At 64.3% G+C, this 57,671-nt stretch carries 52 protein-coding genes, 1 tRNA gene and 2 pseudogenes (2 of these 55 cut by a window edge); 24 read left to right on the top strand and 31 right to left on the bottom strand.

The window, feature by feature from the left end:
* Window positions 1-163, bottom strand: the beginning of a protein-coding gene (locus tag CXY70_RS14070; protein ID WP_104192972.1) for a magnesium transporter MgtE N-terminal domain-containing protein. Its footprint begins 1,169 nt before the window's first position; only the first 163 of its 1,332 coding nucleotides appear in the window; the start codon lies at window positions 161-163; the stop codon falls past the left edge of the window.
* Window positions 164-314: 151 nt separating this feature from the next.
* Between CXY70_RS14070 and CXY70_RS14065 the strand changes: the two genes are divergently transcribed.
* The gene (locus tag CXY70_RS14065; protein ID WP_104192971.1) at window positions 315-854 is read left to right on the top strand and encodes a general stress protein; all 540 of its coding nucleotides are present in this window, start codon (window positions 315-317) and stop codon (window positions 852-854) included.
* Between the two features lie 71 nt (window positions 855-925).
* Here CXY70_RS14065 and CXY70_RS14060 read toward each other — a convergent pair whose 3' ends face one another.
* Together CXY70_RS14060 and CXY70_RS14055 are read right to left on the bottom strand one after the other, a co-directional pair.
* Window positions 926-2,470 (bottom strand): aminopeptidase P family protein, encoded by a 1,545-nt coding sequence (locus CXY70_RS14060; protein ID WP_104192970.1) that lies wholly within the window; start codon window positions 2,468-2,470, stop codon window positions 926-928.
* 64 nt (window positions 2,471-2,534) lie between these two features.
* Entirely contained in the window at window positions 2,535-3,587 is a 1,053-nt protein-coding gene (locus CXY70_RS14055) for an endonuclease/exonuclease/phosphatase family protein (protein ID WP_104192969.1), read from the bottom strand.
* An 85-nt stretch (window positions 3,588-3,672) separates the two neighbouring features.
* Between CXY70_RS14055 and CXY70_RS14050 the strand changes: the two genes are divergently transcribed.
* On the top strand, window positions 3,673-4,542 hold the full coding sequence (locus CXY70_RS14050; RefSeq protein ID WP_104192968.1) for a PHP domain-containing protein: 870 nt from the start codon (window positions 3,673-3,675) through the stop codon (window positions 4,540-4,542).
* A gap of 109 nt (window positions 4,543-4,651) precedes the next feature.
* Here CXY70_RS14050 and CXY70_RS14045 read toward each other — a convergent pair whose 3' ends face one another.
* Window positions 4,652-6,250, bottom strand: a complete 1,599-nt coding sequence (locus CXY70_RS14045) for a DEAD/DEAH box helicase (protein WP_104192967.1) — start codon at window positions 6,248-6,250, stop codon at window positions 4,652-4,654.
* Window positions 6,251-6,395: 145 nt separating this feature from the next.
* On the opposite strand from CXY70_RS14045, the gene CXY70_RS14040 reads away from it, so the two are divergent.
* Entirely contained in the window at window positions 6,396-7,136 is a 741-nt protein-coding gene (locus tag CXY70_RS14040) for a ferritin-like fold-containing protein (RefSeq protein WP_104192966.1), read from the top strand.
* Between the two features lie 151 nt (window positions 7,137-7,287).
* Here CXY70_RS14040 and CXY70_RS14035 read toward each other — a convergent pair whose 3' ends face one another.
* Together CXY70_RS14035 and CXY70_RS14030 are read right to left on the bottom strand one after the other, a co-directional pair.
* The gene (locus CXY70_RS14035) at window positions 7,288-7,596 is read right to left on the bottom strand and encodes a hypothetical protein (protein ID WP_104192965.1); all 309 of its coding nucleotides are present in this window, start codon (window positions 7,594-7,596) and stop codon (window positions 7,288-7,290) included.
* 6 nt (window positions 7,597-7,602) lie between these two features.
* Complete coding sequence (locus tag CXY70_RS14030) at window positions 7,603-7,827, bottom strand: DUF3107 domain-containing protein (protein WP_104192964.1); 225 nt, start codon at window positions 7,825-7,827, stop codon at window positions 7,603-7,605.
* 95 nt (window positions 7,828-7,922) lie between these two features.
* On the opposite strand from CXY70_RS14030, the gene CXY70_RS14025 reads away from it, so the two are divergent.
* Window positions 7,923-11,099, top strand: a complete 3,177-nt coding sequence (locus CXY70_RS14025; protein WP_104192963.1) for an ATP-dependent DNA helicase — start codon at window positions 7,923-7,925, stop codon at window positions 11,097-11,099.
* Window positions 11,096-14,338, top strand: a pseudogene (locus CXY70_RS14020) (UvrD-helicase domain-containing protein); the annotation flags it as partial. The gene CXY70_RS14025 and the pseudogene CXY70_RS14020, both read left to right, overlap by 4 nt.
* Window positions 14,339-14,349: 11 nt before the next feature.
* Here the strand turns inward: CXY70_RS14020 and CXY70_RS18700 are convergent.
* Window positions 14,350-15,522 (bottom strand): phosphotransferase, encoded by a 1,173-nt coding sequence (locus CXY70_RS18700; RefSeq protein ID WP_104192961.1) that lies wholly within the window; start codon window positions 15,520-15,522, stop codon window positions 14,350-14,352.
* A gap of 84 nt (window positions 15,523-15,606) precedes the next feature.
* Here CXY70_RS18700 and nudC point away from each other — a divergent pair, with 84 nt between their 5' ends.
* Window positions 15,607-16,590: an NAD(+) diphosphatase gene (gene nudC, locus CXY70_RS14010; protein WP_104192960.1), complete on the top strand. Its 984-nt coding sequence runs from the start codon at window positions 15,607-15,609 to the stop codon at window positions 16,588-16,590.
* Window positions 16,587-18,302 carry an ATP-dependent helicase gene (locus CXY70_RS14005; protein ID WP_369852646.1) on the top strand — a complete coding sequence of 572 codons (1,716 nt, stop codon included), beginning with the start codon at window positions 16,587-16,589 and terminating at the stop codon, window positions 18,300-18,302. Before nudC ends, CXY70_RS14005 begins: the two co-directional genes overlap by 4 nt.
* Here the strand turns inward: CXY70_RS14005 and CXY70_RS14000 are convergent.
* From CXY70_RS14000 to CXY70_RS13990, 3 genes and pseudogenes are all read right to left on the bottom strand, one after another.
* Entirely contained in the window at window positions 18,193-19,038 is an 846-nt protein-coding gene (locus CXY70_RS14000; protein ID WP_146066141.1) for a hypothetical protein, read from the bottom strand. The two genes, CXY70_RS14005 and CXY70_RS14000, sit on opposite strands and share 110 nt — an antisense overlap.
* 125 nt (window positions 19,039-19,163) lie before the next feature.
* A pseudogene (locus CXY70_RS13995) lies at window positions 19,164-19,398 on the bottom strand (zinc-dependent alcohol dehydrogenase); the annotation flags it as partial.
* Window positions 19,399-19,463: 65 nt separating this feature from the next.
* Complete coding sequence (locus CXY70_RS13990; protein ID WP_104192958.1) at window positions 19,464-20,765, bottom strand: zinc-dependent metalloprotease; 1,302 nt, start codon at window positions 20,763-20,765, stop codon at window positions 19,464-19,466.
* 210 nt (window positions 20,766-20,975) lie between these two features.
* Here CXY70_RS13990 and CXY70_RS13985 point away from each other — a divergent pair, with 210 nt between their 5' ends.
* The 3 genes from CXY70_RS13985 (at window position 20,976) to CXY70_RS13975 (ending at window position 25,427) form a co-directional block, all read left to right on the top strand.
* Window positions 20,976-22,079: a PDZ domain-containing protein gene (locus CXY70_RS13985; protein WP_104192957.1), complete on the top strand. Its 1,104-nt coding sequence runs from the start codon at window positions 20,976-20,978 to the stop codon at window positions 22,077-22,079.
* A 133-nt stretch (window positions 22,080-22,212) separates the two neighbouring features.
* Window positions 22,213-25,146 (top strand): UPF0182 family protein, encoded by a 2,934-nt coding sequence (locus CXY70_RS13980; protein WP_199183447.1) that lies wholly within the window; start codon window positions 22,213-22,215, stop codon window positions 25,144-25,146.
* 207 nt (window positions 25,147-25,353) lie between these two features.
* Window positions 25,354-25,427 (top strand) — tRNA-Met (locus CXY70_RS13975).
* Between the two features lie 104 nt (window positions 25,428-25,531).
* On the opposite strand, the gene CXY70_RS18385 is transcribed toward CXY70_RS13975, so the two are convergent.
* The 12 genes from CXY70_RS18385 to CXY70_RS13920 form a co-directional block, all read right to left on the bottom strand.
* Complete coding sequence (locus CXY70_RS18385) at window positions 25,532-26,023, bottom strand: TIGR00366 family protein (protein WP_233205944.1); 492 nt, start codon at window positions 26,021-26,023, stop codon at window positions 25,532-25,534.
* Entirely contained in the window at window positions 25,948-26,250 is a 303-nt protein-coding gene (locus tag CXY70_RS18380) for a TIGR00366 family protein (protein WP_233205943.1), read from the bottom strand. Before CXY70_RS18380 ends, CXY70_RS18385 begins: the two co-directional genes overlap by 76 nt.
* A 512-nt stretch (window positions 26,251-26,762) precedes the next feature.
* A complete protein-coding gene (locus tag CXY70_RS13965) occupies window positions 26,763-27,041 on the bottom strand; it encodes a hypothetical protein (RefSeq protein ID WP_104192956.1) in 279 nt (92 codons plus the stop codon).
* Window positions 27,042-27,479 carry a right-handed parallel beta-helix repeat-containing protein gene (locus tag CXY70_RS13960; RefSeq protein ID WP_104192955.1) on the bottom strand — a complete coding sequence of 146 codons (438 nt, stop codon included), beginning with the start codon at window positions 27,477-27,479 and terminating at the stop codon, window positions 27,042-27,044.
* A gap of 36 nt (window positions 27,480-27,515) precedes the next feature.
* Window positions 27,516-27,800: a hypothetical protein gene (locus tag CXY70_RS17605; protein WP_146066140.1), complete on the bottom strand. Its 285-nt coding sequence runs from the start codon at window positions 27,798-27,800 to the stop codon at window positions 27,516-27,518.
* A 964-nt stretch (window positions 27,801-28,764) separates the two neighbouring features.
* Window positions 28,765-29,904: a cysteine desulfurase family protein gene (locus CXY70_RS13950; RefSeq protein WP_104192953.1), complete on the bottom strand. Its 1,140-nt coding sequence runs from the start codon at window positions 29,902-29,904 to the stop codon at window positions 28,765-28,767.
* Window positions 29,901-30,788 (bottom strand): carboxylating nicotinate-nucleotide diphosphorylase, encoded by an 888-nt coding sequence (gene nadC, locus CXY70_RS13945; protein WP_104192952.1) that lies wholly within the window; start codon window positions 30,786-30,788, stop codon window positions 29,901-29,903. The genes CXY70_RS13950 and nadC overlap by 4 nt, the downstream gene beginning before the upstream one ends.
* Window positions 30,782-32,374 (bottom strand): L-aspartate oxidase, encoded by a 1,593-nt coding sequence (gene nadB, locus CXY70_RS13940; RefSeq protein ID WP_104192951.1) that lies wholly within the window; start codon window positions 32,372-32,374, stop codon window positions 30,782-30,784. The genes nadC and nadB overlap by 7 nt, the downstream gene beginning before the upstream one ends.
* Before the next feature lies 1 nt (window position 32,375).
* On the bottom strand, window positions 32,376-33,707 hold the full coding sequence (nadA, locus tag CXY70_RS13935) for a quinolinate synthase NadA (RefSeq protein WP_104192950.1): 1,332 nt from the start codon (window positions 33,705-33,707) through the stop codon (window positions 32,376-32,378).
* 47 nt (window positions 33,708-33,754) lie between these two features.
* Entirely contained in the window at window positions 33,755-34,474 is a 720-nt protein-coding gene (locus tag CXY70_RS13930; protein ID WP_233205942.1) for an NUDIX domain-containing protein, read from the bottom strand.
* Between the two features lie 87 nt (window positions 34,475-34,561).
* Window positions 34,562-35,329 (bottom strand): polyprenol monophosphomannose synthase, encoded by a 768-nt coding sequence (locus CXY70_RS13925; RefSeq protein ID WP_104192949.1) that lies wholly within the window; start codon window positions 35,327-35,329, stop codon window positions 34,562-34,564.
* A gap of 4 nt (window positions 35,330-35,333) precedes the next feature.
* Window positions 35,334-36,878: a glycosyltransferase family 39 protein gene (locus CXY70_RS13920; RefSeq protein WP_146066139.1), complete on the bottom strand. Its 1,545-nt coding sequence runs from the start codon at window positions 36,876-36,878 to the stop codon at window positions 35,334-35,336.
* Between the two features lie 263 nt (window positions 36,879-37,141).
* Between CXY70_RS13920 and CXY70_RS13915 the strand changes: the two genes are divergently transcribed.
* Entirely contained in the window at window positions 37,142-37,990 is an 849-nt protein-coding gene (locus tag CXY70_RS13915) for a phosphatidylinositol-specific phospholipase C/glycerophosphodiester phosphodiesterase family protein (protein WP_104192947.1), read from the top strand.
* On the opposite strand, the gene CXY70_RS17860 is transcribed toward CXY70_RS13915, so the two are convergent.
* Window positions 37,953-38,204 carry a hypothetical protein gene (locus CXY70_RS17860; protein WP_158250987.1) on the bottom strand — a complete coding sequence of 84 codons (252 nt, stop codon included), beginning with the start codon at window positions 38,202-38,204 and terminating at the stop codon, window positions 37,953-37,955. The two genes, CXY70_RS13915 and CXY70_RS17860, sit on opposite strands and share 38 nt — an antisense overlap.
* A gap of 25 nt (window positions 38,205-38,229) precedes the next feature.
* On the opposite strand from CXY70_RS17860, the gene CXY70_RS13905 reads away from it, so the two are divergent.
* The 3 genes from CXY70_RS13905 (at window position 38,230) to CXY70_RS13900 (ending at window position 39,728) form a co-directional block, all read left to right on the top strand.
* The gene (locus CXY70_RS13905; RefSeq protein ID WP_104192945.1) at window positions 38,230-38,478 is read left to right on the top strand and encodes a hypothetical protein; all 249 of its coding nucleotides are present in this window, start codon (window positions 38,230-38,232) and stop codon (window positions 38,476-38,478) included.
* A 186-nt stretch (window positions 38,479-38,664) separates the two neighbouring features.
* Complete coding sequence (locus CXY70_RS18515) at window positions 38,665-38,790, top strand: hypothetical protein (protein ID WP_255412044.1); 126 nt, start codon at window positions 38,665-38,667, stop codon at window positions 38,788-38,790.
* Between the two features lie 107 nt (window positions 38,791-38,897).
* Window positions 38,898-39,728: a carbon-nitrogen hydrolase family protein gene (locus CXY70_RS13900; protein WP_104192944.1), complete on the top strand. Its 831-nt coding sequence runs from the start codon at window positions 38,898-38,900 to the stop codon at window positions 39,726-39,728.
* Between the two features lie 4 nt (window positions 39,729-39,732).
* Here the strand turns inward: CXY70_RS13900 and CXY70_RS13895 are convergent, their stop codons facing one another.
* A complete protein-coding gene (locus CXY70_RS13895) occupies window positions 39,733-40,182 on the bottom strand; it encodes an ATP-dependent DNA ligase (protein ID WP_369852637.1) in 450 nt (149 codons plus the stop codon).
* Between the two features lie 146 nt (window positions 40,183-40,328).
* Entirely contained in the window at window positions 40,329-41,411 is a 1,083-nt protein-coding gene (locus tag CXY70_RS13890) for an alpha/beta fold hydrolase (RefSeq protein WP_158250986.1), read from the bottom strand.
* Between the two features lie 206 nt (window positions 41,412-41,617).
* On the opposite strand from CXY70_RS13890, the gene CXY70_RS13885 reads away from it, so the two are divergent.
* The gene (locus tag CXY70_RS13885; protein WP_104192942.1) at window positions 41,618-42,691 is read left to right on the top strand and encodes an alkene reductase; all 1,074 of its coding nucleotides are present in this window, start codon (window positions 41,618-41,620) and stop codon (window positions 42,689-42,691) included.
* Between the two features lie 141 nt (window positions 42,692-42,832).
* Here the strand turns inward: CXY70_RS13885 and CXY70_RS13880 are convergent, their stop codons facing one another.
* The gene (locus CXY70_RS13880) at window positions 42,833-44,032 is read right to left on the bottom strand and encodes an aminotransferase class I/II-fold pyridoxal phosphate-dependent enzyme (RefSeq protein ID WP_104192941.1); all 1,200 of its coding nucleotides are present in this window, start codon (window positions 44,030-44,032) and stop codon (window positions 42,833-42,835) included.
* Window positions 44,033-44,178: 146 nt separating this feature from the next.
* Between CXY70_RS13880 and CXY70_RS13875 the strand changes: the two genes are divergently transcribed.
* The 5 genes from CXY70_RS13875 to CXY70_RS13855 all read left to right on the top strand — a co-directional run bounded on the left by CXY70_RS13875 (window position 44,179) and on the right by CXY70_RS13855 (window position 50,011).
* A complete protein-coding gene (locus CXY70_RS13875) occupies window positions 44,179-45,798 on the top strand; it encodes a trypsin-like peptidase domain-containing protein (RefSeq protein ID WP_104192940.1) in 1,620 nt (539 codons plus the stop codon).
* 151 nt (window positions 45,799-45,949) lie between these two features.
* A complete protein-coding gene (locus CXY70_RS13870; RefSeq protein ID WP_104192939.1) occupies window positions 45,950-46,978 on the top strand; it encodes a glycosyltransferase family 2 protein in 1,029 nt (342 codons plus the stop codon).
* Between the two features lie 4 nt (window positions 46,979-46,982).
* On the top strand, window positions 46,983-47,807 hold the full coding sequence (locus tag CXY70_RS13865; protein ID WP_104192938.1) for a CDP-alcohol phosphatidyltransferase family protein: 825 nt from the start codon (window positions 46,983-46,985) through the stop codon (window positions 47,805-47,807).
* A 34-nt stretch (window positions 47,808-47,841) separates the two neighbouring features.
* Window positions 47,842-48,717 (top strand): glycosyltransferase family 2 protein, encoded by an 876-nt coding sequence (locus tag CXY70_RS13860; RefSeq protein WP_104192937.1) that lies wholly within the window; start codon window positions 47,842-47,844, stop codon window positions 48,715-48,717.
* A gap of 19 nt (window positions 48,718-48,736) precedes the next feature.
* The gene (locus CXY70_RS13855; RefSeq protein WP_104192936.1) at window positions 48,737-50,011 is read left to right on the top strand and encodes a CDP-glycerol glycerophosphotransferase family protein; all 1,275 of its coding nucleotides are present in this window, start codon (window positions 48,737-48,739) and stop codon (window positions 50,009-50,011) included.
* A gap of 11 nt (window positions 50,012-50,022) precedes the next feature.
* Here CXY70_RS13855 and CXY70_RS13850 read toward each other — a convergent pair whose 3' ends face one another.
* On the bottom strand, window positions 50,023-50,868 hold the full coding sequence (locus tag CXY70_RS13850) for a hypothetical protein (RefSeq protein WP_369852633.1): 846 nt from the start codon (window positions 50,866-50,868) through the stop codon (window positions 50,023-50,025).
* A 148-nt stretch (window positions 50,869-51,016) separates the two neighbouring features.
* On the opposite strand from CXY70_RS13850, the gene CXY70_RS13845 reads away from it, so the two are divergent.
* Entirely contained in the window at window positions 51,017-51,358 is a 342-nt protein-coding gene (locus CXY70_RS13845) for a helix-turn-helix domain-containing protein (protein WP_104192935.1), read from the top strand.
* Here CXY70_RS13845 and CXY70_RS13840 read toward each other — a convergent pair.
* The 3 genes from CXY70_RS13840 to CXY70_RS13830 form a co-directional block, all read right to left on the bottom strand.
* Complete coding sequence (locus CXY70_RS13840) at window positions 51,334-52,107, bottom strand: ABC transporter ATP-binding protein (RefSeq protein WP_104192934.1); 774 nt, start codon at window positions 52,105-52,107, stop codon at window positions 51,334-51,336. The genes CXY70_RS13845 and CXY70_RS13840 overlap by 25 nt on opposite strands.
* Window positions 52,107-52,907 carry an ABC transporter permease gene (locus tag CXY70_RS13835; RefSeq protein WP_233205941.1) on the bottom strand — a complete coding sequence of 267 codons (801 nt, stop codon included), beginning with the start codon at window positions 52,905-52,907 and terminating at the stop codon, window positions 52,107-52,109. Before CXY70_RS13835 ends, CXY70_RS13840 begins: the two co-directional genes overlap by 1 nt.
* Window positions 52,908-53,027: 120 nt before the next feature.
* Window positions 53,028-53,750, bottom strand: a complete 723-nt coding sequence (locus CXY70_RS13830; RefSeq protein ID WP_255412043.1) for an NTP transferase domain-containing protein — start codon at window positions 53,748-53,750, stop codon at window positions 53,028-53,030.
* A 1,009-nt stretch (window positions 53,751-54,759) separates the two neighbouring features.
* On the opposite strand from CXY70_RS13830, the gene CXY70_RS13825 reads away from it, so the two are divergent.
* From CXY70_RS13825 to CXY70_RS13815, 3 genes are read left to right on the top strand one after another with little or no spacing between them, the layout of a single operon-like run.
* The gene (locus tag CXY70_RS13825; protein WP_369852721.1) at window positions 54,760-55,602 is read left to right on the top strand and encodes an ABC transporter ATP-binding protein; all 843 of its coding nucleotides are present in this window, start codon (window positions 54,760-54,762) and stop codon (window positions 55,600-55,602) included.
* Window positions 55,578-57,152, top strand: a complete 1,575-nt coding sequence (locus tag CXY70_RS13820) for a hypothetical protein (protein ID WP_104192932.1) — start codon at window positions 55,578-55,580, stop codon at window positions 57,150-57,152. Before CXY70_RS13825 ends, CXY70_RS13820 begins: the two co-directional genes overlap by 25 nt.
* Before the next feature lie 32 nt (window positions 57,153-57,184).
* Entirely contained in the window at window positions 57,185-57,469 is a 285-nt protein-coding gene (locus CXY70_RS13815) for a DUF3039 domain-containing protein (RefSeq protein WP_104192931.1), read from the top strand.
* A gap of 18 nt (window positions 57,470-57,487) precedes the next feature.
* Here CXY70_RS13815 and CXY70_RS13810 read toward each other — a convergent pair whose 3' ends face one another.
* Window positions 57,488-57,671, bottom strand: partial view of a nicotinate phosphoribosyltransferase gene (locus CXY70_RS13810; protein WP_255412042.1) — the end only. The gene runs 1,178 nt beyond the window's last position; the window shows 184 of its 1,362 coding nt (coding positions 1,179-1,362); the start codon falls outside the window, past its right edge — the gene reads right to left on this strand; it ends in the stop codon at window positions 57,488-57,490.

Below are 57,671 nucleotides of genomic sequence, written 5' to 3'. Positions count from 1 at the left end.
CGCGCCGTTTGCCTGGAATCTCCACGATCAGGCCGACGACACTGGGCGGGTCGTTTTTTCGATACACCACAAGAACATCGCGCACCTTGCCGACGCGGTCGCCCGCAGGGTCGAAAACAATGCACCCGGCCAGTCGGGCAACAAAAACTCTGGTGGCACTCACATAACAAATCTAGGCCACCGGCGCGATAATACGGCCACCGCGCGGTGCCCCGGTGCGAATGTCACAGCTTGAATGTCACCGTGCGATCCCACACCCGAACATCGCTGATTCGGCACATTTCATAATCAGCACGGCATGGAAGAATGGCGCAATGAGCAATCAGAGCCTTTTTTCCCGACGCCGCCCGGTGCTTCCTCCTGTGTTGCCGCGCGGGGAGGTGCTCGCCACCTATGGCACCTATGCCGACGCGCAAGCCGCCGTCGATACGCTCGCCAAGGCCGATTTCCCAGTGAAACAGCTCTCGATCGTGGGCAACGACCTCAAGAGTGTCGAGCGCGTGACCGGCAAACTCACCTACGGCCGGGTCGCGCTCGCTGGAGCGGCATCCGGTGCCTGGCTCGGGATCTTCTTTGGCATTCTGTTCTTTCTGTTCTCGCCCACCGGGTCAAGCCTGCCGTTCGTTTTCGCAGCACTCATCATGGGTGCCGGATTCGGCATGCTGCTGGGTATCGTGAGCTATGCCATCAACCGGCGTCGGCGCGACTTCACCTCGACCATGCAGGTCATTGCGACCAGCTATCAGATCATCGTCGACGTCGAATTGGTCAACCGGGCGCGAAACGTGCTCGGTGGCGTTTCGAACGAACCGGCAGCTCCGTCGCACCCCGAAGCCCCGGCAAACCCGGAGTAAATCGGGCGGCAGCGCAAAAGAGCACCAGAACAGCGGCGCTGAATGGTGATCTTTGCGCTCCCTCGGTCAAGTTAGCGCTGGGCTGCGGCGATCCAGGCCTCGACCTCTGTGGCGGTGCGGGGGATGGCTGCTGAGAGGTTCTCGCCACCGGCCTCGGTCACCAGGATGTCATCCTCGATTCGCACGCCGATGCCGCGGAACTCCGCCGGAACGGTGAGGTCGTCTGGCTGAAAGTACAGTCCGGGTTCGATGGTGAAGACCATGCCCGGTTCGAGCACTGCGTCTAAGTACATATCGCGGCGCGCCTGCGCGCAGTCGTGCACGTCGATGCCGAGGTGGTGGCTGGTGCCGTGCACCATGTAACGACGGTGCTGACCGTTCTCCGGCTGCAGGGCCTCTTCGGCGGTGACCGGGAGCATGCCCCACTCGGCGGTGCGCCGGGCGATCACGGCCATTGCCGCGGCGTGCACCTCACGAAACACAGCGCCGGGGCGAACGACGGCGAAGGCGGCATCCGCTGCCTCTCGCACTGTCTCGTAAACCAGACGCTGCACTTCGGTGTAGACACCATTATTCGGCAAGGTGCGGGTGATGTCGGCGGTGTAATAGCTGTCGAGTTCCACTCCGGCATCAATGAGCATAAGGTCGCCGGGAGCGACGGCGCCGTCATTGCGGGTCCAATGCAGGATGCACGCGTGCGGTCCGGAGGCTGCGATGGTGTCATAGCCGACAGTGTTGCCGTCGGTGCGGGCCCGGGTGTTGAAGACGCCCTCCACCAGCCGCTCGCCGCGGGCGTGCTGGCGCGACCGGGGCAGATCGGCGATGACATCGTCGAAGCCGCGGGCTGTTGCTGCGATGGCGAGGCGCATCTGCGCGATTTCAAAGGCGTCTTTCACGAGGCGCAGCTCGGAGAGATCGCGGGCCAAACCGGCGTCGGGCTCGTGCTCGGCGTTGATCTCGATGCTGAACGGTGAGTCCGTGGCGTTGCTTCCGAGCACCCGCTCGGCGGCGAAACGCAGGCGGGCCTCGTCGACCTGGTCGGTGAAGGTCGGGTCGGCTTCACGTAGTACGAGCGTTTCGCTGTCCACTGTGCTCAGCACGCCAGCGAGTTCGGCGATACCTCGCACATGGAGAGCAAGGTCGCTCGCTACCTGGGCGACCGAGGGGCGCGGACCGATCCAAAATTCGCCGATGTCAGGATTGGCGTAGAACTCGTCGGAGTCGCGGCCGGCTCGTTCCCGAAAGTACAGGGTCGCGTCGTGGCCGCCGGCCGCTGCCGGTTCGAGCACGAGTACGGCGCCGGGTTCGCTGTCACTGCCCCAACCGGTGAGATGGGCGAAGGCGGAATGCGCACGGAACGCGTAATCGGTGTCGTTGGAGCGCTGCTTCAAGCGGCCAGCCGGAATGATCAGGCGCTGTCCCGGGTACGCAGCCGAGAGTCGTTCGCGGCGCGCGGCGGCAAAGGGCGCCTGCTCGCGGGCGTCAGTAAGCACATCCGTACGATCGGCCCAGCCGCTCGCGATGAACGATTTAAAGCCGGTAGACCCGGGAGTCGTCGATCGGTTCTCGTTCGAACGCGCAGCGGGGATAAGAGTGGGAGCAGTGATATCAGCCATCTCACTATTCTCGCACCGCACTCTGGGCAGCGACCGATCACGCTGGTGCGGGACGCGGCAGAAACTATCTGGCCGGTGTGAGCGTGGCGACGATCGGGCGGTGGTCGCTGCCGGCACCGTCAAGCGACTCGATCACCTGCAGCGCACTCACCTGCCAGTTCCCAGTTGCCATCACGTGATCGATCGGGCTGCCGAGGAGCGCCGGAATACTTGTGGGCCAGGTGCCGACGGCTGCCGCACCGGCCGAGAGTGCAGCATCCGCGCAGTTGCCGAGAACAGAGTTCACACCATCGTTGGCCCGGCCGGCCATGTGGTCGAGCGTTGAGTTGAAATCCCCTGCAAGGATCACGTTGTCGCCCTGGCACTGGGTGGCAAGCCAGTCGAGGTCGCTGCGCCAATTCGACATCTCGTACTGAATCGGGGCGACGGCGTGCACGGCAACAATAGTCGGGCCGCTACCGTCGACCGGTTTGGCCACCACGGTCGGCAGTACGTTGGTGTTGTCTGGCGGGCTGGAACCCGCGGCGTTGGTCACGGCATAGTCACCAAGATCCGGGCTGATCAGCAGCGTCGTTGACCGAGCCTTGGAGATCAAATCGAACGCGAGCGTGTGCACCCACATAGGTTGGCCGGCCTCGCGCATCAGTTCGGCGATGTGAATGCCGGCAGTTTCCGTTGTCTCTGGCAGGGTCACGACGTCGGCGTTCTGGGCGACGGCTAGTTCGGCGATGGCCCGAGCGCCGGGGACATCGCCGAGCGTGTTCCAGCTGAGAACCGTGACGGTGTCGGCATCCGTTTCGGTGCCGGCTGGACCCGTGCTCACCTGGGCGGTGTTCGCGGTAAAACCGCGCGATGCGAGAATGCCCACATTGGCCACGGCGAACAAGGCCAGCAGCACCATGGCCATGCCGAGGATTCGGCGCAGTGGCCGCATGAATCGGAGCAATCCGAACAGAACGAGGCCAACGATCGCGCCGATGACAGCGATCGTACGAAACGAGACGAGATGTGCCACGACCCAGGTGGTGTGCAGGCCGAATGCCTGCGGCCAGGTCAGGACCAGCAGGAAAACGGCGGCAGCGAAGAGTGTCAGTGCCCGGAGGAGTCGCGTCAACATTGCTGTGAACACTAGATCAGAATTCTGGGGAATCCCCAGCGCTGCACCGCGGAGAGTGGGAGGGGCGTCCAACTAGCATGGGGTCATGGCAGTCGCGCGGCAATTCCAGGGTCCGATTGATCTGCACGCGCACTCGAGCGTGTCAGACGGTACGGAAACGCCCGCCGAGTTGGTTCGTGCGGCGACTCGTGCGGGGCTCGGGACGGTTGCCCTGACCGACCACGACTCCACGTCCGGCTGGGCCGAGGCATCCAGTGCGGCGCTTACCGCGCGGATCACACTTATTCCCGGGATGGAATTTAGTACCCGGGTGCAGTACGCCAGTGTGCATCTATTGGCATATCTTTTTGATCCGACCGACTCCGCGCTCTTGGCCGAAATGACGCGGGTGCGGGCCGCCCGGCTTAGCCGGGCTGAGCAGATGGTGGCCCGCATCGGTGTGGACTACGACCTGAACTGGGATGACGTGCTCGACCAGACCACTCCCGGTGCCACTGTCGGCCGGCCGCACATCGCCGACGCGCTCGTCGCGCGCGGTCACGCATTGAATCGCAGCGCCGCTTTCGCCGACATTCTGCATTGGAAAGCCGGTTACTTCCAGCCTCACTACGCGCCAGACCCGTTACGCGCGATCGAACTCGTGCGCTCCGCCGGGGGAGTGCCAATTATCGCCCACCCCGCTACGCGCGGCATCGGCGATGTCGTCGAGGAAAGTCGGCTAAAAACCATGGTCGAAGCAGGACTCTTCGGCCTCGAACTCGAGCATCGCGAAAACAAGCCGGAGCCCACAGCGCGCCTGTACGACCTCGCCGCAAGGTTCGGGTTGTCTGTCACCGGCTCAAGCGACTACCACGGCACCGGCAAACCCAATCGGCTCGGCGAGAATACGACCGCTCCCGAGGTGCTCGACCGCATTATCGCCGAGGGCCGCGGCTCCGCACCTGTCTACGGCTGATCGATTAAAGCGGATGCCGCGGCACCGCAACGAAAAAGCCCGACGCCCGGGCTGCCACGGCCGAGACGATGGCAGCCCGGGGGTCGGACGTTTTGGTGCTGATCAGGTGTTAGATAGCACTGCCGGTCTGCGGCGAGCGACGACGGGTGCGGCTGCGACGAAGCGGTGCGTTGTTGCCGTCGTGGTGCTCGGTTCCGCCGCCGTCATGTGTGCCGGCTGCCGGGGTTGCAGCGGGGGCGTCGGGGTTGGTACTGGAACCGACGCGGGTACGTGACCGCGTCGGGCGACCAGCATCATCCCCACCCTCACGTACCGAGCTCGTCGCCGGCCGGTCGGAGCCACGCGTTGAATCGCCACGGCGGTCGCTATGAGTGCCCTCGGAGCGACCGCCTTCAGAACGACCGCCGCGTGCCGCACCGGAACGACTTCCCGCGCCCGCCGAGCGTGCTCCGCCAGAACGACCGGCGCCGGCGGTGCGAGCATCGCCAGCGCGCCCTTCGTGGGCACTGACATCCTTCACCGGAGTCGCGCGCAGACGGCCCTTGGAACCGGCCGGAATGTTCAGATCGGTGTAGAGGTGCGGCGACGACGAATAGGTCTCCATCGGTTCCGGCTGGCCGAAGTCGAGGGCCTTATTGATGAGCGACCACTTGTGCAGGTCGTCCCAGTCGACAAAGGTGACGGCGATGCCGTTCTTGCCGGCGCGGCCGGTACGGCCGACGCGGTGCAGGTACGCCTTCTCGTCTTCGGGAATGGTGTGGTTGATCACATGGGTGACGTCTTCAACGTCAATGCCGCGAGCTGCGACATCCGTTGCGATCAGAATTTCTTTCTTGCCGCTTTTAAAACTCGCCATGGCGCGCTCGCGCTGTTCCTGGTTCAGGTCGCCGTGCACGGCCGTGGCATTGAAGCCGCGGTCGCCGAGTTCTTCGACAAGCTTCGCGGCGGCCCGCTTGGTGCGGGTGAAGATAATGGTCTTGCCTCGGCCCTCTGCCATGAGGATTCGGCCGATGACCTCGTCCTTGTCCATGTTGTGGGCACGGTAGACGAGGTGCTCGATGTTGGCCTGCATGAGGCCTTCGTCGGGGTCGGTGGCACGAATGTGAATCGGTCGGTTCATGAAGCGGCGGGCCAGGGCCACGATCGGCCCGGGCATCGTCGCCGAGAACAGCATGGTGTGGCGGGTCGCCGGGGTCTGCGCGAACAGCTTCTCGATGTCGGAGAGAAAGCCGAGGTCAAGCATCTTGTCGGCTTCATCCAGCACCATTTCGCGCACATTGGCGAGGGTGAGCAGGCGCTGGCTGACCAGGTCGAGCAGGCGGCCGGGGGTTCCGACCACGATCTGTGCGCCGGCCTTGAGCTGTTCGATCTGACCTTCATAGGCCTTGCCGCCGTAGATGGAGACGATCTTGGTATTACGGCCGGCTGCGGCGAGCTCGAGGTCTTCCGAGACCTGCACGCACAGTTCACGGGTCGGAACGACGATAAGCGCCTGCACGCCGGGTACGGGATCGAGGCCGAGGCGCTGAATGACCGGAAGGCCGAAGCCAAAGGTCTTGCCGGTGCCGGTCTTGGCCTGTCCGATGATGTCCTGGCCGGCAAGCGCCAGCGGAATGGTCTGGGTCTGAATGGGGAACGGTTCGAGGATGCCCTTGGCGGCAAGGGAGTCGACCATGTCCTGGTCAATATTAAGTTCGGAGAAAGTCACGAATGTATGCCTGTCATTAACTGGAAGCGAAGTGCGCCCGTTTTTGCGTCTCGGGCAGCGGTCGCCGATCCTTGCCGGCGACGTAATTCCACCTTACTGCCCAGTCTGTACCGCGACCACAGGCGCGCTGTCCTAAGCTGAGCCCGTGGTCACGTGGTTCGGTCGGCGCCCGCAGCGCAATGAAGCCCCGCGGCTTTCCTCCCGCGGGGCGCCCCAGCCAACCGAAAAAGTGGACATCAGTTCGCTGGCCCCCGACGTTCAGCATTTTCTCGGCCAAGCCGCCTACTGCGAGCTCGGCGAGTTCGAAAGTCTGGCCCGCGCCGTTGCCACCGCGCCGAACCTTGACGTAAAGGAAGGTCTCAGCGCCGCCGCCGGTCGAGCCTTGAGTAAACATCACGGCCTGGTCACCGAGATTCGACGCCGCGGGCACGAGCCAGCCACCGAGATGGCCCCGTTTGTCGTGAGTCTCGACGAGTTTCGCCGCAAGACCAGCGGCGCCGACTGGCATGAGCTGCTCCTGAGCTGCTATCTCGCTGGCGGCCTCCTCGAGGACTTTTTCATCCGGCTATCGGACGGCCTGCCGCGGGATATCGGACCGCGGGTAGCGCAGCTGCTCGGAGAAAATTCCGGCACCGACGTGCTCGTACACGAACTGCAAACCGCCATCGAAAACGACGTTGAGCTCGGCTCCCGGCTGGCGATGTGGGGCCGTCGGCTCGTCGGCGATACCCTGCTGGTGGCTCGCTCCGCGATGCCGGCCGCCGACCCAGGCACGGACTCGGGCACCGGCCCTGGCGCCGCGGCCGAGGCGCGCATCGAACCGGTCTTCACCGAACTCATTGCCGCGCACACCCGTCGCATGGACGGACTCGGCCTGACGGCCTGACGGCCTGACGGCCTGACGGCCTGACGGGGGGCAATCAGTCGATCGCTGCGGACTCAATGGTAAACAGTTCAGCTGGGGTAAATGCCGCCGCTGCTTGACCTCTACCCAAGCGACCGGCGCGCGGTCGCTTGGGCCAATCGGTTTTTTGAAGTTACGCGGTAGCGGGGGACCCGGTGTTGGCGAGGCGTTGCAGCATCCGATGGTCGGCATGAATGCGTCGCCGGCTGATCACCAGATTGAGTACGACGGATGACACGGCGGCGCCCCCGAGAGACACCCACCAAATCCATCCACCGGCCCAATTCCAGCCGAGCCAGGTCAGCGCGACCCAGATCACAGCTGCAGCAACCGTGCCGATCGCCGGAACCAGCACCGAGCCCTGGGTTGACCGCCCGGGCAGAAAATATCGCGCGCCGAGACCGATGAGAGCGCCGAAAAGTGCGACGAACAGGAGTTCCATGGCGCTTTAGGCGACGAAACCGACGCGACGTGATTCTTCGCTGCCGAGTTCGACGTAGGCCAGGCCGACAGTCGGAACGATATAGACGCGGCCCTTGCTGTCGCTGAGCTTCAGATAGCCGGTCGGATCAGAGAGAGCCGCCGCAACGGTCTGCTCAATCTCGGTTGCTGGCTGCGATGTCTCGAAACCGATCTCCCGGGGGGAGTTGAAAATACCAATGCGAATGTCCACAGAACTGCCTTTCGTAGCCTTGCGCCCAGAGTACGACAGAACGCGCCACCGCCCTGACAGAGTTCACTGTCGGCGCAACCCGTTACCGTTGAAATGTGACAAACCACACCCTTGATTCCGCCCAGGCCGCCGTTCTGAACCTCCCCGACGGGGTCAGTGCCGCGGTGATCGGCGCGCCCGGCTCGGGCAAGACGACCACGCTCGTCGAACTCGTTGCAGACAGGGTGCTCAACCGGGGGTATTCGCCGAGCGAGGTACTGGTATTGGTACCGACCCGTGCCGGTGCAACGGAGCTGCGCGACCGGCTTGCGCTGCGCCTTGGCGTGCCGACAAACGGCCCGCTGGCTCGCAGCGCCAACTCGGTGGCATTTCAGATTGTGCGCTCGGCGGTCGCGCAGGCCGGCGGTCCGACTCCCACGCTGCTCACCGGTGGGGAACAAGACCAGATCATTGCCGAGCTGTTGCAGGGCCACGTCGATGATGAGACCGGCCCGGCCTGGCCGGCGACCCTCGGTCCCGATGTACGCCGCCTGCGTGGCTTTCGCACCGAACTTCGCGATCTCATGATGCGCGCCGTCGAATACGGTGTGTCGCCGGGCCAGCTCGAGCGTTTCGCCCTCGGTCGTCCGCAGTGGGTTGCTGCGGCCGAGTTCATTCGCGGATACGAAGACGCCAAAGACCAGGCCCGCCCGGGCCAATTCGACTCGACCGAACTGGCTCGCTATGCTGCCGCTATCGTGGCGGGCGCCCAGGCCGGACCGGCCGGCGTTGCAACACTCGGCTCCCTCGCCGACCTGCGCCTGATTGTTCTCGACGATGCCCAGGAAGTCACACAGGCCACGATCACACTGCTGGCCCAGTTTCAGACGCGGGGGGTGGCGATCATCGCCGTCGGTGACCCGGACATCAGCACCGGTTCGTTTCACGGTGCGCATCCGGATGTCCTGGGTCGCCTTGGCTCCTATCTCAGCGACGGCCGGGCCGTACCCGACGGCCGGGTAGCCGCGCCGATTGTGCTGCAAACGGTGTATCGGCACGGCGTGGACATCCGTCGAGTCGTGGCGGAGATCACCGGCCGGATCGGTGCCGCCGCGGCTGGAACCCAGCGTGCGGCGGCCGGTCGCGATTCGGCAGAAGCGAGTGACCGTTCCGTGCAAACCGTGGTTGCGACCAGCCCGGCCGATCAGCTCGCAGTCATCGCTCGGCTGCTGCGCGAACGCCACGTAATTGCCGGGATCCCCTGGTCGCGCATGGCCGTGATCGTGCGCACCGGAGCGCTCGTGCCGTCGATTTCCAAGGGGCTCGCCGCACTCGAAGTGCCGACGCAGATCTCTACCGCGAGCACAGCCCTGCGTGACGAATACGCGGTGAGGGCCTTCATCTTGGCTCTTGAGGTGACTCTGGGTCGCAAACCGCTCGACCCCGAGGCGGCGATCCAGTTGCTGCGCGGCCCGCTCGGTGGGCTCGACCCGATCACCCTGCGCCGGCTACGTGCCGCGTTGCGCCAGCACGAGCTGGCCACTGACACCCCCGCACCGCAAAGCGCCGACGAGTTGCTCGTTGTCGCGCTGCAGAACCCCGACCTGCTCGCCACCATCGATAACCGCACCGCTCGCCGCGCGGCAGGCTGCGGAGCGAGTCTGCGCCAGGCGAAAATCGAATACGAAGCCGGTGCCACCATCGAGGAACTACTCTGGGGGCTCTGGCAGCGCAGCGGCCTCGATCGCGAGTGGAAAGAGCAGTCCACCGGAACTGGAATCGTCGCCGACGAAGCCAACCACAACCTTGACGCCGTCGTGGCCCTGTTCTCGGCGGCGCAGCGGTACGTCGAGCGCACCCCGTCGGCCCCGCCGGTGCTGTTCCTGGAACATCTCGTCGACACCGATGTGCCCGAAGATACCCTCGCGCCGCGTGCCCTGGGCGCGGCCGTCACCGTGTCGACCCCAAGCGGCACCATCGGGCGCGATTTCGACATTGTGGTGGTGGCCGGCGTGCAGGCCAATGTCTGGCCTGACCTGCGCATCCGTGGTTCCCTGCTCGGTGCTGGCGACCTTGCCTTGGTTGCCACGGGCCAGGATGGCACCGGGCATGACGCTACCGGCACCGACGCTCGCACCGCGGTACTCCACGACGAACTACGCATGTTCGCCCAGGCCGTCAGCCGTGCCACGACTGAACTGCTGGTCACCGCAGTGAGCAATGAAGAGAATGAGCCGTCTGTGTTCCTTCGTCTGCTGCCAGACCCCGAGCCGGAGCGCGGCGTTGACGATTTTGCCCGGTACCCTCTGTCGCTGCGCGGCCTGGCCGGGCGGATGCGCCGTGACCTGACCCGGGCCATCCGCTCACCGGCCCGCATCGATTCCGAGATGGCCGCCCGGGCAGCGGATGCCGCGGCCACCCTGGCCCGCCTGGCCAGCGAAAATGTGCCTGGCGCCGCACCGGATCAGTGGTATGGCCTGACCGAGCCGAGCACCGTGCGCCCGCTCAATGACTCGGCGGCCGGTGATGATCCGGTGCGTGTCTCGCCGTCGCGAATGGCCGCCTTTGAGACCTGTCCGCTGCACTGGCTGATCGGGCAGGTTGGCGGGGGCAGCTCGAATACCGCCGCCAACCTCGGCACGATCATTCACAAGGTCATGGAAGACTGCGTCGATCGTCGGCCAGAGGCGCTCTGGCAGGGCGTGGAGTCCCGTTGGAACGAACTCGACTTCGACGCCGATTGGCAGTCACGCGTGCAGAAGGTCGCCGCCAGAGCGCTCACCGACCGGCTCGCCTCGTACCTGCTCGATTTCGAGAACGGGGGTGGTGAGTTGCTGAGCGCCGAGGGAACCTTCCAACTTGAAGTGAGCGGTGCCGTGCTGTCGGGCACCATCGACCGAGTGGAACGCCAAGCCGACGGGCGGGCCGTGATCGTCGACCTGAAAACCGGCAAGGGCGACGCGACAAGCGATGTCGGCGTCGCGGAGCATCCACAACTTGGCGCCTACCAACTGGCGTTTCAGGAGGGCGTCATCGAGGGCGTGTCCGGTGACATGGCGCTGGCTGGTGCCCGCCTGGTCATCGTCTCCTCCGGCACGGTCAAGCAGAATTACCGTAATCCCACCCAGCCAGCGTTCACTCCGGAGCAGCTCGACGCTTTTCGCACCCGCGTACGCGACGACGCGGCAGGCATGGGCGGCAGCACCTTCCTCGCCGAAATCACCGAGCACTGCCTCGACCCGCGAAGCCACGGGTCCTGCCGCATCCACGTCATTAAGCAGGTCAGCTCATGAGTCTCACGACAACGGCCACCACGGTCTCCGCCCTCGACATTGCCGCAGAACTCAGGCTTCCTCCACCCACCGCTGAGCAGCAGGAGGTCATCGAGGCGCCGCTTACGCCGACCCTGGTGGTCGCCGGCGCCGGAAGCGGCAAGACCGAGACGATGGCCAACCGGGTGCTCTGGCTACTCGCCAACGGCCACGCCCGCCCCGATCAGATTCTTGGACTCACTTTCACCCGCAAGGCTGCCGGCGAGCTGAGCGATCGCATCAATAAGCGCATCACCGACCTCGATGCCGCTGGGCTGATGCCGATCATCGCAGGCCCGGACGACGGCCTGACGGCTGAGTCGTCCGACCTGTTCAACACGCCGAGCGTCTCCACTTACAACTCTTTTGCCAGCCGGCTCTTCACCGACAATGCCCTGTTGCTCGGCCGCGAGCCGGAATCTGTGCTACTCAGTGAAACGAGCGCCTGGCTGCTCGCTCGGCGCGTGGTCATCGAGCACGGCGACGGCCGCCTGGTGCCTTACGGAAAGAGCGTCGACCAGGTCACCGACGCCGTGTTGCAGCTCAGTCGTGCCGTCGCTGAGAATCCGCCGGCCTGGCACGACGGCGCACCGGGAACCCCGCACGATCTCGCCGGCCTGGCCGAAAGCTTCGCTTATCTGAGCGATTTGCCCTACGGCAACCCGCGCAAGAAAAAACCGTACGACTCGGTGGTAGACGCCCTGGCCGCAGTCGCGCCATTGCCCGTGCTCGCCGAACTCGCTGCGCAGTACAGCGGCGAGAAGCGCCGCCTCGGCCTCATCGAATTCTCCGACCAAGTGGCCCTCGCGCTTCAGGTCTGCCAGAAAGTTGATGCGGTCGTTGATCGTTATCGCGACCAGTACCGTGTCGTGCTGCTCGACGAATACCAGGACACCTCCGTGCTGCAGACCGAACTGTTGCACACGCTCTTTCAAAACCATCCGGTGATGGCCGTCGGTGACCCGCACCAGTCGATCTACGGATGGCGCGGGGCGAGCTCGGCGAATTTGCTCGGCTTCGGGCGAGACTTCAACACCAGCGACTCCAGTCGCAAGGCCGCAGCGCCGACCATGTCGCTGTCCTTCACGTGGCGGAACCCCGCCCTCGTGCTCGACGCCGCGAATGCCGTCGTCGATCCGCTGAGTCAGACACTGCGCGCCCAACCCGGCGGAATCCAGGTTGAAACACTCAAGGTGCCGGCCGGAACCAGGGCCGGCACCGTTGACGCGCTCATGGCTGAAACCATTGCCGCTGAGGCCGACGCGGTGGCCAACTGGTTCGCCGCCCGGCTCGTCGGTGATCACACCGGGGCCATGCTCTTTCGGGCCCGCCGAGAGATGGACTACTTCGCCGAGGTGCTGCGCGCCCATGGAGTGCGCGCCCACGTGCTCGGCCTCGGCGGATTGCTTTCCACACCGGAAGTCGCCGACGTCGTGAGCGTTCTGCGGGTGGTGCACGATCCCGCTGCCGGCAGCGAACTCGTGCGCCTCCTCAGCGGCGCTCGTTACCGTGTCGGTGCACGCGACCTGCAGGCACTCGCCAACGTGGCACGCTGGTTGGCCCGGCACGACTGGGCCCAGAAAGCCATTTCGGCCGACCTGCGGGGCAAGCTGCGGGCATCCGTCGCCGGTGATGAGGGCAGCTCTCTGGTTGACGCGCTGGACTTTCTGGGCACAGCGCCGGACTCTCATAGCCAATTCGCCGAGTTCAGCGAGCTGGGGCGCGCGCGTGTGCAGTCGGCTGGCCGGCAACTGGCGTGGTTACGTTCCCGCGCCGGCCTGCCGCTGCTGGACTACGTGCGGCTGATCGAACAGGAATTTCGACTCGACATCGAACTGACCGCGAACGAAGACAACGACCTCGGGCTCGCGAACCTATATTCCTTCCACGATACGGTGGCCGCATTCCTCGACAGCGACGAACAGGGCACCCTGGCCAGTTTTCTGCGCTGGCTGAAGCGGGCGGAGCTGCAAGACGACCTCGGCCCGCGCGCTGAAATGTCGGAACAGGGCACCGTGCAGTTGCTGACGATTCATGGCGCCAAGGGCCTCGAATGGGATTTTGTCGCCATTCCGAACCTCACGGAAAAAAGCCTGCCCGCCTTAGCTCACGATTCCAGCGGGTGGCTGCGCTTTGGCGAGCTGCCCTACGTTTTTCGGGGTGATCGCTCCGAGCTGCCCGAGCTCGAAGTCGCCGGCCACGACACCCAGCTCGATTATGATCTGGCCTTCCAGACCTACAAGGCTCAATTGGCGACGCGACACGACGACGAAGAACGCCGGCTCATCTACGTCGCCATCACCCGTGCCAGGCAAGAACTCTTGCTGACCGGCTCCTTTTGGGGGCCAGGACTGACGGTTCGAAAGCCCAGCCGCTACCTCGTGGAACTTGCCAAAGCGGGGCTCATCCCGGCTATCCCCGACACGAGTGCCGAGGCCGACAAACCTGCTTCCGCCTCCAGCGGCACGGAACTGTGGCCGTTTGACCCGCTTGGCTCCCGCCGCGCCCTCGTCGAAGCCGCCGCGACCCGCGTCTTGGGCAGCGAGGCGGATGCTCCCACCCGCTGGTCCCACGCGGTCACCCTGCTATTGGAAGAACGTGCCCTGCGGTTGGCCGGCGGCGCTGTTACCCCCGTTCCCACCCGCATCCCCGCATCCCGGTTCAAAGATTACGTCGACGACCCGGCCGCAGTCGCCGCCGAACTACGGCGCCCCATGCCGCAGCGCCCCTACCGGGCCACACGGCTCGGTACCCTATTTCACTCCTGGGTGGAGCGGCGGGCTGGCGGTGCGACCGGCACCGATCGCGTCGATGCCGCGCTGAACGAACTGGACTTCGGCGATGACGGTGCGGGCGATGACGGCGGTACCGGGGCGCTGAATGACCTCGCCGTGCCCGAGCAGGAACAGTTTGCGGTTTTGCAGGCCACTTTTGAACGGTCCGAGTGGGCCGATCGAGCGCCGGTCGACGTCGAGATCGAAATTCACCACGTGCTCGGCGGCCAGGTCTTCGTCTGCAAGCTCGACGCGGTCTATCGCACTGAAACGGGGTACCAGGTTGTCGACTGGAAAACCGGGCGGGCGCCCAAGAACGCCGCTGACCTCGAATTGAAGCAAACGCAACTCGCGCTCTACCGGTTGGCCTACGCCCGCTGGAAGAGAATCGATCCGAGCATTGTCGACGCCGTGTTTTATTTCGTCGCCGACGACACCGTCATCGCCCCCGAGCGTCTCTATTCGGAGGCAGACCTGCTTGCCGCCTGGTCGGGGGCGATAATCCCGGTGCGCGAGTCGTTGGGCTCGGAGCCGTCATCGGACTCGTCAAAGGAATCAGAGTTGGCGTCCGAGTCCATGCTGTGCCCCGAGAAGTTGTAGCTGTCGGTATGCATCGCCGCGTGCTGGTCGTAGTCGCGGGCGGCGCGCGGCATATGGTCGAGCATGTTCTCCACGTCACCGACGGTCATGATCGGGCCGGTTTCGGGGGAGAGCGGCTGTTGGGTGTGGCTGTGCACGGTGTCGACGAGGCCGTCGAGCATGGCGACGGCGTCATCGACGATGGACTGGTCATGACTGCTCACACCGTGCAGCAACCAGCGGGCCAGCTCGAGCTCGGCGTAGAGCATGGCACGCTGGGTGATGTGGGTGTCGCTGCCCTGACGAGCGGTCGAATACGCGGTGATGGCTAGTTCAGCGGCATCTCCGCGCGCGGCTAGCAACCAGTGGAGGTCGCGGGCGGGGTCGCCGACGGCCAGGCCGGACCAGCCGAGAATACCCGATACGGCGTCGTCGGTGATCAAAATAGAATCGGCCGACATCGATCCGTGTACCACCGCGGGCGCGAACTGCCAGAGGGCATCGTCGTCGGTGGCCTGTTCCCAGCGGCGCAGCAGTGCTGCGGGAAGGTATCCGGTGTTGGCGGCCCGGTCGATCAGGTCGATGGCGTCTTTGCGGCACTGTTCAGCGCTCTGCTGGGAAAGCCCGGCCGTGCCGATGAAAGCGCTCGGCAGTGAGTGGATCGCGGCGATGGCGCGGCCGATCGACCCCGAGACGCCCTCGTGTCCTGTGAGGGCATCCGCATCGAAACTGTCGCCGGCCAGCAGCTCATAGACCACAGCGCGGGTTCCCTGAATGGGCGTCTGGCCGACGTATTCGGGCACGTCGAACGGCAGTCGACTGCGATTGCCGGTGGTGAGCGCGCGCAGCGCCACGAGGTCGGCGGACTGTTCGGTTTCGGCCGACTGGCTGGTGGGAACGCGAATGATTAGCGCCCGCCCGTCTGTGTCAATGACGAGCGCCGAGTCGAACAGTCCGTGCGCGCCGGCACTGTGCTTGCGGGTGTAGGCCACGTCGAGCCCCGGAACTGCGGAGGTGGCTAACGCGGCTAGAGTGAGTTGAGTTCTGGCCATGCCTACTAGGTTAGATCGACTTCCGGTTGCGTGGTTGTTCGCCACGCCTCCACACCCACGTTCTCGCAGAGCTCGGAGATTACCATGTCGTTCACTTTCACGACGCGGTTACCGCTGTCTCGCCACGCGGTCGACCGAGACCACCTGAGCCGCAGCATTCCCGGGCTGTTCGATCAGCTCTGGGCGGATTCTGCGACTCGCGTTCTGCCGGTCTGGCACGGCAAGATACTGCTCGCGCCAAACGACTCGACCAGCGCCGTGCACCTGGCCCTGCTGCCTCCGGCGCGCGTGGCGATGAGTCGCCAGAACCCCGGCTTGCGCGTCTACCTCGGCCGGTCCCTGCCAACCGGCTTGCCCGAGCCGACCGGTACCCGCATTGTCGCTGCGCAGCTCGATGACGACGCTGCGGCCCGGCTGGAGCCCGACGAGAGCCGGTGGGTGAACCTTCGAACGGTCGCGACCGTGCTGGGTGACCGTGACGCCGGTTTGTTCACCGAGGCCCTCGGTGTGCTCAACTGGCACGCCTCGCACGCGCACTGCCCCCGCTGTGGCGCTGCAACCGTGGTCGAGGAGGGCGGTTGGGTGCGTCGCTGCCCGGTGGACAACAGCCAGGTCTTTCCTCGCACCGATCCCGCCGTCATCGTGCTCATTACCGATGCCGACGATCGCCTTCTGCTCGGCTCCAACGCAATGTGGGAGAACAACCGCTACTCGCTGCTCGCCGGATTCGTCGAACCCGGCGAAGCCCTGGAATCGGCCGTGATCCGCGAAATGTTCGAAGAATCCGGCCTGCGGGTCACCGATCCGGCCTACGTCGGCTCGCAGCCGTGGCCGTTCCCGGCCTCCATCATGTGCGGGTTCACCGCTCGACTCGCCGACGACCAGCAGGCAAGTGATCTGCAGCCCGACGGCGCCGAGATTTTGGCGCTGTGCTGGTTCAGCCGGCAAGAGCTGCTCGATGCGGGCGCGTGGATGCTGCTGCCCGGCCCGTCTTCAATCGCGCACGCCATGATCGAACGCTGGCTCGGAGCTGCGTTGCCGGCCGCGACGGAACTGATCCGCCCGTGACGGTGACCGCCCACTCGCTGCTGAACGGCCTCGATGAACAACAGCGCATTGCCGCCGAAGCGCTGATCGGCCCGGTCTGCATGCTCGCCGGCGCCGGAACCGGCAAAACCCGCGCCATCACGCACCGCATCGCCCTCGGCGTGCTTACCGGCGCCTATGCCCCGAACCGGGTCATGGCGCTCACCTTCACGAGCCGGTCGGCGGCCGAACTCCGTGGCCGCCTGCGGCAGCTCGGTGCCGGTGGGGTGGCCGCCCGCACCTTTCACGCCGCCGCGTTGTCTCAACTGAACTACTTCTGGCCGCACGTCGTCGGCGGGCAGGCACCGCGCATCCTCGACGGTAAGGGCCGCATTCTCGGGCACGCTGCCGAGGCCCTGCACCTTAAAATCGACACGGCCACCCTGCGAGACCTTGCGGCTGAGGTGGAGTGGCGCAAGACCAGCGGTCTGAGCATCGAGCAGTATGCGGCCGGCATCGCCCGCCGCAGCCTGCCCGGACGGCTCGACGTCGACCAGGTCGTCGCCCTGCAACAGACCTACGAGAAGCTCAAAGACGATCGGAAGCAGATCGACTTTGAAGACGTGCTGCTCGCCATGGCCGGCATGATCGAGGCCGAACCGTCCGTCGCCCTGCAGGTGCGTGAGCAGTACCGGTTCTTCGTCGTTGACGAATATCAGGACGTCTCCCCGCTGCAGCACGACCTGCTGGCGCTCTGGCTCGGCGACCGCCGCGATCTCTGCGTCGTCGGCGACGCCAGCCAGACCATTTACTCCTTCGCCGGTGCCCGCAGCGACTACCTGCTCGACTTTCCCAAACACTACGAGGATGCCACAGTGGTGCGGCTCGAGCAGAACTACCGGTCGACCGCGCCCATCGTTGCTACTGCGAACCAGCTCATGCGCGGCCGTTCCGGCGCGCTGACCCTGCACGCTGCACAATCCGACACCGGTCCTGATCCGTCGGTGCGCGGGTATGCCTCCGATATGGCCGAGGCGCGCGGTGTTGCGGAGCAGATTGTGCAGCTCATCGGCACCGGTACCAAGCCCGAAGACATCGCCGTACTGTTTCGGGTCAACGTGCAGGCGGCACTGCTGGAAACAGCGCTGACCGAGGTGGGAGTGAGCTACCAGATTCGCGGCGCCAAACGGTTCTTCGACCTGCCCGAGGTGAAGCAGGCGGTGATGAGCCTGCGCGCAGCATCCGTTTCCATCATCGGGGAACCGCTGTTCAAATCGGTCAGCGACGTGCTGCGGTCCCTCGGCTGGAGCCAGACCGCTCCCGAGACACGCGGCGCAGTTCAGGCTCGGTGGGAATCGCTCAATGCTCTGATGGGCCTGGTCGACCAGGCCGCCGCCGGAACGACCTTTCGTCAGTTTACCGACGAGCTGATGGAGCGTCAGGCCGGCCAGCATGAACCGACCGTCTCGGCGGTGACACTGGCCACCATGCACTCGGCTAAGGGCCTCGAGTGGGATGTCGTGTTCGTGGTCGGCCTGAGCGAAGGTCTGGTGCCGATCAGCTATGCGAGCACTTTCGACCAGATAGACGAGGAGCGCCGACTGCTCTACGTCGGTATCACGCGGGCCCGCAGGCGGCTAGCGCTCAGCTGGTCGTCCTCCGGAGTGCAGGCTCGTGCGCCTCGGGAACGGTCTCGATTTCTGCAAGAGCTTGGCAGCCGCACCGCTCGTGGAGCCGGTGCTCGCTCCGCGTAACCCTGCCGGAGACGGCGTCAATGCGCAAAGACCGGGCGAACACGGCTGACCGCCCCGTTTCCAGGCGATCCTGCACGAGCCCGGCTACCCGGGCGGCGACCTCAAAGCTCAACCGGGGTGTTTCGCTTGGAGCCTGCCGTTGAGCGAGCTGGCAGGCCATGGCCGGCCAGGCCGAATCGTCGTCAACGTGCGCGAGTTCGAGACAGGTCAGGCAGGGCCCGAGGCCCGGTTCGACCATGGGGCCCACCCGCGCGGAGCTGTCGCTGAACACCACCGGCAGGTGGGGAATGTCGCGGCGTAGCCAGCGCCCGTGGCGCTCCGGTGAGAAGACGTACTGTCCGACCAACACTGCCAGTTCTGGTTCATTGCCGGGTAGCGGCTCCTCGATTCCGAGGTTGGCCAGCAGGGTGCGCACGCGAAAAGCGGTCGTTCCAATGCCATCGACGAGCACGGTGCGGGGCAGCGGCGTGACCGGGGGTTGCGCATCGTCTGATACGTACAGCAGCGCCGGCTCAAGCAGTTCGAGCAGGCGCGTTACCTCGGCAGCGGATGCTCCGGCCAGCGTTCCCAGCAGCATCGCACCTGATCGATGCACCCCCGCGGCGAGGGCTGACAGCACTGCCTCGTGAGCGAGCGTGAGCCCGCCGATCGTGACAACGGCGTGGTCGATGCCGAGTTGTACACAATCCGGTGTGCGCCACACCAGGGGGTACCGAGGATTCAGTCGAAGAGCCATGCCGACATGATGACGCACATCACCCCGGCTGGATAAGTTCTCCACAGGCACGTTATCGGGGCGAAGGTGCGGGCGGTTACGCGCGGATATTGGGATTCGACACTAACGCCGCCCGCACCTGATTATCAGTAGCGGATAACCACGCGGCCGTCGATCTTGCCGTGCTTCATCTCGTCGAGTACCTCATTGACGTCGTCGAGGCGACGTTCGGAGACCGTGGGATGAATCTGGCCGCGGGCGCAGAACTGCAAGGCTTCTTCCATGTCCTGACGGGTACCCGCGAGGGAACCGCGGATGGTAAGACCCTTCAGCACGATGTCGAAGATCGGCGCGGAAAAAGTTTCCCGCCGGCAGGCCTTCGATTGGGACATTTCGTCCGTTGAACGACGATAGGTCAGCAAAGGTTGTGGCAACGTTGCGCGCCTCTACTCCTCGTGCGGGCGCTCGGCGCCGTCATCGCGCAGCAGATCCGCAAGGGCCTGGTCGACGTCGTCAAGCACCTCCGGCTCGCCTCGCGCCGCGCTCGTGAGGCGGGCGATCAACTTTTGAGGATCATCGATGTCCTGCTCGGTGGGCAGCAGGTCGGGGTGCGACCAGAGGGCGTCGCGCGCTTCGCTGCCGACGGCATCCGTCACGGCCTGCCACATCGCTGCGGCCTCCCGCAGCCGGCGCGGGCGCAGCTCAAGACCGACGAGAGTCGCGAAAGCGGATTCGGCCGGACCGCCGGAAGCCCGGCGGCGTTTGACCGTCTCGGCGATGGCATCGGCTTTGGGCAGCCTGATCGTGGCGCGCGCGGTGACGACGTCGACCCAGCCTTCGACCAGGGCGAGCATCGTTTCGAGGCGGGACAGGGCCGAGATCTGCGACTCGGACTTCTGCTGGATGAGCGAACCATCCACCATGGCCTGACGCAGGTCTTCCGGGTTGGAGGGGTCGAAGCTCCCAGCGAGTTCTTCGAGCCGGCTGGAGTCGATGCTGATACCGCGCGCATACGCTGTGACCGCGCTGGTCAGGTGCAGGCGCAGCCAGCGGGCGTGACGAAACAGTCGGGCGTGGGCAATCTCACGCACGGCCAGATAGATCTGCACCTGGTCGGCGGCAACGTCGAGGCCGGCGCCGAAGTCGGCGACGTTCTGGGGGAGCAGAGCAGCCTGCTGTTCGCCGAGCAGCGGAATCCCGACGTCGCCGCCGCTGACGACCTCGCTGGCCAGCTGCCCGACGACCTGGCCGAGCTGCATCGCGAACAGGGTTCCGCCGATGCTGCGCACGAGCTGGCTCGCGTTGGCCACCAGGCCCTGCATCTCTTCTGGCACCTGTTCGGCGAACACCCGGGTGAGCGAGTCGGAGATGCTCGTGGCGACGGGCTCGGCTAGCTGCGTCCAGAGCGGCATAGTCGCGGTGACCCATTCCCGGCGGGTCATCAGCCGGGGGTCAACGGTAAGTTCAGCCACGGAGATAACGTCATCGAGCCAGAGGGCCGCGATGTGAAAAGCTTGGCGCAGTTGGGTCTGCTGCTCGTCGGTGGCCGTAAGCTGGCCGTTAGCCGCTCGCTGCTGACCCTGCGTGAGCGCAATCTGCCAGTCCACGCCGGTGCCCTGGGAGTTCATAGCACCTTGAAGCTGTTGCATGAGTGCGGCCACGCTGGCCGGATCGCTGGGCAGGCCGGCCGCGTTGGCGAGCTGGCTTGGGTCGATGCCGCTCTTGCCGCTCAGAATGTCGCGCAGCATGTCACGGAACTCGTCACTAGGCTCGCCCGGGTTCTGATCGTTCGGGGGTAGGGAGTCGTCGGCCACTTCAGGCCCCTCTCAGTTGCATGCTTCTACGCTAGTGCGAGAAGCCCGCTCAGGGCTGGGAAATGTCCTAGGCTGAAGGGCTTGCTATGCGCCCGTCGCGAACACGGCCTGGAACTTGGCACGAACCAACACAAAAGGAGCACGGTGGCTCTCTTCACCAATGACTCACCGGCCCCCCAGGGTGCACGGCGTCGCCGCCCCTCGATCGGCTGGACGGCGTTGTTGATCGCTCTCGTCGCCGGGGTGATTCTCGGCATCATGCCGGCCCCCTACGTCATCGAGAAACCCGGACCGGTCTACAACACCCTCGGTTCCGCCACCGATGAAAACGACGTCGAGACCGCTCTCATCACCATCCCGGGTGAAACGGTCTACCCGACCAAGGGCACGCTGGACCTGCTCACGGTGTCCCTGCTCGGCAACCGGGAGAACCGCCCGAGCTGGCTCAGTGTCGCCGGAGCATGGCTCGACCCGAGTGAGGCCGTTCTCCCCATCGATCGGGTCTTTCCCGCCGATGTCAGCACCGAACAGCGGGATGCGCGCTCCAGCGCCGACATGATCAATTCCCAACAGGATGCCATCGCCGCGGCCCTGACTCATCTCGGCTACGACTACCCAACGACGGTCTCGGTGGTGAGCCTGCCCGATGGCTCTCCGGCCGAGGATGTGATCGAACCCGGAGATCAGATCTCCGCAGTGAACGGGACGCCGGTTGTCAACGTTGCGGAACTGCGTGCCGCGTTGCAGATCAACGGCGCCGAGACGGCGGCCAGTCTTGATATTGTGCGAGGCGGCGTAGCCCAGACCGTGGAGGTCACCCCGATTGACAGCGCCGGCACGGTCGTGGCCGGGGTCAACGTCTCAGTCGCTTACGACTTTCCGTTCGAGGTGCAGATTCAACTCGATAAGGTGGGCGGACCGAGCGCCGGCATGATGTTCGCGCTCGGAATCATCGACAAACTCACCCCTGGAGAGCTGCAAGGCGGCGAAAACGTGGCCGGTACCGGCACGATCGATCAGTCCGGCACGGTTGGCCCGATCGGCGGCATTCAGCAGAAGCTATACGGCGCCGTCGAGAATGAAGCGAGCTGGTTTCTGGCTCCTGCCGAGAACTGCGACGAAGTGACCGGCAATATCCCCGACGGCCTGACCGTGTTCTCCGTTGCCACCCTCGATGAGGCACTGGCCGCCCTCGACGCGATCAAGACCGGCGACACGAGCGAGGTCCCGACCTGTCCAACGCGCTAGCGACGAAGGAAAAACTTAAGGCGGCCCGGTAATGATGACTCTCTCAGGGGTACTTAAGTAGGATAGGGGTCGACCCTGATCACGCGGTTTATGATCACCCTGTTCCTAATGACTGAGCGCAAGAGGCCAATACGTGAGTTCATCAGCAGCCGACAACGCCCCCCGGCGCAGCCGAGCCCCGCTAGCAATTACCGCAGCAATTATCGCGGGGTTGGTGATCCTGTTCTTTATCTTTGCCGGACTGTACACCGATGTCTTGTGGTTCGACCAACTCGGGTTCCTCAATGTGCTGACCACCCAGTGGATCGCCGGTTCGGTGCTCTTCCTGATCGGGTTTGTCGCCATGGCCGTGCCGGTCTGGGTGAGCATCCAGCTGGCTTATCGCCTGCGCCCGGTGTACGCGAAGCTCAACTCGCAGCTCGATCGCTACCAGCAGGTCATCGAGCCGCTGCGTCGCCTCGCGATGTACGGAATCCCCGCCCTTCTGGGCCTATTCGCCGGTGTGGCTGCCGCCACCCGCTGGCAGACCGTGCTCATGTGGCTCAACCGCACCGAGACTGGGCGCGTTGACCCGCAGTTCGGCTTTGACATTTCCTTCTACCTGATGGATCTGCCGTTTTACCAGGCCGTGCTCGCCTTCGCATCCGCTGTCGTACTCATCTCCGCCCTCGTCACGGTCGCGACCAGCTACCTGTACGGGTCCATCCGGGTATCCGGCCGCGAGGTGCTCATCTCCAAGGCTGCCCGCGTGCAGATCGCCGTCACGGCGGGCGTGTATCTGCTGTTGCAGGCCGTGAGCATCTGGTTCGACCAGTACTCCACCCTGACCAACCAGGGTTCGCTCATCACCGGCGCTGGCTACACCGACGTGAACGCCACCATCCCCGGCCGAGCCATTCTTGCCGGTATCGCCGCCGTCGTCGCCCTGCTCTTCATCCTCACGGCCATCATCGGCCGCTGGCGCCTGCCGGTCATCGGCACCGCGCTGCTCATCGTGTCGAGCCTGCTGATCGGCTCGCTCTACCCCTGGGTCGTCGAGCGTTTCCAGGTGGAGCCGAACGCGAAGGCGCTCGAAGCCGACTACATCGAGCGCAATATCGATCTCACCCGGGATGCCTATGATGTGGCCGACATTGAGGAGATTCCGTACAACGCGAAGACCACCGCTGAGCCGGGAGCCCTGCGTGCTGATGCCGCGACGACCGCGAACATTCGTATTCTCGACCCGGCCCTGGTCAGTGACTCGTTCCGTCAGCTCGAGCAGTTCCGCCAGTACTACCAGTTCCCCGACAACCTCAATGTCGACCGCTACGTGATCGACGGAGTGTCTCAGGACACCGTTGTTGCAGTGCGCGACCTCAACATCGATGGTCTGAATACCGGTAACACTTGGGTCAACTCGAAGACCGTCTACACCCACGGCTACGGAGTAGTTGCCGCCTACGGCAACCAACGCTCGGTCGATGGGCAGCCGGTGTTCCTCGAATCGGGCATCCCAACAAGCGGCGCGCTCGGTGACTTCGAACCGCGCATCTACTTCGGCGAAACCTCGCCCGAGTACTCGATCGTCGGTGATGAAGACGGCGCCAACCCGATCGAACTGGACTATCCCTCGGGCGCAGAGGGCGCTGGCCAGACGTACACGACGTTCTCCGGAGACGGCGGACCGAAACTCGACAATGCATTCAAGAAACTCATCTATGCGCTGAAGTTCCAGTCCGAGCAGATCTTCCTGGCCTCCTCGGTCAACGACCAGTCGGAGATTCTCTACGATCGTGACCCGGTCACCCGCGTGCAGAAAGTGGCGCCGTACCTGACGCTGGACTCCGACGCCTACCCCTCCGTCGTGGATAATCGGGTCGTCTGGATCGTTGACGGGTACACGACCTCGGCCAACTACCCCTACTCGACGCCGGTGAGCCTGAGTGAGGCTATCGCCGACACGCAGACACCACCGCAGCCGTACGCCCTCGACAGCATCAACTACATGCGCAACTCGGTCAAAGCCACCGTCGACGCCTACAGCGGTGAAGTCACCCTCTATGCCTGGGACGACGAAGAACCCCTCCTGCAGACCTGGCAGAAGATCTTCCCCTCGACGCTCAAGCCCATGAGCGAGATGAGCGGCGACCTCATGAGCCACGTGCGCTACCCGGCCGACCTGTTCAAGGTGCAGCGCGCCATTCTCGGCCAGTATCACGTGACCGACCCCGGGTCGTTCTACTCCAAAGACGACGCTTGGATCTCACCCAACGACCCGGATTCTCCGGCGACAAACCCCACCCTGCAGCCGCCTTACTACCTCACCATGCAGGTGCCCGGATCGGACAAGCCGTCATTCTCGCTGTATACAACTTTCCAGCCGGAAGCGACCGGTGAGTCCAGCCGTAACGTGCTTTATGGTTACCTCGCCGTAGACGCTGATGCTGGTGCTGAAGACGGCGTGCGGGCCGACGGGTATGGACAGCTCAGACTGCTCAACCTGCCCAAGGACGGCACCGTCCCCGGCCCCGGCCAGGTGCAAAACGTCTTCAACGCAGACCCGACCGTGTCAACCGAACTCAACCTACTGCGGCAGGGGTCATCGACCGTTCTCAACGGTAACCTGCTGACCCTCCCGGTCGGTGGCGGGCTGCTGTACGTGCAGCCGGTGTACGTGAAGTCCACCGGTGAGACCAGCTATCCGCTGCTGCAGAAGGTGCTCGTGGCCTTCGGTGACCAGATCGCGTTTGAAGACACCCTCGACGGTGCCCTCGACGTTCTGTTCGGCGGTGACTCGGGTGCGACTGCCGGTGACACCGACGTGCCAGACGACGCCACGACGAACAACGGCGCTGCACCGACCGACCCAGCGACTGATGGCGCTACCGGCGGTGCGGACGTGCCGACCGGATCGACCGGCAACGCGGCAACGGATGCCCAACTCAAGTCGCTGCTCGCCGTCGCCAAGACGGCGCTCGCCGATAAGGCAACCGCGCTCGCCGCCGGCAACTTCGCCGACTACGGCACCGCGGACGCCAAACTCTCCGAGACGATCGCGAGCATGCTCGCCCTGCTCGGCGAATAGCTTTACCCGCAAGAACTATCGCACGGCGTGCCGTACGCCCCCCTGCAAGCCCTCACCCGTCTCGGGTGGGGGCTTGCGGTTATTCGGCCCGGTGGTGTTTGATGCCTTTAGAGAATCGTTTTTCGACGCTAATTTGGGCACGAGTTTGCGATACCGACCCAAAGTGGTCGACCGCGCTTTCAGGGTGTGCTAAATTTGTACTTGTAGCGCGGGGTGGAGCAGTTCGGTAGCTCGCTGGGCTCATAACCCAGAGGTCGTAGGTTCAAATCCTGCCCCCGCAACAGATGCCCCCGGAACCCTTGGTTCCGGGGGCTTTTTCGTGCCCGAATTCAGTCAGGCAGCGAGGAGCCCATCAGGAATTCTCCCCGCTCATCCTGTCGGCGCACTAGGGGATGACCGGTGCCACGAACTCGAAGGTTCGTCCGAGCAGCCAGACCAGAAGCAATACCACCGGCAGGTGGAACATGAACTGCAGAAACGTGAATCCCACGAGATCTCGTGCCCTGAGGCCGAGGACGGCGAGCAGGGGCAGCATGAAGAACGGGTTGATGAGGTTGGGCAATGCCTCGGCCACGTTGTAAACCTGCACCGTCCAGCCCAGGTTCATCTGAACATCTGTGGCCGATTGCATGACATACGGTGCTTCCACCAACCATTTACCACCGTCCGAAGGCACGAAGATTCCCAGGATGACCGTGTACAGCGCGACAATTACTGTGAAGCCGCCGCCACCACCGACGCTGGTAAAGAATTCGGCCAGGTGCTTCGAGACGGTCATGCCCCCATTTCCGACTGCCCGGGTCAGAATTGCAGCCATGGCCGCGTAAAGCGGAAACTGAACCAGGATTCCGGCAGTGGCAGGAACAGCCTTGGACACAGCTTGGACAGGAACGCCACAAAACTCACTGCCGTCGCGGCGGACTGGGACACAGCCGCAAGCGTATCGATCAGCCGAGCCACCGGTCGGGACGTCGCCACGACGTACCCGGTCAAGACGACCATAGCCATTTGCAGGGTGAACGCCGTCAGGTCCCAAAAGCCGTTGCCGAAAGAATCGACGATGATCTGCGGGCTTGAACCATTAGCCAGGGCGGCGACGGCCACGAGAGTACACCGACGAGGGCGAAGATATACACATCCGGAAACCATTTCTGAGTCCAACCTGCCAGAGACTGGGCCACACGCGCCAGCCCCTTCTCCGTGCGAATTTGTGGGACGGTAGCCGTCACGGTGGATCTCTCTCCTTTGAGGCGAGTGTGCACACGCGATGGCGCGATTGGGGATGGTCGCACCCCAATGGGGATGAAGAGTCATTTGCAGGCGAGGTGCGGCGCGATGGGCATGTCAAGTTGGTCAGATTTCCCGGCGTACCGTCAAGCCAGAACGCGTCAGGACCTGCTCAAGCCGGCTGGAAAAAACTTCTTGTAAATATGTCGGGTGCGGGACGACCGCTGATGAAGTCTTCGGGAGTCAGTTCTTCAGGACTGTGAAACTTGAAAGTACAGGGAATAGGGCCGGATCTTTTCAGGTCTATGAGCATCCTCATTGACCCGGTCTTCTCTCACTGCGCGGTCACCTGAGCTCTTGACTGACAAGCGAAGAGGTTTGGCTTATTGTCATGACGACGTCAGGTTATGCTTTCGACGCCATGGGCCCTCGCACGCTACGTTCGAAACGCCCTCGGCAGCACCGGTCGCGGTGTTGCTGCACTCGACGCGATTGGTCAGCTCTGGCGTGAGCGAATAACCGAAGCCCGGCCCGTTCACTGCGGCGGTGTTGTTGCGAAAGACATTGTCCTTGCCCCAGCCCTCGATGATCTCATGGGTCTGAAAACCATCCCGCAGCGAATTCCCCAGGTTGAAATCGACGACCCAGCCGTTGCCCTTAATGTCCATCTATGAGTCGGCTTCGCTCAGAGATGACCCGTCGAACGTGTTATTGCTGACAATTCCGTTGCTCGTGCCTTCCTTCACATCGACGCCTTCCGCCGTGGTCTGCGAGAACGTATTGCCGCTCACGGTATTGCGATCGCTGCGATCCGGCAAGCATCCGCTGATGTCGCACCAATTGCTCTCGGCGGTGCCGATATAGACTCCTTCGCCGAATTTCGGTTTACACAGCCCCGTGTCGAATACGGTATTCTCGACAATCAGATTGTCGGTGCTGAACCGTTGCAGGTGGATGGCCTCGTCGCCGATCGTCGACACGTTCAGGCCGCGGAAGGTGGATTCAACGGTTCCGTCGGCCATCACCCCCTTCTGCCCGTTGGTAATGGAAAAGCCCAACAGGTTCCAGTACTGGGCGCCGTCAAGGTGCAAGACGTAGCCGTTCATCGGATCACCGCCGTCGAGAACGCTGTCGGATCCGCCTCACAGCGTGATCGGCTCTTCAATGGTGCCCGAGGTCGACGCGACGAAGTTGCCCTGGTAGTTTCCGGCGGCCAGCATGATTAGATCGCCGGGAGCGGCATCGATGAGTGCCGAGTTCAATTCTTCAGCGGATGCAACCTCGGTCGTGGCGCGGGCGCAGCCGGCGTCGGTCCGTGGTCGCGCGGAGACGGTGGGTCTGGGGGTTGGGGCAGAGGACGGAGCGGAGGACGCGCCTGCGGTCGACGTTGGACCGAGGGAGACAGCCCCGCCCTGCGCCCCCGGCAACCGACGCCCAGACGAGCCCGATGACTAAGGCTCCGCCCAGAAACGCAGCACAAGGCCAGCCAGGGTCGAGTCGTGAGCAGCTGTTTCACGTAGAAAGTTCCATTTCGTCAGGTCCGAACGATCGCGGTGAGTGCTTCTGGAGTTGTTCGGTGTGGTGTGCACCATATTTCGGTTCTGCGGCGGAAGCGGGGACGGTACGGGTTGGATCGAGGTCGGCAGCATCGACCACGCCAAGGTCAGGCTACTCATTGGAGCCAGATTGGCGTACGGATGCACGATTTCCGTGCGCTTGCGTCGAATGCCCGTACCGGCGGTGATGAGTACCAGAAGTCCCAGGCTGAGCTATGACAGTGAGCGGCTGAAAAATGCTCCGTAGTATGACATCCAGCGGTTTCGTGCTTCTCCATCCGTCGAGATCATTGTCGGCGCTGATCGTCCCCTCCGCGCGGGAGACGTCGATACCGCTCGGTCCCGTACCCGACACAGTGCGCCCATAACGTCGATACCGTACCGACCATTCGCGACGATCGTTGAACTGCTGATGGAGTTGTTTCCATAGATACCAATCGGGTTTCCAGTCGCATTGGGCCCGAGCGAGGGCGTTCGTCAACCGTACCGCCGTCGAAACCGGCACCGCAGTAGCACTTGCAGACGCCGGGAGGGGAGCGGCGAGCGAACAGAAAATCATTACGGCGGCGGCCAAAAGAGAACTGGCGCGAATGACAGAGCCGCCCGGCTGGGCATATTCAGGAGCAAAAATACTGTGATGTTGCGAACGTGACACGAGGGGTAGCTCCTCGCTGAGTGAATGCGCCACGTCGGCCGTCGGCGAGAATGATCAGCGGCGTTCCATCGGGCCCATCACGAGTACCCCCAACAAAGGAGTGCTGGCTTATGGTGCCAGTTTTGTTCTTTGAATGCGAAAGTCAAGCTTTCAGCGGCTGTCCCAGCCGCAGCACAGACTTCACGCGCCGAGGCGCGCCACCGCGGCGACAGCGGCGCGAACGGATGCGGCTGCCTCAGCTGTCTCCGCCGCCGTCGTACCAGCACCCAGCGTGAACCGCACCGCCGTTTGAGCCAGGTCGGCGGGCAGTCCCATGGCGGTGAGCACGTGCGAGGGCTCGCTGCTGCCGGCCGCGCAGGCGGAGCCGCTGGAGCACACGATGCCGCGCTGTTCAAGCTCAAGAAGCACCGCCTCGCCGCTCGTGCCGGGAAAGACAAACGACGCGGTGCCTGGCAGCCGTTGGGTCGGATGGCCGGTGAGCCGGGCTGAGGGTGTCTCGCGCAGCACGGTACCGATGAACTCGTCGCGGAGGGTGCTTGTGATCCGGGCCACGTCAGTTCGTTCCGCGCCAGCCAGGCGGAGGGCCGCAGCCAGGGCGAGGGCGCCGGCAACGTTCTCGGTGCCGCTGCGCTTGCCGCGCTCCTGGCCGCCACCGTGCAGCAGCGGTTCGATGGGGAGGCGTCCGCGCAGAAAGACCGCTCCGATTCCGGGGGGAGCGCCTAGTTTGTGTCCGGAGATGCTCAGCGCGTCGACGCCGAGCGTGCTGACGTCCAGGTCGAGCCAGCCGCCGGCCTGCACAGCGTCGGTGTGGATGGGCACGCCGGCAGCGCGCGCGACAGCAGCCAGTTCGACCAGCGGCTGCACGGTGCCCACCTCGTTGTTGGCGTAGTGCACCGAGATCAACGTGGTGTCGGGGCGCACAGCGCGGGCGAGGGCCTCTGGGGCGACGCGGCCGGCAGCATCCACCGGCAACAGGGTGATCTGAAAACCGTGCAGGCGGCGCAGGTAGTCACAGGATTCGAGTACGGCTTCGTGCTCGATCGAAGTGGTCACGATGTGGCGGCCGCGCGGGGCGCCGAGGGCGATTCCCTTGATGGCGAGGTTGTCGCTTTCGGTGCCGCCGCTCGTGAAAACGACCTCGCCGGGGCGGCAGCCGAGCGACCGGGCGACGCTGCGGCGCGCCTCCAGCAGCGCGGCGGCGGCGGCCTCACCAACCTGATGGTGGCTCGACGGGTTGCCGAACCCGTTGAGCTGCGGCCACATTGCTTCGAGTGCCTCGCGGCGCACCGGTGTCGTCGCGGCATTGTCCAGATAAATCATGGGTTCGAAAGGGCAAACCCTGCCGGAGCGTTCACCCGGATGGCGATGTCCAGGCCGAGGTCGAGAGAGTGCACGCTGTGCGTGAGCGCGCCGACCGAGATGACATCGACACCGGATGCGGCAATCTCGCGCACCGTCCCCAGCGACACGCCGCCGCTGGCCTCGACGATCGCCCGCCCGGCGATCTGCTGCACACCTTTAAGCAGATCCTCCGGGCCGAAATTGTCGAGCATGATCGTGTCGATACCGGCCGCGAGCACGTCGTCAATCTGGTCCAGTCGGTCGACCTCCACCTCGAAATGGGTGGTGTGGGAGAGGCGGGCGCGCACTTCCAGCAGTGCTTCGGTGAGGCCGAGTGGACCGGCCGCCAGCACGGCGAGGTGATTATCCTTGGCCATGACGGTGTCGGAGAGGCTGAACCGATGGTTGTGCCCGCCGCCATCGCGCACGGCTGCGCGTTCGAGAGCGCGCAAGCCGGGGGTGGTCTTGCGGGTGTCGACGATGCGGGCGTGTGTGCCGGCCGTCTCGGCGACGTACTGGGCGGTGAGGGTGGCGATTCCGCTCATCCGCTGCACGAAGTTGAGTCCGATGCGCTCAGCCTGCAGGATGCCGCGGGCCGGGCCGGTCACCTCGGCGAGCGTGTCGCCGCTCTCGAACCGATCGCCGTCGGTGACGAACTGGTGCACCTCGATGCGGGGGTCGGTCAAGCGAAAGGCCGCGGCGAACACGGCACCGCCGCTGAACACGCCGGGTTCGCGCGCTTCAAGTTTGGCCGTCGCGACGGCGTCCTGGGGAATGAGCACGGCCGAGGTGAGGTCGCCCCAGGGGGCGTCTTCGTCGAGGGCGGCCTGCACGACGAGATCGATGGAGTGTTGGGTCAGCATGCGATGGCCTCCTTGGCCGGAACGAGTTCGAGTGATTGCGAGCGGGACCAGGCCAGTTCGACCCGGGTTTCGGAGAAGTCCGCACGGAAGTGTGCGCCGCGGGACTCTTCGCGGGCTAGGGCGGCGGCCACGAGCAGCCGGGCGAGGTCCAGCAGGTTGCGGTCTTCGAGGGCGGCGACCGACGTGCTGGTGGCGGGTGGTGAGGACCAGTCGCCGAGTATGGCGGCGGCGCCTCTCAAGCCGGTACCGGAACGGTGTACGCCGGCACAATCCCAGAGCAGTCGCTGCAATTGTGTGCGATTGATCAGCGTTTTGAGATCGGCCGGCAGTTGCGCCGTCTCGACCATCGGACGGTAAAGATCCGCGGGTTGGGTCGCGTCGAAGATCTGGGTTGGGGTGGTGTGCGTGCGAATCGGCCACGGTTGCCCCAGCGCGCGCACGGCGCGGTCCGCGAACACGGCGGCCTCGAGCAGCGAGTTGGAGGCGAGCCGGTTGGCGCCGTGCGCTCCCGTGCGAGCCACTTCGCCGACGGCGAAGAGTCCGGGCAGACTGGTGCGAGCCCAGGTATCCGTTTCGACGCCGCCCATCCAGTAGTGCGCGGCCGGCGCCACGGGAATTGGATCGACTGCCCAATCCAGCCCCGCCGCCCGGCAGGCGGCCGTGATCGTTGGGAATCGGGTTTCCAGCAGGTCGCGGCCGAGTGCGGTCGCATCGAGCAGCACCGGGGCACCGTTTTGACGTTCCATCTGGCGGGCGATGGCGCGGGCGACGACGTCGCGCGGCGCGAGTTCAGCGTCGGGGTGCTCGGCGAGCATGAAGCGCTGGCCGAGCTGATCGCGCAACACAGCGCCCTCGCCGCGCACCGCCTCAGACACCAGCGGAGTGCCCGGTACCGCGAGGGCGGTCGGGTGAAACTGATAAAACTCCACATCGGCGACGGATGCCCCGGCTCTATACGCCGCAGCCACCCCGTCGCCGGTCGCGACTACGGGATTGGTGGTGTGCGTGTACAGCGCGCCGGCGCCGCCGGTGGCCAGAATTACGGCGTCGGCGGTCAGCGAGAGTTGCACGCCGTTGGGGCCGAGCACCCGGGCTCCGACCACGTTGTCCCGGTCGAGAATCAGATCGACGAGCATCGTGTGCTCGTGCACCTCGATCGCAGCTCGGCGTCGAACAGTGGCTACGAGCGCGGCTTCGACCGCTGCGCCGGTTGCGTCACCGCCGGCGTGCACGACCCGTGAGCGGGAGTGAGCCGCTTCAAGGCCGCGGGCCACACCGGATTCATCCCGGTCGAAGTCCACCCCGAAACGAATGAGGTCGCGCACCCGCGCCGGACCTTCCGCACAGAGCACCCGCACGGCGGCCGGGTCGCAGAGTCCTGCGCCGGCGCGCAGCGTGTCGAGCACGTGCGAGTCGACCGAGTCGTCGCGAAACAGGGCAGCGGCGATGCCGCCCTGCGCGTACCGGGTATTGCTTTCAGGCAGAACCGACTTGGTGACGAGCACGACCCGGTGGCCGGCATCCGCTGCCCGCACGGCGGCAAGCAGCCCGCCGAGGCCGCTGCCGATGACGAGAATCGTCGCCATGTCAGACGCCGACGGTGCTCAAGACCGGCGCAGCGGATGCCGGCGGCCGGGCTGCGAGCATCCGCTCGAGGGCAAGTCGGGCGTGATCGGCGACATCGGCCGAGACCGTGATCTGGTTGAGCACCCGACCTGGCGCTTCGCCACCGCCCACGAGTGCTTCGAGCACCCAGGCCAGGTAGCCGGCGTGGATACGGTACATGGTCGAGCAGGGGCAGATCACCGGGTCGAGGCAGAAGATCTCATGCTCGGGATACTGGGCGGCGAGCCGGTTCACGAGGTTGATCTCGGTACCGATCGCAAAGGTCGTGCCGGCCGGAGCTGCGGCGATCGCCTTGGCGATGAAGTCGGTGGATCCGGCCGAGTCGGCGGCGTCGACGACCTCCATCGGGCATTCCGGGTGAACCAAGACCCGCACGCCGGGGTGTTCAGCGCGGGCGGCTTGGATCTGCGGCACGGTGAAGCGGCGGTGCACGCTGCAGAAGCCGTGCCAGAGCACGACCCGGGCGTCATCGAGCCCGGCCGCAGTGTTGCCGCCCAGGGGCTTGGTCGGGTTCCACATCGGCATCTGCTTCAGTGGAACGCCCATAGCCTTGGCGGTATTGCGGCCGAGGTGCTGGTCCGGAAAGAACAGAACCCGCTGGCCACGTTCGAACGCCCACTCGAGCACGGCCTGGGCGTTCGACGAGGTGCAGACAATGCCGCCGTGCTCGCCGCAAAATCCTTTGAGTGCCGCGGAGGAATTCATGTAGGTGACCGGAATCACCGGAACCCGGCCTGAGGCATCCGGAGCCGTGCCGTAGAGCTCCTCGAGCTGCTCCCAACACTCGGTGACCGAGTCGATGTCGGCCATGTCGGCCATGGAACAGCCGGCGGCGAGGTTGGGCAGGATCACGGCCTGGTCGCCGCCCGAGAGCAGGTCAGCGGTTTCTGCCATGAAGTGCACGCCGCAGAACACAATCGCGGCGGCGTCGGGACGGCTCTTTGTGGCCTGGGCCAGCTGAAAGCTGTCGCCGACAAAATCCGCGTGCCGCAGCACCTCATCGCGCTGGTAGAAGTGACCGAGAATGACTACCGAGTCGCCGAGCGCGTTCTTGGCTTCGACGATGCGGGCGCTGAGTTCCTCCGGTAAGGCGGTGCGATAGCGCTCCGGCAGTGCTCCCTGGCGGGGCGACCCGGCCGGAATCACGTCGCCCATCGAGGAACCGGGCCCATAGCCGGGCGCGGCCGCGTCAAACTCCCACGGAGGGGTTGCCAGGTCGGTGCTGCACGTGCTGCCGGCGGCTTTGCCGGTGCTGATGAGACGAATGGTCGTCTCGACCGAAGGAATTGTCATGGTCCTGCTCCTTGAGAATGAAGAGGGGTGAGGGGTGAGGGGTTGAGCTAGCGGGTTGGTCCGGGTGGGTCATGCTCGCTGGCCCGGTCGTCGTAGCGGTAGAGCCGTGCTGGGCGATGCCGCGCCCCGGCCACGTGTTGGTCGGTGCTGATCAGGCTGCCGCTCGCCTCTATCGACCGGCGGAAATTGGCCGGGTCAAGCGCTTTTTGCAGTACAGCCTCGTGTACCTCGCGCAGCTGGGCGAGGGTGAACGTGTCGCCGAGAAAGGCATGCGCGATGCGGGCGTATTCCACCTTGGTACGCAGCCGCCAGAGCGCGTATTCCACGATGCGGTTGTGGTCGAAGGCGAGCGGAGGAAGTCTGTCCGCGGCAAACCAGCGCACGTTTTCTCCGACAGATGCCCGCTCCGCGACTTCGGAACGCACGAGCGCCCAGTAGACGACGGAGACCACGCGCAGCCCGGGAGAGCGGTCGATATCGCCAAAGGTGTACAACTGCTCAAGGTACCTCGGCGAGAGCTCGGTCGTCTCACGCAGGGTGCGGGCGGCGGCCGCCGCAAGTTCCTCGTCGGCTGGCAGCCAGCCGCCGGGCAGCGCCCAGAGGCCCAGATGCGGCTCGCGGGTACGACGCACCAGGGGCAGCCACAAGGTCTTGCGTCCCGACGTATCGTCGTGGCGCAGGGTGAAGATCACCGTTGAGACGGCCAGGGTTGCGTGAGCGCTCCCGCGCGCGAGCGGGCTCTGCTCGGTCAGACGGTGCTCCAGCACGGGAATCCAGTCGTAAAGGTCGGAATGACTTTAACTGCTGGAACCATCATATAGTCAATTTGACTCAAACACCGAAATATGTCTTATTCAGGCTTGACGTGCGGCCGCGGCGGCCTCGCGTGCGCCGGTTCGGCTGATGCCCATACCCATCACGCCCCACAGTGTTACGCGGGCCATCGCCTCGACGGCGATGCGTGGACTCATCTTCGACGCTCCGCGTACCCGCTCGACGAACGTGATCGGCACTTCGACCACGCGCAGGTCGGCCCGCACGGCGTGCAGGAGCATCTCGATCTGAAAACAGTAGCCGAGGCTGTCCACGCTGGACAGGTCCATCCGCTCGAGAGCCAGGGCCGAGTACACCCGGTAGCCGCCGGTAGCGTCTCGTTGTGGCAGCCGCAACAGCAGCCGGGAATAGAACGACCCTCCGCGGGAGAGCGCGCGCCGGTGCCAGGGCCAATTCTCGATGGCCCCGCCGGGTACCCAGCGTGACCCCATCACGACATCGGCCGTGTCGGCCGCTGCCAGCAAACTCGTGAGCTGCTCTGGCAAGTGGGAGCCGTCGGCATCGATCTGCACGAGCTGGGTGTAGCCGCGGGACAGGGCCCAGCCGAAGCCATCGAGGTACGCCGCTCCGAGGCCGGTCTTTTCGGTGCGGTGCAGCACGTGAACGCTCGGATCCCGGGCCGCGAGGCTGTCTGCGAGTGCGCCGGTGCCGTCGGGGGAGGAATCATCGACGACCAGGATGTGTACGTCGGGCACACTGGAACGCAGTCGATCTACGATCGATTCGATGTTCTCGGCCTCGTTGAAGGTCGGAACCAGTACCAGGGTGGTCGGCACGGGAGTGGTCATGGGGTTACCTCGTCATTTCAATGATGCGGGTGCGATTGAGCAGCGTCGTCTCGGCAACGTGGAATCCCTGCAGGGTGAGCGTCTGGACATCCGTTCCTCGGCGCGATTCTCCACTGCCTGAATATTGCAGCAGCCAGATCCGGTCGAGGTCCGCGACGGTCGGCAGGACGTCGGACAGCGGTGCGACATCGTCCCAGAGCCAGCCCGTCTCGGCATAAGACCGGGTCAGCGTCAGGTCCTTCAGGCCGACGAACGCGTCGGGGTACACGTGCATGGCCAGCCGTGGCACCCGCGATGGCCGCACACTCTGGTCGAACACGACGCCGTCACCGGGCGCAGCCCTGGCCGCCATGACTTCGGCCACCTGGCGCCAGTCGCTTCCCTCGTTCTTGCCGAAATCACCACGCTGCACGACGTAGGCCGGCACGATCACAACTACGAGCGCCGCAACGGCGAGGGCGCGCAGCCACTTCGTGGTGAGCGCGGCCACGCCCACGGCAATCACCACGCCTACCGCAGGGGCGCACAGAGACAGGTAGCGCAGCGAATACATCGGGGTGACCACCTGGGTGCCGATCAGCAGAATGGCGCTCGGCAGCATCATCCAGGCCAGAAAGATCGACAGTGCGGCGCGATCAGGCAGGCCGGCCCGATGCAGGCCGGAACGGCGCAGAAACACCACGAGAACGGCCACGACGATGAGTGACCAGGCCATGATCGCCACCGGAATAGTGTCAAACCACTGCATCACCGCCGCCTCGGTCACCGTGACCGTCGGGCGCCGGCCGATGAACGCGATCTGTTCGCGCTGCGACGTTCCAATCAAAATGATCGGGGCGGCCAGCAGTAGCCCGAATGCGCTCGCCCCCAGCCAGGCGACAACGTTGCGCCCAAGCAGATGTCGACGGGCCGCCACCACAACCACCACAGCGTGTACCGGCAACAGCAGAGCCAAAAACAGGAAGACATACATTCCGAGGGCGAGCAGGAGGGAGTAACCCAGCCAAAGAGTGACCTGTCGGCGGCGAGAGGCTGTGCCGCTGCGGAGCGCGTGCACGAGCAGCACCGTGAGCCAGACCGCGATGGCCGTCGCGATGGCGGTGGATCGTGCTTCGGCGCCCATGTAGGTGACCCGGGGAAGCAGGGCAAAGATCAGTCCGCCGCTGATGGCCACGCGTGACCCCATGAAGAATCGCGCTAGAACGACGGTCCCCGCAGCGGCGACTCCGATCGCGATCGCGCTCGGCAGCCGGGTGGAGATTTCGGAGCCGCCGAACAGGTCGATCCAGCCGTGCAGGAACAGGTAGTACAGGCCGTGCACGGCATCGATGTTGTCGAGCAGTCCGAACAGCGAGGAGAACGATCGTTCGGCCGACATGATGCTCGCCGCCTCATCGCCCCAGTAGGACGGCTGCCAGGACCACGCGAACGACACGAAGAACGCCACCAGTCCGACAAGAAGCGCTGACCGAGCCGGGGGACTGAGCGTGAAATGGCGTCGACCGATTCGGCTTCTGGCCACAACACGTGGTGCGAGAACGGTAGTCACCGTTTTAACCTACCCAGTAAAGGTTAACGACAGCCTCGCAATGACCCCGAGTTGCATGCCCGGACCAATCCGTTTGGCGTTCACTGTCGGCAGCCCGCGGCCAGCCAGCGAGAGGCTCTTCCAATTCGGCGGCAGCCATGATCACAGCGGTCCGGGTCTCAGGACCGCGGTTCATCGTTCGTTTGCCGTTCGGACACATGGTGCGGATAAACCTGAGAACGATGCGCCTCCGCGTAGATACCTTCGCCCGGAAAGAGACTTCCATGTTTTCCAGACTTACCCCTTCGGTTCTCATCGCTCTTGTCGCTGTTACGAGCGTCACCGGGGCCTCAGCACCCGTGGCGGAAGCACCGGCGGTCGTCCTTGGCACCCCGCAGAATGCCGCCCATGCCCACAACGACTACGAGCATGATCGCCCCCTGGTCGATGCCCTCGAACAGGGATTCACCAGCGTAGAAGCCGATGTCTGGCTGGTGGACGGTGAACTTCTCGTCGCCCACGATCTCGAGGATGTGCAACCGGGCGTCACCCTGGAAAGCCTTTACCTTGATCCGCTGTCCGAGCTTGTGCGTGGGCACGGTCGCAGTGTTTACTCGGGATGGGAGGGCAGCTTTCAGCTCCTGATCGACATCAAGAGCGACGGGGAGAGCGCCTACGCCGCGATCGAGAAAAACCTGGCAGAGCACCGCTCCATCATGACGCGGTACAGCAACGGCAAGACTAAAATCGCACCGGTCACCGCCGTCGTCAGCGGCAATCGATCCCTGGATACGATGCAAGATCTGAACTCGCGGTTCGCTTTCTACGATGGACGTTCTGCTGACCTCGCATCTGGATTATCGGCTGATCTCATGCCGCTGGTCAGCGACAACTGGAACAAGCTCTTCGTCTGGCAGGGTGTGGGCTCGATGCCGGCGAGCGAAAAAATCAAGCTGGGCGAATACGTGGAGCTGGCGCACGCCCAGGGCTACCGCGTGCGCTTCTGGGGGACTTTGGACGTGCCAGGCGCAGCCCGCGAGGCCATCTGGACGGAGCTGCACGCGGCCGGCGTCGACCACATCAACACCGATGACCTCAATGCCCTGGCAAAGTTTCTCGGGAGCCGGGGCTAGCCAGCAGCGTGTTTTTTGCGCCCAGGGGCAGCGCCCTGCTGGGGCTGGTCTTCTCGAGTACGAAATCCTTGCCAAGGCCGTCGACCTTGGCCCGCAGGCGCAGGCGCAGGCGCAGGCGGCGGTCGACGACGCTTCGCGTCAGAAGGCGCTGGAGGCCGGCAGAGCGAATCTCTCGGCCTCCCTCTTTGAGCGGGTCGTCATCTGTGGTTTTCAATGACCCTCAGCTGGATAACTCCACCGTGGGAAAGCCGCTCGGTGCCAACGCCTGGCAGCAGCTTGCGGTTCGTTCGGAGTCCGTCGAGATCATCACCAACACGGGCCAACAAGCCGTAGGTCGGGCGATCGGAACGTCGGCGGACCACCCCGGATTGACGGTGGTCACCACCTACACCGCCAACGCGGACGAGCAATGGATCACCGCCGAGACCGAGTTCCGCAACACCACGGCGATTGCTCTTCCCGTTTGGGTGGGTGACGCCATGGACTAGGACGCCGCCGGCCAGCGCAGCGGCGTTGCGGGGCATCCGCTGATCAATACGGGCTCGGCCGCCAGCTTCGATCCGACCGGGTCGTGGATCGGCCAGACCGGAACCGGCACGGACCAGCAGACGTATGGGCTGATTTACACCGCGGAGACCGGAAAGTTCACCGGCTACGGTTTTCGGAACTGGATCATGAGCAAAATCCAGGTAGAGATTCCCGGTGGTGCCAGCCACACTCTCAGCCGCAGGGTGGTCGTCGCTCCAAACGGTGGAGCCGAGAACCCATTCGCCGTACTCGGCCAGCTCGCGATCGGGTAGCTGGAGCCTGAATACAGCTTCTGCTTCCCGATTTCGTTCGGGTCGCTGACCAGCTCTTCTACGGATCTAGCCAGAGCTGGATCGAAAACTCCCGCTAGGCTTTCGCCATGAATAACGCCGTGAAACCCAACGAAACCAGCACGGTCGGCGTTGCAGTGGCCCAGTTCGCACCGACGAACGATCGGGCGCACAATCGTGCCGTGCTGCGACAGCTCGCCACCACAGCCGCAGCGCGCGGCGCCCACCTCGTGGTCTTTCCCGAGTACTCCGCCTTCTTCGAGCCGAAACTTGGGCGGTCGTTTGTGGCGGCAGCCGAACCGCTCGACGGAGAATTCGTTACGGCGCTGGCCGCGCTCGCCGCAGAACTGAGCGTTCATATTGTGGCTGGCATGCTTGAAACGACCGCAGACCCGGCCCGGTTTTCCAACACTCTCGTCGCCGTCGACCCAACCGGACGCATCGTGGCGACCTACCGCAAACTGCACCTCTACGATGCGTTCGGCGATCGCGAATCCCAGTGGGTGCTGCCGGGTACAGTGACCGACCCGGAGATTTTCGACGTCGGCGGGCTGCGGGTGGCCCTGCAAACCTGCTACGACGTGCGTTTTCCCGAAGTTACGCGTCGGCTCGTCGATGCTGGGGCCACCCTGGTGCTCGTGCCGTCCGAGTGGGTGCGGGGCCCTCTCAAAGAACACCACTGGCGCACCTTGCTCACGGCCCGGGCATTGGAAAACACTGTTTTTCTGGCCGCGGCCGATCACACACCGCCGATCGGAATCGGCACCAGCCTCATCGTTGACCCGATGGGCGTTGCACTGGTCAGTCTTGGTGAAAGCGCGGATGTCGCCGTCGCGTTCCTGGCGCCAGAGCGGGTCGCCGCCGTGCGGGCGATCAATCCGGCCCTCGCGCTGCGTCGCTTCGCCGTTGTTCCGCGCTGAATGCTCAGCGTTCGGTGACACTCGCCTTGGTTGCGCGGGCCTGTGCGGCCGCTCGGATGCCGATGGCCGGTTCGATTTTGCCAGCCGCGTTTGCGTCGACTGCGGCGCTCTCTTCGGCGGTGACGACTAGTCCTTGGGCGCTGTTGGCCGAACGGGTGAGCTGGGCGACCCAGTTCGGGTTAATGGACGGCGCGTGGCCACCGGCAAACTTGAAATACAGCGGAATCGCCGGATGCATCCAGGCTGAGCTGCGGCCGTCACCGACCACCGCGGCGTCACGCCAGGACAGCAGAAAGCTCTCGCCGCGGCGCAGTTTTTGAATGATCACAAGCTGCAGGTGTGCCAGCATTCTGTCTTCGAATTCCACGACGACACGGTCATACGTGAGAGAACCCATGATCGCCACTTCCACTTGGATAATCGGTTGCACCTTGATCGGTTGCACGTTGATCATGTGCACTGGCTGGAATCCGGAATCCGGAATCCGGAATCCGGAATCCGGAAGCCAGATGCCGCAGGCGGGATCGAATGAAAGCGAGGGCTGCACCGTGGCGTGGAACCGGATACCACACCCTACTGTCCTCTGTTCGGGGGGTAAATTCAAGGTTTTAAGAAAGTGCCCGGCTCACTCGTGATCGCCACGATCGGCAGCGGAACGGCGAATTCGAGCCGGAGCAGGACTTCGAGCGGGCGTTCGATCTGACCGAAATGCCCGGCTCCTGCAATGGTGCTGATCACGCAGTTCGGCACGGCAGCGCGCAATCGTTCGTCATCGTCGGCCGTTACGAACACATCGTGGTCACCGTGCACCGAACGCACCGGGCAGCAGATTTGCGCCCACCGGGCGTCTGCGTCGTAGGCGCCAGCCCGCACGGCCGCTCGAACGAACCCAGCTGGCCTAACCTCGTTGCCGAGCGCTGCAACGACCGTCGAGGCTACAGCCTCCGGCCAGCTGAACAGCGGGGCTACAAGGGCGCGTAGCAGACCGAGTCGCGCGACCGCCCGCACCAGGCCTAGACCGAGGGGACCGGCGAGGTGCAGCATCCGCATGGTCAAGAGCAGCGCCGTGAACGCAGGCAACACAGAGAACTGGCGAATCGGGTGACGAACGCTGTCCTGGATCGAAAACGAGGTAGCGGAGACCAGACCGACGGATGCCGTGGCGCGCTTTTCGCTCGCCGCCAACTGCAGCGCGATGAACCCGCCCATGGAGTGTCCGACAACGTTCCAGCGTTCGTAGCCGAGGGAGCGCGCTGTGTCGGCGACCAGCTCGGCCATCGACTCGACGCCAAATGCCGACTCGTCGGGGGCCATGGGGGAGTCGCCCCACCCTGGCAGGTCGGGAATGATGAGATCGGCCAGGTCGCGGCTGGTCGCATCGGCGGCCTGCAACAGGGGGGTCCACGTCGTCCATGACCCGGCGGCGCCGTGCAGCAGAATGGTTGCGGTGTCGCTCGCGGTGCGGCGCCCGTGCCGAACCACGACCGTCCCGCCCCGAAGGCGCATGGTGCTCGTGGTCAGCCCGAAGTGACGAGCATCGGCGTCGAGGGGAAAGGGACTGTACCCCAGCACTGTGGCGGGTGGCGCTGGCTGGGGCCGGGCGGGCACCAGTGCGCCGGGCGTGGAAGCATCCAGGGCACCGAGCGGTGCCACGGCGTAGTTTCGGGTCGCTGGTGGAGACATCAAAATGCTCATGGTGGTAGTTCGGTGCCGCGGTCAAAGCGGATTGCCTAATCGCATGACCCGAGCAGCCGAACAGACAGTCAATTGGCAGGCAGGAATATCGTGCGGCTGCAATCCGTTTTGCCTACGGATGTACAGGACCTCCTGAAGTCTCCCAGAAGAACGAGTCCGGTCTGACTGACCGGATAATTTAGAAAGACGTGCCCGTGAAACTCTTTTCTCCGCTTAACCTTGGCGACCTTGAACTGCCCAACCGTCTCGTCATGGCGCCGCTGACCCGCATCCGCTCCGGCCAGTCTGGTGTTCCCGGGGAGCTCGTTGCCCGGTACTACACGCAGCGCGCCTCGCTCGGCCTGATCGTGAGCGAAGGTACCTACCCGAGCCACGCCGGCCAGGGTTTCACTGGCCAACCCGGGCTCGTCGAACCCGAACAGCTCGCCGGCTGGAAAATCGTCACCGACTCGGTGCACGCCGCTGGCGGCCGCATCGTCGCCCAGATCATGCACGCCGGCCGGGTCACGCACGAAGCGACCACCGGTGGCTACCCGGTCGTCGCGCCGAGCGCCATCGCCGTCAAAGGCACCACGCGCACCTATGACGGCAAGAAGGACTACCCGGTGCCACACGCTCTGACTATCGACGCGCTGGGCGGCATTCTGGACGAATTCGTGCAGGCCTCGAAGAACGCCATCGCGGCCGGATTCGACGGCGTCGAGGTGCACGGTGCCAACGGCTACCTGCTCCATGAGTTCCTGTCGCCAGCTTCCAACGTGCGAGACGATTCCTTTGGCGGCTCGCCCGAAAAGCGCGCCGCGTTCGTCATCGACGTGGTGACCGCAGTCGCCCTGGCGATCGGCGCCGATCGGGTGGGCCTTCGTATCTCACCAGAGCACAACATCCAAGATGCGCTCGAAACGGATGCCGACGACGTCACTGCCACCTATGGCGTTCTTGTCGACGGGCTTGCCCCGCTCGACTTGGCGTACCTGAGCGTGCTCCATGCCGACCCACGAAGTGAATTCGTGCAAAACCTGCGCGCCCGCTTTGACGGTGTCTTCCTGATCAACAGCGGCTTCAGCGTCATCACCGCGCGTGACGAAGCCCTCGCCCTCGTGCATGACGACATCGCTGACGCCGTCGTGGTCGGTCGTGCGGCCATTGCCAATCCCGACCTGGTACGTCGCTGGCGTGACGACCTGCCCGTGAACGAGCCCAACCCGCTCACCTACTACGCCGACGGCGCAGAGGGCTATACCGACTACCCGGCCCTGGCTTCCTAACCCTTCGCCCAACCCACCTCACTCAGGTCGTGAGCATAACTCCTGCAATTCGGGGGCGGTCGGCGAAAATTCCGCGTCATTCGCGGGGTTTAGAACGCGCTGCCACACAAATTGCAGGAGTTATGCACACGGGGTATGCGGTTAGCTTCGGGACAGGGCCGCGAGCTGCTCCGACGCCTGCTCCAGGAGCTTTACCTTCTTGCAGTAGGCGAAGCGCACCAGGGGGGCGTATTCCGAGCGGTGGGCGGGGGAGCAGAAGGCGGTGATCGGCACCGCGACCACACCAGCCAGCTCCGGCAGGCTTCGGCACAGTGCTTCGCCATCCGTGAAACCGAGCGGCGTCGCATCCGCCACGATGAAGTATGAGCCCTGCGGCAGCGTGATTTCGAAGCCGGCGGCGCGAAGCCCGGTAGCAAGCACATCGCGCTTGTGCTTCAAGTCGGCGGCAATGCGCGTGAAGTACGAATCGGGAAGGTCGAGCCCCGCTGCGATCGCGGGTTGAAACGGCGCCGCATTCACATAGGTGAGAAACTGTTTGACCGCGAGGATTGCCGTGATTATCGAAGAAGGGCCAGAGACCCAGCCCACCTTCCAACCGGTAAGGCTGAACGTCTTACCGCCCGAGGAAATGGTGACCGTTCGATCCCAGGCGCCCGGCAGAGTTGCGATCGGAATGTGCGGCGCGTGGAACGTGAGGTGCTCGTACACCTCGTCCGTGACGATGATCGCGTTGTGATGTTGCGCGAGCTCGACGATCAGCTCCAAAGCTTGCCGGGAGAAAACCGCGCCGGTGGGATTGTGTGGATCGTTCACGATGATCAGCCGGGTGCGGTCGGTGACGGTTGCCCGCAGCACGTCGAGGTCCGGTTGAAAGTCAGGTGCCCGCAGCGGCACTGGTCGATGGATACCACCGCCGAGGCCGATCAGACCGCCGTAGGCGTCGTAGAACGGCTCAAAAGTGACGACTTCATCCCCCGGCTCGATCAGTGCCAGAATGGTGGCTGCGAGAGCTTCCGTGGCCCCCGCCGTGACGAGAATTTCGCTGCCCGGGTCGAGGGCCAGCGCATAGAAACGGTGCTGGTGCCGGGCGATCGCCTCCAGCAGCACCGGCTGGCCCCGGCCGGGCGGATACTGGTTGACCCCGTCGCTGATGGCTTGGCGGGCCGCCTCGAGCACTGCGGCTGGCCCGTCTTCATCGGGAAAACCCTGACCGAGGTTGATCGCACCGGTGCGCACCGCGAGTGCACTCATCTCGGCGAAGATGCTGGCTGCAACGGTGCCGTCAGCGGCGAGAAGTCCAGCTCCGCGAGCCGTGCGTCGCCACGCACCGGAAATGGTCATCGCTGGCTTGCCTGTGTCGAGTGCTGCATGGCTTCCAAACTATCGCTTAGGCAACGTCTCGGCATGATCATTGAATGCTCACAGTGTGTACATATCGAACGTTCAGGTTTGGGCGCAAAGCTGGCAACGCTTGGAAGGAGCACCCGATGACCGACAACACTAAAGATTCCGGCACCACCCCTGATCCGGCTGATGATACCGCCGCTTTTGCTGTGAATGACTCCGGCGAGGCTACCCCACCCACCGCCCGACCGACCGTACCGACTACCGACGCCCCGGCCGCGCCCTCCGCCCCGACCGCGCCGCCGGCGAATGTCGAGCCCACTGTGCCGGTCGTGAACGCCCCGACCCTGCCGACTCACGACGTCCCCGACGCCGCTCAAACCGTTGCCTACCCGACGGATGCCTTCGGTCGCCCGATCGAGTCCCCCACAGCGTCGAGCTCCGCTTATGCTCCGAGCGCCTCGCCGCAGGCGTATGCGACCGCGGACTCGTACCCCACGGATGCCTTTCCCGGCCAGCCCTTCGCCTCCAATAAGAGCAAGGAACCCGGTCGGCGCAAAGGCAGCGTCGCGTTGATCGCCGCGCTCGCCATCGGTGCCTTGGTCGGCGGATCGTCCGGCGCCGGCATCACCGCCCTGATGATGAATGGCCAAAACAACGGCGTACCGGTCAGCGAGGCCTCCGGCCCCAGCAATGTCGTGGTGAACAACACCAAGAGCGTCAACCAGATCACCGCCGTCGCGGCCAAAGCCTCGCCGAGTGTCGTGACCATCGACGTATCCAGCAGTTCCTCCGGCGGAACCGGATCCGGCGTGATTCTCAGCGATGACGGCTACGTGCTCACCAACACCCACGTGGTCACCCTCGACGGCGCCGCCTCCGACGTGAAAATCGAGGTCAAGAGCAATGACGGCAAGCTGTACGCCGCCACCATGGTTGGCACCGACCCGATTTCCGACCTCGCCGTGATCAAACTGACCGACGCCAGCGGACTCACCCCGATTACCTGGGGCGATTCCTCCGAGCTCAACGTCGGTGACAGCGCCATCGCCATCGGCGCCCCGCTCGGACTCTCCGGCACGGTCACCGACGGTATTGTCAGCGCCCTCAACCGCAGCATTACCGTCGCGAGCTCGGCCGCGCCGAGCTCGCCTGACGCCACAACGCCCGACGAAGGACAGAGCCAGAACCCCTTCTTCTTCGACTTTCCAAACCAGGACGGCACCCAGTCGCAGGGCTCCCAGACCGCTACCGCCAGCATTGCGCTCCCGGTGATTCAAACGGATGCCGCCATCAACCCGGGCAACTCCGGTGGCGCCCTGCTCAACGGCAGCGGTGAACTGATCGGCATCAACGTAGCCATCGCCAGCGCCGGCTCCACCACCGCGTCGGCGGCGGCTGGCAGCATCGGTGTTGGATTCTCCATTCCGTCGAACTTCGCTAAGCGCATTTCCGACGAGATCATCGCCAACGGCACGGCCACCCACGGCCTGCTCGGTGCGAGCGTCAAGGACGCGTCCAGTTCGACCAGCAGCACCGTCGGTGCGCTCATCAGCGAGGTCACGTCCGGTGGCGCCGCAGCCGAGGCCGGTCTGGCCGCCGACGATGTCATCACCAACTTCAACGGTGTACCGATTACGGACTCGATCGACCTCACCGCACAGGTGCGGGTGCTCCCGGCCGGCGCCAGCGCCGATCTCACCTACGTGCGGGACGGCAAGTCGGTCACCGTCTCGGTCACGGTCGGCGCGCTGACCAGCTAACCGCTCGTTCCTTCCCCGCAATCGCGTCGCCGGCCCGCCGGCGGCGCGATTGCGCGTCTACCACCAGGCGCACAGCCATTTCGTGGGCTGGTAGGCTCGATCGTCCTACCCAATAACCGGAAAGCTGGCCAGCCAGGTGCACCAACGTGGTATGGGATTTCTTCCCGGGGTGTCGTATGTGATGCCAGTGCTCAACGAGGCGACGCACGTGCGAGCCGCCGTCGAGAGCCTGCTGGCCCAAGACTTCGAGGGCCCGTTCGAGGTCACTCTGGCGCTCGGACCGAGCATCGATGGCACGACCGAACTGGTCGAAGAAATGGCCGCGGTTGACTCGCGAATCCGGGTCGTGCCCAACGATATCGGCTCGACTCCGGCGGGCCTGAACATCGCCATTCGCGCGTCGCAGTATGCGGTAGTGATTCGTGTCGATGCTCATTCGGTGCTGCCGCCCGATTACGCCCGCATCGCCGTGGAGACGCTCGAGCGTACCGGTGCCGACAACGTCGGCGGCATCATGGATGCCCGCGGCATCAGCGCATTCGAGCGTGCGGTGGCCCGCGCGTACGGTGCCCGCATCGGTCTCGGCGGCACCCCGCACCACGTTGGCGGGGCTGCGGGCGCCGCCGAAACCGTCTACCTCGGATGTTTTCGCACCGCGAGCATCCTCGCTGTCGGATTGTTTGATGAGGACGTCAAGCGCGGTCAGGACTGGGACCTCAACCGGCGCCTCCGTGAAGCCGGCGGCCTTGTCTGGTTCACCCCCGAATTGCGTGTGCTGTATCGTCCGAGGCCGACGCTGCCCCAACTGGCCCGGCAGATGCTCTCGACCGGGCTCTGGCGCGGCGAACTGGCCCGTCGGTATCCGGCGGCCAACGGCATCCGCTATTTTGTGCCGCCGGCCATGGTTCTGGCGGTTGCTGTCGGGCTGCTCCTCGGAGTGGTCGGAATCGTGCAGGTGGCAGTCGGAGCGGCACCGTGGTTGTTCCTCGGTCTCATAGTTCCCATAGGGTATATGGGCATCGTGGTGGCCGCGACGCTCGCGGTGGCCAGGCCGGACGGAATTCGTACCTCCCTGAATTTTCTCGTAGTCTTGCCCTGCATTCACTTCTGCTGGGGGGTCGGGTTTGTGTTCGGGTATCTCAAACTCACCAGCAACATCACGGCACACACGGGAAGGTGAGCAGATGACCAGTTCGCCCAAGACGGCGCATCGGCGCATGGCCCGACCGGAATCGATCGCTCAGCTGCGCGCGGTGGCTCAGCCGCCCGAAGTGCGCCTGCGTGCCAACGCCGAGCACTGGACGGCGAGCCTGTATCTGCGCGACCTGTCTCCGTACCTCACCTGGGTGCTGCTGAAAACCCGCATCTCCGCCAACGGTGTGACCGCGCTGATGATCCTCGCCGGCTGGTCGACTGCCGCAGCCCTGCTCATTCCCGGAATCTGGGGGGCGCTGCTCGCCCTCGCGCTCAGCCAGGTGCAGATGCTCATCGACTGCTGCGACGGCGAAGTGGCGCGGTGGCGTGGCACGTCCTCGCCGGCCGGGGTGTTCCTCGACAAGGTCGGGCACTACTCCACCGAGTCGCTTATTCCCATCGCCTTCGGAATTCGGGCGGCTGCGTACCCGTTCGACGTGCCCGAGGATTTTTTGTGGACCAGCCTTGCGCTCTTGCTTGCATTGATCATCGTACTGAACAAGGCGCTCAACGACATGGTGCACGTGGCACGGGCCAATGCCGGATTGACCAAGCTCGCCGACACCCACGGCGAGAAGACTCCGACCTCGAGCGTGATCGCCCGGGTACGCCGACTCGCCCGTTTCGTACCCTTCCATCGCCTCTACCACTCGGTTGAACTGACCATGGTCATCTTCGCCGCTGCCGTCGTCGGACTATTTCTCGGGCAGCCGCTCGTCGACCGGACCGTGTTGATGATACTGGTGCCGCTCGCGTTCCTATCGCTCATCGGCCATTTCGTGGCCATCATGGCGTCCAAGCGTGTCCGTTCCTGACGCAACGGCCGGCGCTGTACCGGCAGGCGGTGCAATGGCCGGCGATGTGACGGTCGGAGTGGTGGTTTTGACCCAGGGCACCCGTCCGGGTGATCTTGATCGGGGCATCCGCTCGGTGCTCGCTCAGCAGGGAGTGATCCTCGACGTGGTCTGCGTCGGTAATGGTTGGCAACCGACCGGACTGCCGGTCGGCGTGCGGTCCCTCGGGCTGCCGACCAATTTAGGCATTCCAGCCGGTCGTAACCGCGGCGTTTCGCTCGTGACCGGGGAATACCTGTTCTTCCTCGACGACGATGCGAGCATTCCCGACCCGCATTTCTTGATCGAGGCGATCGGCAAGATGCGCGCCGACCCGAAAATCGGGCTGCTGCAGCCTCGGGTCGAAGACCCGGCGGGAATCGAATCGCCGCGTCGGTGGATTCCCCGCATCCGCAAGGGTGAAGCCACCTCGCCCGGACGGGTGTTCTCGGTCTGGGAGGGCGCCGTTCTGCTGCCGCGCAGCGTCTTCGACGCGACTGGAGGCTGGGCCGAACCATTTTTCTACGCGCACGAAGGCATCGAACTGGCGTGGCGGGTCTGGGATCTGGGCTTGGTGGCGTGGTACGCCGGTGACCTCGTCGCCAACCACCCGGTCATCCTGCCGACCCGCCACGCCGATTACTATCGGCTGAATGCCCGCAACCGGGTCTGGCTGGCTCGTCGCAACCTTCCGGTTCCGTTGGTGCCGCTGTACGTGGCCTCGTGGACGGCCATTCAGGTGCTGCGCTGGGCACCGAACAATCGTCTGGCGCTGCGTGCCTGGTTTGGTGGCTGGCGCGAAGGGTGGAGCCGCGACCCGGGGCAGCGGCGTCGATTACGTGCACACACGGTGTGGCGGATGACCTGGGCCGGGCGCCCGCCGATCATCTAACGAAAGGTAGGCTTGACCGGTGGAAATTCGCAAAGATGTCAGGCGTGCAGTCAAACTGGTCAGGGATGTTGTGGCCTCCCGCAAAGCCCAGCACGAACTCCGCGGTCCGCTGAAATCGCGGGAGCTGCGCGAAGACAACCACTTCAAGATTGCCGTGTACTTTGCTGACGGACCCGTCAACATTTACCAGATGCGGCAGTGGTACCAACCCCTCGCCACCCTCGCCAAGACGTGGCCGGTACTCGTGATCAGCCGCACCGGCGGTGGCACCCTGAAGCTCATGGACGAGGCGCCTATTCCAGTCGCCTACGCGCGCACGGTACCCCAGCTCGAGCAGATCGTCGCCGAGCAGGATATTCGCATCGTGTTTTACGTCAACCAGAACCCGCGTAACTTTCAGATGATGCGCTACGGGCGCTGCTGGCACGTTTTCATCAACCACGGTGAGAGCGACAAGATGTACATGATCACCAACCAGTTCAAGGCTTACGACTATTCGTTCGTCGCGGGGGACGCGGCACTCGCCCGGCTGGACCGGGTGCTCTGGGACTACGACTTCGACAAGCGCGCCATTAAGATCGGGCGCCCACAGGCCGACTATTTCAGCGGTGAACTACCCTACGTGCCCGATGAACGCCAGGTCGTGCTCTATGCACCCACCTGGGAGGGGGACAGGGCCGCCGCGGCTTACGGCTCTGTCGCCACCCACGGTGTCGCGCTCGTCAGCGCGCTGCTGGCCTCCGGCACCCACCGCGTCATCTACCGGCCGCACCCACGCAGCGGCGTCGTCGATCACAGCTACGGGGCCGCCAACAAGGCCATCATCGCAGCCATCGCCGCGGCCAACGCCCGAGATCGGCGCGCGCAGCACGTCTACGACTCTGGCCCGGACCTCGGCTGGCAGCTGGCTGCAGCAGATATCGCCATCGTCGACATCTCCGCCATGGTCTACGACCGGCTCGCCACCGGCAAACCACTCATCATCACCCGCCCCGTCAACCCGACGGCCGTGATAGACACGAGCGGTTACCTCTCCGACTGCGAGTGGCTGCCTGTCGATCATGCCGCCGACATTGTGCTCGCCGTCGACCGACTCACCCACGATGAGGCGGCGGTCGATCGCCTGCAGGGCTGGGTACACCGTTATTTCGGTGACACGGAGCCCGGCGTCGCGACCGAACGCATCCACGCGGCCGTGCAGCACTTGATGAATGAGTGGGACCGGTTCGCGGCCGTGCACGAAACCGACAGTGCGATCGTGCCCGATGCTGCAGACAATCCCGGCGGGGCGTAGTACGCCCGAAGCTACGTGTCTTCGGGCTTGGTCGGCCACGAGGTGGATGCCGCCGGCTCGGCCGAGATGGCCGTCACCGACTTACCACGGGGCTTTTCGCGAACCTTGATGGCGGGCACTTGCGGGTCTAAATCCGGCCGAAAACCGGCTGGGGCCGGACCGAAGGCGAGGCGCGACGCGCGCATCACCTTGGTACCCAGAATGTGGTTTCCGGCACCGCCGATCACCGCGCCGATGCCGAACGGCAGGGCTTTGCCCAGCAGGCTCGCGCCGCCGCGGGTGGCGAACTGGCGCAGAAATGTACTCTTAAGTCGATCGGTGAGCGGGCCGAGAACGGCGCGGGGAAGGCTGTTGGTGATGAGCTCACCCCAGTAGGTGTTTCGTGCGGTTCCCGAACCGGTCACCTGACCGGCGAGTTGGCGTACCAGATCGCTTCCCTCCCGGCCGAGCATCATCGTCATGACGAGGGCGCGGGCGCGATCCGGGTCTTCCACCGCGATTCCATGCACCTCGCTCACCGATTGGGTGAACAACGCCGTCGCTTCGAGAAATCCGGCGGTTTCCACGCCCGACAGTGCGAGGGTGATTCCGGTGCCGACGCCGGGAATGACCGCGGTGGCGCCCACCGCAGCACCGCCGGTCGTGACTGCCGCGAGGTAGCGTTTTTCCAGAATGCGCACGATTTGTTCGGGGGTGGCCTGGGGATTGCGCCGTCGAATGCTGCGGATATGTGCGAGCACGACGGGTCGGTGAATGGCCAGTACCCGATCAAAGCCCTTGACGAACCCGCTGGGGAGCGCACCGGCTTGCGGAGTGCCGCCGGTCGACGACAGCATCGGTACGCTCTTCCTCGCCATTGCTCGCCTTTCTCGGTGCGTCTGGTCGAGTTTACGTGGTGCACCGGGACGCAGGCTGGGTTACATGGGCGGGCCCGGAGACAAACACTATCTTTGCCCAAAAGTCCACCCGCTAGTCAAGACTCCACTGTGCCGCTACAACTGAGTAATGCTTGAGTCCAAATCAGAAGCCTCTCGACTGCTCGGCCTGCGCCTGCGAGAGCGCCGCCTTGCGCTCGGGTTCAATCAGGAGTCCGTTGCTTTGCTCGCCGGACTCAACGTCTCAAACTATGCCCGCATCGACCGCGGGCATGGAAACCCGACAATGTACACGCTCGTTCGGCTGGCGGCCGTGCTGCAACTCGAATTGAGTGAGCTCCTGACCGGCCTGGCTGTCGAGCACCTGCCGCCGACCCGCGACTCGTACATCGCGATCGATTTTCGACGTTCCCAAAACGTCACGGCGAATCGAGGTCTGGACTCGGGTCAGGTTGCTGGTTTGACGCCGTAGTCGGTGTTGTACCGTGCGAGCACGTCCGTGATGGGCCCGTCGAGCACCAGGTCGCCCTTGTCGAGGTACAGACCGCGGGTGCAGAAGCGCCGCAGGTCCCGCTCATTGTGCGAGACGATGAAGAGGGTACGCCCGCCCGCGAGGAGTTCCTCGATGCGGCGATAGCATTTTTCCCGGAAAGCTTTGTCTCCCACGGCCAAGACCTCATCGACCAGCAGAATCGGCTCTTCGAGCCGGGATATCACCGCAAAGGCGATTCGTACTTTCATCCCGCTCGACAGGTGCTTATATGGTGTGTCGATGAAATCGGCGATCTCGGCGAATTCGATGATCTCGTCGAAGCGTTCCGTGATCTGCTTGCGTGTCATGCCGTGCAGGCCAGCCGTCAAATAGACGTTATCGCGCACACTGAGGTCGTCCACGAACCCGCCGGTGATCTCGATCAGTGGTGCCACGCCCTCCGTGACGTGCACTGATCCCTCGTCGGGCAGCACGACTCCGGTGACGAGTTTGAGCAGGGTCGACTTGCCTTGCCCGTTGCGCCCGACGACTCCGATGGCTTCGCCCGGCTGCACGGTAAAGGAAACGTGCTGCAGGGCCCAGAACTCGCCGGGTCGGCTGCGCCGTTTGCTCGCACCAAAGAGATCCTTGAAATTTCGACGACCACGCCGATTCCGTCGAAAGCGGATGCCGACATTCTGCAGAGAGATCACCGGCGTTCCCGTGGCTGACGCCCTCACCTGAGTCATTAGATCTCCTTCAGAACGGCACGTTCGGTGCGGCGAAAGACCAGCAGTCCGAATCCGAGGAAGACGAGGGACAGACCTGCGCTGATGGCGACGGCGAACCAGTCGAGCTGCTCGGGAAAAAATGCCGAGCGATACAGGCTGAAAATGCCGGTCAGCGGGTTGAACGCAGCCCAGAAGTGCAATTCGGGCGGTAAGTCGGAGGTGCCGTAGATGATGGGGGAGGCGTAGAACAAAAACCGCAGGATGAGTTTGACGGCCCGTTCCAGGTCACGGAAGAACACCACGAGCGGGGCGACGAGTAGTCCGACGCCAGCGGTCAGCATCGCCTGAATTACGATCGCGAGGGGGAAGAACACTGCGTCGATGCTGAGTTCAGCGCCAAACAGGACTGCGAACAACACCAGCACCGGAAGGGACGCGAGAAACTCGATGCCCTTGGACAACACCAGGCGGTTCACCCAGATGGTGCGGGGGATACGGGTAGAGCGGATGAGTTTCGCCTCGCGCAGAAATGCGCGGGTACAATCCGAGGTTGCACCGTTGAACCACATCCACGGCAGCAGGGCGGCCAGAAGGAACACGATGTACGGGGTGTTGCCGACGCTGCGGTCGAAGACCTGGGTGAAGACGAACCAGTAAATGCCAGCCATCACGAGCGGATCGAGAATGGACCAGAAGTAGCCGAGCGCCGAGGTCGAGTAGCGCACGCGCAGATCGCGTTGCGTCAGCAACCACAGCGAATGTCGATACCGGGCGATCGGCGTGCGCTGTTCGGGGCGCACCTGGGCGTAACTACTCACGCCGTCTATCGTATGGGAGCGCGCGTAGCGTTCCGTGCCAGTCGGTGCTGGTTCCCGATGCAGTGATGACGAACCCCCCACGCCAAGGCGCAGGGGGTTCGGATAATGCGGGTGCGTTGGCTAGACGAACAGGTTGGCGCGCTCGAGGTCTTCGGCGAAGTCCACTTCGACGGCATAGAAGTCAGAGATGTTCACCGGCTCAACCAACATGCGGTTCTGTTCGATGGCCAACTCGATGCCGCGCTCGAAGTAGTCCTGGTCGGCGACCCGGGTCAACTGGCGGATCAGCGTTGCCTTGTCGGCGCTCGACACGTAATTGATACCGACGGCCTCCCCGAGGCCGTTCCTGACGGTCTTCGACAGCTCTTTGATGAAGCCTTCGGCGCTTGTGGTGTACTTGACTTCTTCGTCGGACACCTTGTCAGTGTTGACGGTGACGAAGGACTGGTCCCGGGCCATCATGGCGGCAGCGCGGTCGAGAATGGCCGGGTCGAAGACTACATCCCCGTTCATCCAGAGTACGCCGCCGGGCTTCGAGGCCTGCAGGGCACGCAGCAGACTCTTCGAAGTGTTGGTCTGGTCATACTCTTCGTTGTAGACGAAGGATGCCTGCGGGAACGCTTCGATGATGTGCTCTAGCTTGTATCCGACGACAATCGTCACCTTGGCAGCATTGCCGAAGGCGTGGTTGATGTTGTCGAACTGTTGCTGCATGATCGTACGGCCGTCGCTCAGCTCGGTGAGCGGCTTCGGCAGTGAGCGCCCGAGACGGCTGCCCATACCGGCCGCCAGAATGACCACTTGCGTCTTAACTGCGTGGGTCTTAGCCGCCTGCGTCGTCACGATTATCTCCTCAAGAATGGTTGGGGCTACGCCGCAAAACCCGCTCTCGTTGCGAAGAGTTTGCTTAGGATTCACCCACATGTTCACGTAAAGACACACCGTTATGTCATTCTCACCATAACCTGTTGTCTCAATATGAGGAAAGAATCACCTCAGCACGTGTCCATTTCGTGACCGGGCATAGAGCGTACTCACAGGTTGAAATGGCTGCCAACTGCTGTCGTGCCCTCAAGTCGGCGGTCCTTGGTAGGTTAGCGGAGTGACTTTTGTGCCGCCCCACCCTGAACGCGACGACGAGCCTGTCGTGGACCGTTCCGCCGAATCGATGGCACCGCTCCCCACCGAGTCGGCTGCCACCGAGTCGGCAGCCACCGAGTCGGCAGCCACCGAGTCGGCAGCCGGCAATCCGGAAGTGCGCAAGCCAGCAGTTCGTAAGCCGGCGGCCAGCAAGCCAGCAGTTCGTAAGCCGGCGGCCAGCAAGTCGGCAGTTCGTAAGCCAGCGGCCAGCAAGCCGGCAGTTCGTAAGCCGGCGGCCAGCAAGCCGGCGGCCAGCAAGCCGGCGGCGGTCAAGTCAGCCGACACTCAGGCGGTTCCGGACGAAGGCGCACGTAAGCCGGCTGTGAGCCAACCGGCTGTGAGCCAACCGGCTGTGAGCCAACCGGCTGTGAGCCAACCGGCTGTGCGCAAACCGGCTGTGCGTAAGCCAGCCGTGCCTAAGCCAGCGGCCGGTGAACCAGCGGCGGCTAAACCAGCGGTTCGTAAACCAGCAGTGCGCATGTCGACGACGCCCAGAAAGCTGACGACGCCAAAGTTATCGGACGTTGCCCCGTTAGCCAGGACGACTGAACAGACACTCGCCGAGAACGCAACCGACGAAACGACGCGACCCTACGCGACCCGCGATGCGCTCGTCGGGGTCAATGCGGAACAGCCGCATTCAACGCCGGTCCCACCGCTGCCTGATCCAACCATCGATTCATCCCCACAGGAAACGCCCAAGACGGCCACAATTCGCACCAACTCACAGCCAGCCGCGAAGGCCGGCACCTCTCCGGCGGCGGAGTCGGCGAAGAAGCCCGCCGTCATTGAAACTCCGTTAGTCATTGCAGCCCGAGGACTCGTGAAGAGATTCGGCCACAACGTTGCGGTCTCCGATCTCGACCTCACCGTTCGAGCCGGTTCGTTCTATGGCATTGTCGGGCCGAACGGGGCCGGAAAGACCACGACCCTGTCGATGATCACCGGATTATTACGGCCGACCGCCGGAAATATCACGGTGCACGGTATTGATGTCTGGGCTCGGCCGAACGAGGCAAAGCGTGTGATGGGCGTTCTGCCCGACCGGCTTCGACTTTTTGACCGCCTCTCCGGGGGGCAACTCCTCTACTATGCTGGCACCCTGCGCGGCCTCGACAACGACACCGTGCGCAGCAGGTCGGCGGACCTCGCTGCAGCTTTTGGCCTCGAGGATGCCCTCAACCGTCTTGTCGCGGACTACTCCGCCGGCATGACGAAGAAAATCGCCCTGGCCTGCGCGATGATTCATTCCCCGCGGGTGCTCGTGCTGGACGAGCCGTTCGAGTCGGTCGACCCGGTTTCTGCCGTCAACGTCACCGAGATTTTGCAGAAGTATGTGGCCGCCGGTGGCACTGTCGTGCTGTCCAGCCACGGCATGGATCTGATCCAACGCGTCTGCGATCATGTCGCGATCATCGTGCAGGGCCGCGTTCTGGCAGCAGGAACCATCGACGAGGTCCGTGGTTCAAAGTCGCTGGAAGATCGGTTCGTCGAGCTCGCCGGTGGGCGCAAGGTCTCGGAGGGCATGGAATGGTTGCACAATTTTTCGGACTAAAACTTCGGTTGCTCGCCAACCTGTTTCGCCGTAGCCCCTGGCAGGTCGTCGGCCTGGTCGTCGGACTGCTTTACGGTCTCGGCGTCTCCATCGCAATTCTCGTTGCACTGATCACCCTGCGGTTCGTCGGTGACCCTTCATTGATTCGCGATTCACTTACTGTGGCCGGATCGGCCGTGGCGCTGGGTTTTCTGATCATCCCGATCGTGGTCGGCATCGACGACAGTATGGACCCCCGTAAGTTTGCCTTCCTCGGCATACCGAACCGTTCATTGTCGCTTGGACTGGCCGGTTCGGCGCTCATCGGCGTTCCGGCGCTCGCCCTGACGGTCGTGCTGCTCGGCACCGTGGTCACGTGGTCGCGCGGCATCGGGCAGACTTTGCTCGCTCTGATCTCCGCAGCACTGATCCTCTCGACCTGCATTCTGCTGTCGCGAGTGAGCGCATCCCTTGCGGCCTTTCTCCTGTCGACCAGACGCTCGCGCGAGTTCACCGGGCTGATCGGTGTTGTTGTGCTGGTCTTGATTTCGCCGCTTGTCGTGGTGCTGTTCAGCACGGACTGGGGCCGTCATGGCCAGACCCTGGTAGCCACTCTCGCCACGATTCTGGGCTGGACTCCGCTCGGAGCAGCGTGGGCTGTTCCCGGTGACGCCTCCACCGGCGCCTGGGGTGCGGCCATTCTTAAACTGCTCATAGCCGTCGGATTCGTCTACGCGCTCTGGCTGATCTGGCAGTTCGTCGTGGCGCGCATGCTGGTCTCGCCCGGCCGTGAAGCAGCGGCGAAACAATATTCCGGGCTGGGTTGGTTCGATCGGCTGCCGCACAGTTCCGTTGGCGCGATCGCCGCCCGTACCTTCACTTATTGGGCGCGCGACTCACGGTACTGGGTGTCGCTGATCATGATTCCGATTGTGCCAATCATCGCGATTCTGCCACTGAGTATCGTCGGTGTGCCACTGCACTTCCTCGCGCTCGTGCCGGTGCCTCTGATGTGCATTTTTCTCGGGTGGACCATGCACAATGACGTTGCCTACGACAGCACGGCGATCTGGCTGCACGTGGCGTCGGGAACGCATGGCGTGGCCGACCGGATCGGCCGGCTCCTTCCAGCGCTTGTCATGGGCATACCGCTCATCGGCATTGGCTCGGTTATCAGCGTTTCGTTGTACGGCGACTGGTCAGTGCTTGTATCGATGCTGGGCGTGAGCACGTGCATCCTTTTGGCCGGTTTAGGGTTCTCAAGCTACACTTCCACTCGTTTCCCCTACCCGGTCACCAAGCCAGGTGACAGCCCGTTCGCCCAGCCTCAGGCCGCAGAAACGGCCGCGGCGGTAGTGCAGTCGCTCACCTTCACGGGCTCAATCGTCGTGGCGCTACCCGCGCTCATTTTCGCCTACCTCGGAATCGCTGAAGATCCGGTTTGGCACCTGCGCGCCCTTGGCGCCGGCCTCGGCCTCGGCCTCGTGGCCGTGGTCGCGGGAATTTGGGTCGGCTCCCGGGCCTTCGACCGGCGCGGTCCAGAGATGCTGGCTTCTGCTCAACGGGCCTGACCCGTCGTGGCCAGAGTGTTTAGACTGGTTCCATGATTGAATTTCGCGCGAGTATTGCAGAGCCCGGCCAGCCCGGCGGCGGAACGTCCACGCTTGATCGTGAGCTCGAAGAACTCCTGAATCAGGAGCAGATCGAACCCGGCGATCACGAACGTTTCTCGCACTATGTTCCCAAAGACAAGATTCTCGAATCGGCTATCTCGGGCAAACCGGTCAAGGCACTGTGCGGCAAGAAATGGCTGCCGGGACGCGACCCCGAGAAGTTTCCGGTGTGCCCGACATGTAAGGCCATCTATGAGAAGATGAAGGCCAAGTAGCGGGTATTTTCCCCGGGCTTAGCGGTAGGAGGTCGGAATCACGGCCTCGCCGCGCCCCAGCCGAAAAGCCTCGATTGGCAGCTCCTGCATTACGGATGCGTTGTGCGCACGTGCGCGCAGCGTTCCAGCCGGCCCCAGATAACGTTCGTCGACAGTGCCGTCGGTAATCAGCGGAACCAGGAGTGCTCGTTCCAGGCCGCTG

Source organism: Cryobacterium sp. Y82, assembly GCF_002929495.1.
Taxonomy (GTDB): Bacteria; Actinomycetota; Actinomycetes; order Actinomycetales; family Microbacteriaceae; genus Cryobacterium; species Cryobacterium serini.
This window is presented reverse-complemented; position numbering and strand designations above follow the sequence as displayed.

Excerpts from the sequence above, each read along its gene's own strand:
- CXY70_RS13900 (WP_104192944.1), top strand. The coding sequence starts at position 38,898 with ATGAATAACGCCGTGAAACCCAACGAAACCAGCACGGTCGGCGTTGCA.
- CXY70_RS18700 (WP_104192961.1), bottom strand. The coding sequence starts at position 15,522 with ATGGCCAGAACTCAACTCACTCTAGCCGCGTTAGCCACCTCCGCAGTT.
- CXY70_RS13950 (WP_104192953.1), bottom strand. The coding sequence starts at position 29,904 with ATGATTTATCTGGACAATGCCGCGACGACACCGGTGCGCCGCGAGGCA.
- CXY70_RS13815 (WP_104192931.1), top strand. The coding sequence starts at position 57,185 with ATGATTGAATTTCGCGCGAGTATTGCAGAGCCCGGCCAGCCCGGCGGC.
- CXY70_RS14065 (WP_104192971.1), top strand. The coding sequence starts at position 315 with ATGAGCAATCAGAGCCTTTTTTCCCGACGCCGCCCGGTGCTTCCTCCT.
- CXY70_RS14055 (WP_104192969.1), bottom strand. The coding sequence starts at position 3,587 with ATGTTGACGCGACTCCTCCGGGCACTGACACTCTTCGCTGCCGCCGTT.
- CXY70_RS13850 (WP_369852633.1), bottom strand. The coding sequence starts at position 50,868 with ATGGCGAGGAAGAGCGTACCGATGCTGTCGTCGACCGGCGGCACTCCG.
- CXY70_RS18515 (WP_255412044.1), top strand. The coding sequence starts at position 38,665 with ATGAGCAAAATCCAGGTAGAGATTCCCGGTGGTGCCAGCCACACTCTC.
- CXY70_RS13870 (WP_104192939.1), top strand. The coding sequence starts at position 45,950 with ATGGGATTTCTTCCCGGGGTGTCGTATGTGATGCCAGTGCTCAACGAG.
- nadA (WP_104192950.1), bottom strand. The coding sequence starts at position 33,707 with ATGACAATTCCTTCGGTCGAGACGACCATTCGTCTCATCAGCACCGGC.
- CXY70_RS14060 (WP_104192970.1), bottom strand. The coding sequence starts at position 2,470 with ATGGCTGATATCACTGCTCCCACTCTTATCCCCGCTGCGCGTTCGAAC.
- CXY70_RS14035 (WP_104192965.1), bottom strand. The coding sequence starts at position 7,596 with ATGGAACTCCTGTTCGTCGCACTTTTCGGCGCTCTCATCGGTCTCGGC.
- CXY70_RS13925 (WP_104192949.1), bottom strand. The coding sequence starts at position 35,329 with ATGACCACTCCCGTGCCGACCACCCTGGTACTGGTTCCGACCTTCAAC.
- CXY70_RS13965 (WP_104192956.1), bottom strand. The coding sequence starts at position 27,041 with ATGGACATTAAGGGCAACGGCTGGGTCGTCGATTTCAACCTGGGGAAT.
- CXY70_RS14000 (WP_146066141.1), bottom strand. The coding sequence starts at position 19,038 with ATGGCTCTTCGACTGAATCCTCGGTACCCCCTGGTGTGGCGCACACCG.
- CXY70_RS13865 (WP_104192938.1), top strand. The coding sequence starts at position 46,983 with ATGACCAGTTCGCCCAAGACGGCGCATCGGCGCATGGCCCGACCGGAA.
- nudC (WP_104192960.1), top strand. The coding sequence starts at position 15,607 with ATGTCGTTCACTTTCACGACGCGGTTACCGCTGTCTCGCCACGCGGTC.
- CXY70_RS13990 (WP_104192958.1), bottom strand. The coding sequence starts at position 20,765 with ATGCTGCGCGACATTCTGAGCGGCAAGAGCGGCATCGACCCAAGCCAG.
- CXY70_RS13915 (WP_104192947.1), top strand. The coding sequence starts at position 37,142 with ATGTTTTCCAGACTTACCCCTTCGGTTCTCATCGCTCTTGTCGCTGTT.
- nadC (WP_104192952.1), bottom strand. The coding sequence starts at position 30,788 with ATGCTGACCCAACACTCCATCGATCTCGTCGTGCAGGCCGCCCTCGAC.
- CXY70_RS13860 (WP_104192937.1), top strand. The coding sequence starts at position 47,842 with ATGGCCGGCGATGTGACGGTCGGAGTGGTGGTTTTGACCCAGGGCACC.
- CXY70_RS13890 (WP_158250986.1), bottom strand. The coding sequence starts at position 41,411 with ATGTCTCCACCAGCGACCCGAAACTACGCCGTGGCACCGCTCGGTGCC.
- CXY70_RS13875 (WP_104192940.1), top strand. The coding sequence starts at position 44,179 with ATGACCGACAACACTAAAGATTCCGGCACCACCCCTGATCCGGCTGAT.
- CXY70_RS13845 (WP_104192935.1), top strand. The coding sequence starts at position 51,017 with ATGCTTGAGTCCAAATCAGAAGCCTCTCGACTGCTCGGCCTGCGCCTG.
- CXY70_RS13895 (WP_369852637.1), bottom strand. The coding sequence starts at position 40,182 with ATGATCAACGTGCAACCGATCAAGGTGCAACCGATTATCCAAGTGGAA.
- CXY70_RS13840 (WP_104192934.1), bottom strand. The coding sequence starts at position 52,107 with ATGACTCAGGTGAGGGCGTCAGCCACGGGAACGCCGGTGATCTCTCTG.
- CXY70_RS13880 (WP_104192941.1), bottom strand. The coding sequence starts at position 44,032 with ATGACCATTTCCGGTGCGTGGCGACGCACGGCTCGCGGAGCTGGACTT.
- CXY70_RS13820 (WP_104192932.1), top strand. The coding sequence starts at position 55,578 with ATGGTTGCACAATTTTTCGGACTAAAACTTCGGTTGCTCGCCAACCTG.
- CXY70_RS13960 (WP_104192955.1), bottom strand. The coding sequence starts at position 27,479 with ATGAACGGCTACGTCTTGCACCTTGACGGCGCCCAGTACTGGAACCTG.
- nadB (WP_104192951.1), bottom strand. The coding sequence starts at position 32,374 with ATGGCGACGATTCTCGTCATCGGCAGCGGCCTCGGCGGGCTGCTTGCC.
- CXY70_RS14050 (WP_104192968.1), top strand. The coding sequence starts at position 3,673 with ATGGCAGTCGCGCGGCAATTCCAGGGTCCGATTGATCTGCACGCGCAC.